The 57,671-nt window shown below is 69.0% G+C and carries 51 protein-coding genes (2 of these 51 cut by a window edge); 29 read left to right on the plus strand and 22 right to left on the minus strand.

Annotated features, from left to right (window positions below; translation table 11 throughout):
* Positions 1-319 carry the 3' portion of a glycosyltransferase family 2 protein gene (locus LQ566_RS15225; protein WP_231092624.1) on the plus strand. Its footprint begins 590 nt before the window's first position, so 319 of the gene's 909 nt are visible here — the last part of the coding sequence; the start codon falls outside the window, past its left edge; the stop codon is at positions 317-319.
* A 7-nt stretch (positions 320-326) separates the two neighbouring features.
* Positions 327-2,297 (plus strand): DUF6541 family protein, encoded by a 1,971-nt coding sequence (locus tag LQ566_RS15230; RefSeq protein ID WP_231092625.1) that lies wholly within the window; start codon positions 327-329, stop codon positions 2,295-2,297.
* A gap of 110 nt (positions 2,298-2,407) precedes the next feature.
* Here the strand turns inward: LQ566_RS15230 and LQ566_RS15235 are convergent, their stop codons facing one another.
* Positions 2,408-5,056, minus strand: a complete 2,649-nt coding sequence (locus LQ566_RS15235) for a hypothetical protein (protein WP_231092626.1) — start codon at positions 5,054-5,056, stop codon at positions 2,408-2,410.
* A 153-nt stretch (positions 5,057-5,209) separates the two neighbouring features.
* On the opposite strand from LQ566_RS15235, the gene rfbA reads away from it, so the two are divergent.
* The 5 genes from rfbA to LQ566_RS15260 are packed head-to-tail and all read left to right on the plus strand — an operon-like array spanning position 5,210 to position 9,608.
* Entirely contained in the window at positions 5,210-6,082 is an 873-nt protein-coding gene (gene rfbA / locus LQ566_RS15240) for a glucose-1-phosphate thymidylyltransferase RfbA (RefSeq protein WP_231092627.1), read from the plus strand.
* Positions 6,079-7,077: a dTDP-glucose 4,6-dehydratase gene (gene rfbB, locus LQ566_RS15245; RefSeq protein ID WP_231092628.1), complete on the plus strand. Its 999-nt coding sequence runs from the start codon at positions 6,079-6,081 to the stop codon at positions 7,075-7,077. Before rfbA ends, rfbB begins: the two co-directional genes overlap by 4 nt.
* A gap of 1 nt (position 7,078) precedes the next feature.
* Positions 7,079-8,500, plus strand: a complete 1,422-nt coding sequence (locus LQ566_RS15250; RefSeq protein ID WP_231092629.1) for a sugar nucleotide-binding protein — start codon at positions 7,079-7,081, stop codon at positions 8,498-8,500.
* A complete protein-coding gene (locus LQ566_RS15255) occupies positions 8,497-9,228 on the plus strand; it encodes a glycosyltransferase family 2 protein (RefSeq protein ID WP_231092630.1) in 732 nt (243 codons plus the stop codon). Before LQ566_RS15250 ends, LQ566_RS15255 begins: the two co-directional genes overlap by 4 nt.
* Positions 9,225-9,608 carry a DUF2304 domain-containing protein gene (locus LQ566_RS15260; RefSeq protein WP_231092631.1) on the plus strand — a complete coding sequence of 128 codons (384 nt, stop codon included), beginning with the start codon at positions 9,225-9,227 and terminating at the stop codon, positions 9,606-9,608. Before LQ566_RS15255 ends, LQ566_RS15260 begins: the two co-directional genes overlap by 4 nt.
* Before the next feature lie 59 nt (positions 9,609-9,667).
* On the opposite strand, the gene LQ566_RS15265 is transcribed toward LQ566_RS15260, so the two are convergent.
* Positions 9,668-10,549 carry a glycosyltransferase family 2 protein gene (locus tag LQ566_RS15265; RefSeq protein ID WP_231092632.1) on the minus strand — a complete coding sequence of 294 codons (882 nt, stop codon included), beginning with the start codon at positions 10,547-10,549 and terminating at the stop codon, positions 9,668-9,670.
* Positions 10,546-11,397 (minus strand): glycosyltransferase family 2 protein, encoded by an 852-nt coding sequence (locus LQ566_RS15270; protein ID WP_231092633.1) that lies wholly within the window; start codon positions 11,395-11,397, stop codon positions 10,546-10,548. The genes LQ566_RS15265 and LQ566_RS15270 overlap by 4 nt, the downstream gene beginning before the upstream one ends.
* 38 nt (positions 11,398-11,435) lie before the next feature.
* Here LQ566_RS15270 and LQ566_RS15275 point away from each other — a divergent pair, with 38 nt between their 5' ends.
* The 8 genes from LQ566_RS15275 (at position 11,436) to LQ566_RS15310 (ending at position 21,882) form a co-directional block, all read left to right on the plus strand.
* A complete protein-coding gene (locus LQ566_RS15275) occupies positions 11,436-12,680 on the plus strand; it encodes a glycosyltransferase (RefSeq protein WP_231092634.1) in 1,245 nt (414 codons plus the stop codon).
* 37 nt (positions 12,681-12,717) lie between these two features.
* Positions 12,718-13,611, plus strand: a complete 894-nt coding sequence (locus tag LQ566_RS15280; RefSeq protein WP_269143268.1) for a glycosyltransferase — start codon at positions 12,718-12,720, stop codon at positions 13,609-13,611.
* Positions 13,611-14,849 (plus strand): lipopolysaccharide biosynthesis protein, encoded by a 1,239-nt coding sequence (locus tag LQ566_RS15285; RefSeq protein ID WP_231092636.1) that lies wholly within the window; start codon positions 13,611-13,613, stop codon positions 14,847-14,849. The genes LQ566_RS15280 and LQ566_RS15285 overlap by 1 nt, the downstream gene beginning before the upstream one ends.
* Before the next feature lie 33 nt (positions 14,850-14,882).
* The gene (locus LQ566_RS15290) at positions 14,883-16,991 is read left to right on the plus strand and encodes an acyltransferase family protein (protein WP_231092637.1); all 2,109 of its coding nucleotides are present in this window, start codon (positions 14,883-14,885) and stop codon (positions 16,989-16,991) included.
* An 85-nt stretch (positions 16,992-17,076) separates the two neighbouring features.
* The gene (gene glf, locus LQ566_RS15295; protein WP_231092638.1) at positions 17,077-18,213 is read left to right on the plus strand and encodes a UDP-galactopyranose mutase; all 1,137 of its coding nucleotides are present in this window, start codon (positions 17,077-17,079) and stop codon (positions 18,211-18,213) included.
* Between the two features lie 51 nt (positions 18,214-18,264).
* Positions 18,265-20,283: an acyltransferase family protein gene (locus LQ566_RS15300; protein WP_231092639.1), complete on the plus strand. Its 2,019-nt coding sequence runs from the start codon at positions 18,265-18,267 to the stop codon at positions 20,281-20,283.
* Positions 20,284-20,342: 59 nt separating this feature from the next.
* Positions 20,343-21,143: an ABC transporter permease gene (locus LQ566_RS15305; RefSeq protein ID WP_231092640.1), complete on the plus strand. Its 801-nt coding sequence runs from the start codon at positions 20,343-20,345 to the stop codon at positions 21,141-21,143.
* A gap of 1 nt (position 21,144) precedes the next feature.
* A complete protein-coding gene (locus LQ566_RS15310) occupies positions 21,145-21,882 on the plus strand; it encodes an ABC transporter ATP-binding protein (RefSeq protein ID WP_231092641.1) in 738 nt (245 codons plus the stop codon).
* Between the two features lie 2 nt (positions 21,883-21,884).
* Here LQ566_RS15310 and LQ566_RS15315 read toward each other — a convergent pair whose 3' ends face one another.
* The 5 genes from LQ566_RS15315 to LQ566_RS15335 form a co-directional block, all read right to left on the minus strand.
* Positions 21,885-22,577, minus strand: coding sequence for a hypothetical protein (locus LQ566_RS15315; RefSeq protein WP_231092642.1), 693 nt, complete (start codon positions 22,575-22,577; stop codon positions 21,885-21,887).
* On the minus strand, positions 22,574-23,542 hold the full coding sequence (locus tag LQ566_RS15320) for a glycosyltransferase (RefSeq protein WP_231092643.1): 969 nt from the start codon (positions 23,540-23,542) through the stop codon (positions 22,574-22,576). Before LQ566_RS15320 ends, LQ566_RS15315 begins: the two co-directional genes overlap by 4 nt.
* A 63-nt stretch (positions 23,543-23,605) precedes the next feature.
* A complete protein-coding gene (locus LQ566_RS15325; RefSeq protein ID WP_231092644.1) occupies positions 23,606-24,907 on the minus strand; it encodes an O-antigen ligase family protein in 1,302 nt (433 codons plus the stop codon).
* Positions 24,904-26,325, minus strand: a complete 1,422-nt coding sequence (locus tag LQ566_RS15330; protein ID WP_231092645.1) for an O-antigen ligase family protein — start codon at positions 26,323-26,325, stop codon at positions 24,904-24,906. Before LQ566_RS15330 ends, LQ566_RS15325 begins: the two co-directional genes overlap by 4 nt.
* Positions 26,326-26,379: 54 nt before the next feature.
* On the minus strand, positions 26,380-27,801 hold the full coding sequence (locus LQ566_RS15335; protein ID WP_231092646.1) for an O-antigen ligase family protein: 1,422 nt from the start codon (positions 27,799-27,801) through the stop codon (positions 26,380-26,382).
* 61 nt (positions 27,802-27,862) lie between these two features.
* On the opposite strand from LQ566_RS15335, the gene manA reads away from it, so the two are divergent.
* The 4 genes from manA (at position 27,863) to LQ566_RS15355 (ending at position 33,865) form a co-directional block, all read left to right on the plus strand.
* Complete coding sequence (manA, locus tag LQ566_RS15340; RefSeq protein WP_231092647.1) at positions 27,863-29,041, plus strand: mannose-6-phosphate isomerase, class I; 1,179 nt, start codon at positions 27,863-27,865, stop codon at positions 29,039-29,041.
* A gap of 144 nt (positions 29,042-29,185) precedes the next feature.
* Positions 29,186-29,512 carry a WhiB family transcriptional regulator gene (locus LQ566_RS15345; RefSeq protein WP_308071089.1) on the plus strand — a complete coding sequence of 109 codons (327 nt, stop codon included), beginning with the start codon at positions 29,186-29,188 and terminating at the stop codon, positions 29,510-29,512.
* 145 nt (positions 29,513-29,657) lie between these two features.
* Entirely contained in the window at positions 29,658-32,504 is a 2,847-nt protein-coding gene (locus LQ566_RS15350) for a glycosyltransferase (protein WP_231092648.1), read from the plus strand.
* A complete protein-coding gene (locus tag LQ566_RS15355; RefSeq protein ID WP_231092649.1) occupies positions 32,501-33,865 on the plus strand; it encodes a DUF5719 family protein in 1,365 nt (454 codons plus the stop codon). The genes LQ566_RS15350 and LQ566_RS15355 overlap by 4 nt, the downstream gene beginning before the upstream one ends.
* 6 nt (positions 33,866-33,871) lie before the next feature.
* On the opposite strand, the gene LQ566_RS15360 is transcribed toward LQ566_RS15355, so the two are convergent.
* Positions 33,872-34,306, minus strand: a complete 435-nt coding sequence (locus LQ566_RS15360; RefSeq protein WP_231092650.1) for a hypothetical protein — start codon at positions 34,304-34,306, stop codon at positions 33,872-33,874.
* 84 nt (positions 34,307-34,390) lie between these two features.
* On the opposite strand from LQ566_RS15360, the gene LQ566_RS15365 reads away from it, so the two are divergent.
* Complete coding sequence (locus LQ566_RS15365) at positions 34,391-34,597, plus strand: DUF3499 family protein (RefSeq protein WP_231092651.1); 207 nt, start codon at positions 34,391-34,393, stop codon at positions 34,595-34,597.
* A gap of 6 nt (positions 34,598-34,603) precedes the next feature.
* Here LQ566_RS15365 and LQ566_RS15370 read toward each other — a convergent pair whose 3' ends face one another.
* Positions 34,604-35,401, minus strand: coding sequence for an RDD family protein (locus LQ566_RS15370; RefSeq protein ID WP_231092652.1), 798 nt, complete (start codon positions 35,399-35,401; stop codon positions 34,604-34,606).
* Between the two features lie 17 nt (positions 35,402-35,418).
* Between LQ566_RS15370 and LQ566_RS15375 the strand changes: the two genes are divergently transcribed.
* Positions 35,419-36,408 carry a stage II sporulation protein M gene (locus LQ566_RS15375; protein ID WP_231092653.1) on the plus strand — a complete coding sequence of 330 codons (990 nt, stop codon included), beginning with the start codon at positions 35,419-35,421 and terminating at the stop codon, positions 36,406-36,408.
* Between the two features lie 57 nt (positions 36,409-36,465).
* Here the strand turns inward: LQ566_RS15375 and LQ566_RS15380 are convergent, their stop codons facing one another.
* The 8 genes from LQ566_RS15380 to LQ566_RS15415 all read right to left on the minus strand — a co-directional run bounded on the left by LQ566_RS15380 (position 36,466) and on the right by LQ566_RS15415 (position 45,131).
* A complete protein-coding gene (locus LQ566_RS15380) occupies positions 36,466-37,260 on the minus strand; it encodes an aquaporin (RefSeq protein ID WP_231092654.1) in 795 nt (264 codons plus the stop codon).
* A gap of 176 nt (positions 37,261-37,436) precedes the next feature.
* On the minus strand, positions 37,437-38,888 hold the full coding sequence (locus tag LQ566_RS15385; protein ID WP_231092655.1) for a catalase: 1,452 nt from the start codon (positions 38,886-38,888) through the stop codon (positions 37,437-37,439).
* On the minus strand, positions 38,881-39,330 hold the full coding sequence (locus tag LQ566_RS15390) for a Fur family transcriptional regulator (RefSeq protein ID WP_231092656.1): 450 nt from the start codon (positions 39,328-39,330) through the stop codon (positions 38,881-38,883). Before LQ566_RS15390 ends, LQ566_RS15385 begins: the two co-directional genes overlap by 8 nt.
* A gap of 140 nt (positions 39,331-39,470) precedes the next feature.
* Positions 39,471-40,778 carry a DUF58 domain-containing protein gene (locus tag LQ566_RS15395; protein WP_231092657.1) on the minus strand — a complete coding sequence of 436 codons (1,308 nt, stop codon included), beginning with the start codon at positions 40,776-40,778 and terminating at the stop codon, positions 39,471-39,473.
* A 1-nt stretch (position 40,779) separates the two neighbouring features.
* Positions 40,780-41,754 (minus strand): AAA family ATPase, encoded by a 975-nt coding sequence (locus tag LQ566_RS15400; protein ID WP_231092658.1) that lies wholly within the window; start codon positions 41,752-41,754, stop codon positions 40,780-40,782.
* The gene (locus tag LQ566_RS15405; protein WP_231092659.1) at positions 41,751-42,929 is read right to left on the minus strand and encodes a DUF4350 domain-containing protein; all 1,179 of its coding nucleotides are present in this window, start codon (positions 42,927-42,929) and stop codon (positions 41,751-41,753) included. The genes LQ566_RS15400 and LQ566_RS15405 overlap by 4 nt, the downstream gene beginning before the upstream one ends.
* Positions 42,926-43,606 carry a DUF4129 domain-containing protein gene (locus LQ566_RS15410; protein ID WP_231092660.1) on the minus strand — a complete coding sequence of 227 codons (681 nt, stop codon included), beginning with the start codon at positions 43,604-43,606 and terminating at the stop codon, positions 42,926-42,928. The genes LQ566_RS15405 and LQ566_RS15410 overlap by 4 nt, the downstream gene beginning before the upstream one ends.
* Entirely contained in the window at positions 43,590-45,131 is a 1,542-nt protein-coding gene (locus LQ566_RS15415) for a DUF7847 domain-containing protein (RefSeq protein ID WP_231092661.1), read from the minus strand. Before LQ566_RS15415 ends, LQ566_RS15410 begins: the two co-directional genes overlap by 17 nt.
* A 183-nt stretch (positions 45,132-45,314) precedes the next feature.
* Here LQ566_RS15415 and mtrA point away from each other — a divergent pair, with 183 nt between their 5' ends.
* The 5 genes from mtrA (at position 45,315) to hpf (ending at position 50,904) form a co-directional block, all read left to right on the plus strand.
* Positions 45,315-45,995 (plus strand): MtrAB system response regulator MtrA, encoded by a 681-nt coding sequence (mtrA, locus tag LQ566_RS15420; RefSeq protein ID WP_231092662.1) that lies wholly within the window; start codon positions 45,315-45,317, stop codon positions 45,993-45,995.
* Positions 45,996-45,999: 4 nt separating this feature from the next.
* On the plus strand, positions 46,000-47,691 hold the full coding sequence (gene mtrB / locus LQ566_RS15425) for an MtrAB system histidine kinase MtrB (protein WP_231092663.1): 1,692 nt from the start codon (positions 46,000-46,002) through the stop codon (positions 47,689-47,691).
* Positions 47,688-49,388: an LpqB family beta-propeller domain-containing protein gene (locus LQ566_RS15430; protein WP_231092664.1), complete on the plus strand. Its 1,701-nt coding sequence runs from the start codon at positions 47,688-47,690 to the stop codon at positions 49,386-49,388. Before mtrB ends, LQ566_RS15430 begins: the two co-directional genes overlap by 4 nt.
* 97 nt (positions 49,389-49,485) lie before the next feature.
* On the plus strand, positions 49,486-50,154 hold the full coding sequence (locus LQ566_RS15435) for a ComF family protein (RefSeq protein WP_231092665.1): 669 nt from the start codon (positions 49,486-49,488) through the stop codon (positions 50,152-50,154).
* Between the two features lie 87 nt (positions 50,155-50,241).
* A complete protein-coding gene (gene hpf, locus LQ566_RS15440) occupies positions 50,242-50,904 on the plus strand; it encodes a ribosome hibernation-promoting factor, HPF/YfiA family (RefSeq protein ID WP_231092666.1) in 663 nt (220 codons plus the stop codon).
* 63 nt (positions 50,905-50,967) lie between these two features.
* On the opposite strand, the gene LQ566_RS15445 is transcribed toward hpf, so the two are convergent.
* From LQ566_RS15445 to LQ566_RS15450, 3 genes are all read right to left on the minus strand, one after another.
* Complete coding sequence (locus LQ566_RS15445) at positions 50,968-52,281, minus strand: hypothetical protein (RefSeq protein ID WP_231092667.1); 1,314 nt, start codon at positions 52,279-52,281, stop codon at positions 50,968-50,970.
* A gap of 68 nt (positions 52,282-52,349) precedes the next feature.
* On the minus strand, positions 52,350-52,472 hold the full coding sequence (locus tag LQ566_RS17560; protein WP_269143251.1) for a hypothetical protein: 123 nt from the start codon (positions 52,470-52,472) through the stop codon (positions 52,350-52,352).
* Between the two features lie 127 nt (positions 52,473-52,599).
* Positions 52,600-53,193, minus strand: coding sequence for a PadR family transcriptional regulator (locus LQ566_RS15450; RefSeq protein WP_231092668.1), 594 nt, complete (start codon positions 53,191-53,193; stop codon positions 52,600-52,602).
* A 96-nt stretch (positions 53,194-53,289) separates the two neighbouring features.
* Here LQ566_RS15450 and LQ566_RS15455 point away from each other — a divergent pair, with 96 nt between their 5' ends.
* On the plus strand, positions 53,290-53,883 hold the full coding sequence (locus LQ566_RS15455; protein WP_231092669.1) for a hypothetical protein: 594 nt from the start codon (positions 53,290-53,292) through the stop codon (positions 53,881-53,883).
* Between the two features lie 74 nt (positions 53,884-53,957).
* Complete coding sequence (gene secA, locus LQ566_RS15460; protein ID WP_231092747.1) at positions 53,958-56,765, plus strand: preprotein translocase subunit SecA; 2,808 nt, start codon at positions 53,958-53,960, stop codon at positions 56,763-56,765.
* 58 nt (positions 56,766-56,823) lie between these two features.
* Here secA and LQ566_RS15465 read toward each other — a convergent pair whose 3' ends face one another.
* Positions 56,824-57,243 (minus strand): VOC family protein, encoded by a 420-nt coding sequence (locus LQ566_RS15465; RefSeq protein WP_231092670.1) that lies wholly within the window; start codon positions 57,241-57,243, stop codon positions 56,824-56,826.
* Positions 57,244-57,338: 95 nt separating this feature from the next.
* Here LQ566_RS15465 and LQ566_RS15470 point away from each other — a divergent pair, with 95 nt between their 5' ends.
* Positions 57,339-57,671: the 5' portion of a pyridoxal phosphate-dependent aminotransferase gene (locus LQ566_RS15470; RefSeq protein ID WP_231092671.1), read on the plus strand. Its footprint extends 894 nt past the window's final position; 333 of the gene's 1,227 nt are visible here — the first part of the coding sequence; it begins with the start codon at positions 57,339-57,341; its stop codon lies beyond the right edge, outside the window.

Raw genomic sequence — 57,671 nt, forward strand, 5'->3', positions numbered from 1 at the left:
GACGCGCCTGTGCCCCGGTGTCCAGGTGATGGACAGCGTCGTGGTGCACGACATGGGCGACAACAAGGGCGTCAACTTCGCCATGGTCGATGCCAAGAGCGTCTGGAAATTCTCCTACGGCGTGCGCAACGAGGCGTCGTGGCGCCTGCACCACCAGGGATTCCTGTACTACCTGGAGTTCGGTGCCCGCCTGTTCGTCAGTCTGCACCGCGGGCGGGTCTCGCTGCCCCTGCGCGCCAAGCTGATGCGCAAGTGGCTGCAGGGCATCACCTTCAACCCGCGCATCGACTACGTCGACTCCCCGCGCGTGACCGCCTGAGCCGGCGATGAGCGGTTCCCTCGACACCTGGATCGGATTCCTCCCGGCGGTGCTGGCCGCCATCGGGGTCCTGGCGGTACCGGGCTTCGTCCTGGGCTTCTTCCTGCGTCTGCGCGGCTGGTGGCTGCTGGGGGCCGCAGCGCCCCTGTCGGTCTCTCTCATCACCGTTGCATCGGTCATCGCCGGGTGGACGCCGCTGCGCTGGAACATCCTGCCCGTGCTGGCCCTGACAGCGGTGGCGTCGGTGGCCGCGTGGGCGTGGATGCGCTGGGTGGGCAAGCCCGTCGCCCCGGCTGCTCGTCGGCGACCCGCCGGGCTGCGTGTCTGGGCGGGCGCGCTCGCGATGCTCGCCCCTGCGGCGCTCATCACCTGGGTGCTGGCCCATGCGATCGGGGACCCCACGCTGATCAATCAGCGCTACGACAACTTCTTCCACGTGAACGCGATCCAGTACGTGCTGGACACCGGGAATGCATCGCCGTTCTGGGTGGGAACGATGACCTCGCCCGGGAATCTGCTCTTCTACCCGTCCGGCTGGCACGCGGTCGCGTCGCTGATCGTTCAGCTGTCGGGCGCTTCTGTCGCGCTGGCGAGCAACGCCCTGGTGTTCGTGGCCGCCGCGCTGGTGTGGCCGGCCTCGATCGTCCTGCTCACCGGACGCCTGCTCGGCTCGAGCCCGCTGGCTCGCGTCGCGGGCGGGGTTCTCGCCGCGGCCTCGCCCGCGTTCCCGTACCTGCCCCTGCACTACGGCCCCGTCTATCCGCTCTTTCTGGGGCTCGCGATCGCCCCGGTCGCGATCGCCGCGATGATCACCGTTCTGCGCCCGCATCGCGCGCCCCGCAGACAGGACGCGATACTCCTCGTCGTGCTGCTCCTGCCGGGTGTCGCCCTGGCGCACCCGAGCGCCTTCCTGGCGGTGCTCGCGCTGTCGGTCCCGTCGGTGCTCGCCCTCGCCCTCCACCTGTGGCGGACCCGCGCGCGGACGCGTGATCGGGCGCTGGTGCTGTCCGGGATGATCGCGCTGGGCGTCGTCGGCATCGTCGTGCTGAAGTTCGTCCGTCCACCGGCTCAGGAGATCTACTGGCCCGTCACCGGTACGCTCCCCACCGCGGTGGGGGAGGTGGTGACAGCGGCGGTGTTCGACTACCCCGTGGCCTATCTCCTCGCACTCCTCGCCCTCGTGGGAGCCGTCACGGCCCTGCGTCGCCCGACCTATCTGCGGGCGGTGGCGCTGGGGATGCTGGTGATCGGCGGGGCGCTCTACGTGATCGTCGCCGGGTCGCCCTTCGAGACACTGCGGACCTGGCTCACCGGGCCGTGGTACAACAACCCCCCGCGTCTGGCGAGCATCTGGGTCATCACGGTGGTTCCGATCGCGGCGCTCGGCGCCCAGCATCTGGTGCGGCTGGTCGTGCGCCTTCTCACGGTGTCACGCCTGCGGCGCCTGCGCGGCGTCATACCGCTCGCGCTGGGGGTCTTCGCCGTGCTGCTTCTGCTGGGTGTGAACTCCGGTGCGCTGCGTCAGGCGCAGACCGACCTGCACGTTGCCTACGGCAATGGTGAGGGCACGGACGGCCCGATCCTGTCCGCCGGGGAGTACAAGCTGCTCTCGGAGCTGGACGAGTACGTGCCCGAGGGCGACGTGATCGCGGGCAACCCCTGGACGGGGACCTCCTTCGCCTATGGCATCAGCGGCCGTGAGGTCCTCATGCCACACCTCCTGATGGTCGAGACGCCGGATGCGGCCGTGATCAACAGCTCCTTCGACACCGAGGGCGACAGCCCGCGGATGTGTCAGGCGCTGGAGGCCACCGGGGTGCGTTACATCCTCGTGTTCGACGGCGGGGAGTTCATGGAGTCGGATCATCCGGACTTCAGCGGCCTGGACGATCTCGATGACTCGCCGTACGCGCGCCTGGTCGCGAGTGAGCCGGGGGCCGAGCTTTACCAGGTCACCTCCTGCGGCCTCGCGAACTGATCCGCGATCCGCGCCGCCGCAGGTGACGCGGGGAGGCGGGCAGGCGCTGAGTCCGAAACGGAAGGCCGTGCTGTCCTGGGACAGCACGGCCTTTCTCCGCAGAGGGGCGATCAGCTGATCGGGGATCCGATGGGGTAGTCGGACGCCTTGCCGGGGACGACCGCCACGCCGCTGGCGGTGGCATTGCCTCCCAGGCGGAGGTAGGCCTCCCATGTCGTCACGTGACGCAGCGAGGTGCCGTCCATGTAGTAGATCTTGGGGTCGGTCCCGAACCGCGCGAAGCTGCCGTTCTTGAGCAGCGGCGTTCCATTGGCGAACTTGCTCCGCTGCGAGGTGGGCAGGCTGTCGACGTTCGGGATCTGACCGCCGTAGTAGCTCACGAAGGTGTCCCAGGTGGCGACGTAGCGAAGCTTCCCGCTCTCGGCGATGTAGATCTCGTCAGCGTTGCCGAAGCGGACCGCGTTGCGATCGGCGAGATACGGCTTGCCCAGCGTGAACGAGGCCTTCACCGATGCCGCACGCGGGTCCACGCTCGGGGTGGAGCCGCCGCTGAGCGAGACCAGGGAGGTCCAGGTGAGGACGTGGCGGATGGTGTTCTTCTGCACGACGTAGACGGCGGGGTCTCCGGCGAACGAGAGCAGCGCGCCCTCCCGCGCCACCAGCGGGTTGCCGACGCCGTACACCGTGATCGCGGCCTGAGCCCAGGAGACGGTGAGGATGGCCCGGTTGGGGGCGCCGTTCAGGGCGACGAGATCCGCGTAGCTCACCACGTGGCGAAGCGAGCCGGACGGGTCGAAGTAGTAGACCGCGGAACCACTCGCGGGACGAGCGAAGATCGGTCCGGTCAGGGTGGCGCCCGAGATCGCGGGCAGTCCTTCGCAGTCGGCGGCCGTGAGCTTGGTGGTGCGTACGTTGGTGGCGTTCGTCACCCGGCGCCAGGCGGATCCGTCGAGCACCCGGACCTCCTGCCCGCAGGCGACGGCCGGCAGCAGCGTGGTGCGGGTCACGGCGGAGGAGCTGACGGAGGAGTCGGCCACGGCGGTGACGCCGGAGGCACCGAACAGCGCCGCAAGATCCAGCGAGGGAACAGGAACCAGCGTTCCGGTGGGCGTCGTCAGATAGACCATGGCGGACGACGCGGCCCGCACGAGACGCCGATCGCCGAAGTAGGTGGCGCCGGCCGTGATGCGCGCCGCCGCCGCGGGGTCCATGGTGGCCACGTAGGTGCTCTCCGCCCCAAGCCGATCGCTCAGCGCAGTGGCGTCGTAGACGTACTGAGAGCGGGAGTACCGGGCGGTGAAGACCTGCGATCCCGTACCCACCCGGTACACGGAGCCGACCTCGGCGCCCGTGGCGAAGGCGTCCATGACCGACGCCGGCAGATCGCGCGCGTTCTCGGCGCGGTAGCCGAACTGCGTCACGGACTCCACCGTGCGGAAGCGGTGCTTCGTGCGGTCGGATTCCAGAAGGTAGATCGCGCCGTTGCGGGGATCACGCACGGAACGGGTGACCACTCCGCCGTTGCCGAGGCGAGACACCTCGGCGGAGGAGACGATGACGATCGAGCCGAAGGTCGCGGTGTAGGCGTCGAGATCGGCGGCCGTGGAGATCTGGTAGCGGGTGCCACCGGCGGCCAGATACACGGCCGGGGCGTCGGACGCGCGGATGATGCGCACGTTGTCCGCCGGCGTCGTCGGCGTGCCGCCGCCCTGGGTGGAGCCGAACCACTGGTTGAAGTACAGGTAGAAGTTCCGGTTGCCGTAGCTCGAGCAGCCATCGCCCTCGCCATACCCCGCGTTCAGTGCGGCGCGGTTGGGCTGGTAGGGCGTGTAGTAGTAGAGCGCCGACGTGGCCTTGTTGGAGATGTAGACCGGAGCCGCGCCGCAGCTGGCGTTGGGGTGCCAGTAGATGTTGGAGGTGCGGCCCGCGGGGTAGTACGTGAAGTAGCGCCCCTCCATGTAGATGTTCATCTGGCGGGCCGCGCCGTAGATCTGGTAGAAGAATCCGGCGAACGCCGGGTCACACGGCGCCGTGTCGGGGCATCCCTGTCCGAGTGCCATGTCATAGCGCCACTGGCTCGGCCACGTGTGGGTGACGAGTCCCTGCTCCTTCTGGAGCATCACGATCAGCACCTGCGGGTTGATGTTGCAGGACTGGGAGACCTTGTAGATGATCGTGGCCGCGGACTCGTTGGCAGCGCCCGAGTAGCCGCTGCAGTAGGAGTCGGCGGAGCGGTTGGGCGTGTTCTGGCGGTAGTCCTTCAGGCAGGTGTAGCCGGACTGGCAGGTCCCCACCATCTTGCGGAAGAACGTGTCGATCGAGGACGCCGACATCGTGTTCTTGTTCGTGAACGTCGCGTCGTTGATGATGTTCCCGGCCTGGAAGCCGGCCACCGCGGCCGAGGCTTCCGCGAGCGTCGCCGAGAAGGCTGCCGCGGCGGCGATCGCGGGTCCTCCGGTGACGGAGGGTGAGGGCGTTGGCGCCGGCTCATCGCTGAGCACGGGCTCGGGTGTCTCGACGACCTCTGGTGACGTGGCCTCCGGCGACGGGGATGCCGTGCCTGTTTCGCCCGGCTGCGGGGTCGGATCCGGCGTCTCGGTGATCGGGGAGTCGCTCGGCGACGGGGAAGCCGTGCTGACGGCGGGATCCGGCGTCGACTGGGCGAGGGCCGGCTGCGCGGCCAGCAGGGAGAGGCACAGCGCGGCCGACGCGAGAGCCGCGACGAGGGCACGGCGACGGGTGGGGAGCGTCGGAGTCACTGCCCCATTCTGACGGAAAGTGACTGATGATGCCACTGTTACTGTTGTGACTGGCGTTGCTGACGAGTCTGCCACCGGCTCGTGTCCGAGTCGCGCAACGTCGGCGCGTGTCGGCGGGGCGTTCTCGCAGGGCCCGTATGACACCATGGAACCGTGAAGGGCATCATTCTCGCCGGGGGATCCGGCACGCGTCTGCATCCGATCACGCTGGGCGTGTCGAAGCAGCTGGTTCCGGTCTACGACAAGCCGATGGTGTACTACCCGCTGTCGACCCTGATGCTCGCGGGAATCCGCGAGATCCTGGTGATCACCACCCCCCACGATGCGGCTCATTTCGAGCGCCTGCTGGGGGACGGGTCGCAGTTCGGCATCTCCATCACCTTCGCCGTCCAGCCCTCGCCCGACGGGCTCGCACAGGCTTTCACCATCGGCGCGGACTTCATCGGCGACGACTCCGTCGCCCTCGTCCTCGGTGACAACCTGCTGTATGGACCGGGCCTGGGCACGAGGCTGCAGCGCTTCGCGAACATCGACGGCGGCGCCGTCTTCGCGTACTGGGTCGCGGAGCCTGAGGCGTACGGCGTCGTCGAGTTCGACGCCGAGGGCAATGCCATCTCCCTGGAGGAGAAGCCGGCAGAGCCCAAGAGCAACTACGCCGTTCCCGGACTGTACTTCTACGACAACGACGTGGTCGAGATCGCTCGCAACCTGCAGCCGTCGGCGCGCGGGGAGTACGAGATCACCGATGTCAACCGTGAGTACCTGAGCCGCGGAAAGCTGCAGGTCGAGGTGCTTCCGCGGGGCACCGCATGGCTGGACACCGGAACATTCGATCAGATGACCGATGCCGCGGATTACGTCCGCACGATGGAGCGACGCACATCGATGAAGATCGGCGCGCCCGAAGAGGTCGCCTGGCGGCAGGGCTTCCTCACCGACGACGAGCTGCGGGAGCGAGCGGAGAAGCTCGTGAAGAGCGGCTACGGCACCTATCTGCTGGACCTTCTGAAGAGAGCACACGCATGACCCGTCTCCTTGTCACCGGCGGTGCCGGCTTCATCGGATCCAACTTCGTCCACTACATGGTGGAGAATTCCGACGCGCACGTGAGCGTGCTGGACGCGCTGACCTACGCCGGGAACCGGGCGTCCCTCGACGGCCTGCCGAAGGACCGTGTGCGCTTCATCCACGGCGACATCACCGATGCGGAGCTCGTCGACGAGCTGTTCGCCGATGTCGATGCCGTGGTGCACTACGCCGCCGAGAGCCACAACGACAACTCGCTGCACAGCCCCCGTCCCTTCCTGGACACCAACATCGTCGGCACCTACACCCTGCTCGAAGCCGCTCGCAAGCACGATCGCCGCTTCCATCACATCTCCACCGATGAGGTCTACGGCGATCTGGAGCTGGATGACCCGCAGCGCTTCACCGAGCAGACGCCGTACAACCCGTCCTCGCCCTACTCGTCCACGAAGGCCGGCTCCGACCTCCTCGTGCGCGCATGGGTGCGCTCGTTCGGCGTGCGGGCCACCATCTCCAACTGCTCGAACAACTACGGCCCCTACCAGCACGTGGAGAAGTTCATCCCGCGTCAGATCACCAACGTCATCCGTGGCATCCGGCCGAAGCTGTACGGCGCGGGGGAGAACGTCCGGGACTGGATCCACGCCAACGACCACTCCTCTGCGGTGGCGACGATCCTCGACAAGGGGGTCATCGGCGAGACGTATCTCATCGGTGCCGACGGCGAGCGCAACAACAAGGACGTCGTCGAGCTGATCCTGGAGATCATGGGTCAGCCCCGCGACGCCTACGATCACGTCACCGACCGCGCCGGACACGACCTGCGTTACGCGATCGACTCCACCAAGCTGCGCACCGAACTGGGCTGGACGCCCAGCTTCTCCGACTTCGAGAGCGGGCTGGCTGCGACGATCGACTGGTACCGCGAGAACGAGAGCTGGTGGGCGCCCGCCAAGGACGCCACCGAGGCGTTCTACGCCAGCAAGGGGCAGTGAGATGACGGAGTACGGAAAGGCTCTCTCGCTCGTCGAGACGCCGATTCCGGGGCTCGTGGTGCTCGAACTTCCCGTGCACGGTGACGCTCGCGGCTGGTTCAAGGAGAACTGGCAGCGCGAGAAGATGACGGCCCTGGGTCTTCCCGATTTCGGGCCGGTGCAGAACAACGTGTCCTTCAACGACGCCGTGGGCACCACACGCGGGATCCACGCGGAGCCGTGGGACAAGTGGGTCTCGGTGGCCACGGGCCGGATCTTCGGTGCCTGGGTGGATCTGCGCGAGGGGCCGAGCTTCGGGGCGGTGTACACCACCGAGCTGGACCCGTCGCGCGCCATCTTCGTTCCCCGTGGCGTGGGCAACTCGTACCAGACGCTCGAGGCCGACACCGCATACACCTACCTCGTCAACGATCACTGGTCACCGAACGCGTCCTACTCGTTCCTCAACCTGGCCGACGAGACCGCAGCGATCGAGTGGCCGATCCCGCTCGCAGAGGTGGAGATCAGCGAGAAGGACAAGAACCACCCGCGGCTGGCCGATGTCACCCCGATCCCGCCGAAGCGCATCCTGGTACTGGGTGCGGACGGGCAGCTGGGCCTCGCACTGCGCGAGGCGTATGCGGGGGCGGCGCACGTCGAGTTCGCCGGGCGGTCCGACCTGGACGTCACGGCTCCGGGGCTGCGCGACGCGCGGCGCTGGCGGGACTACGGCGCGATCATCAATGCCGCCGCATACACCGCGGTGGACGCGGCCGAGGTCTCCCCAGGACGCGCCGATGCCTGGTCCGCGAACGCTGTCGCCGTCGCCAGCCTCGCCGCCATCGCCACGGAGTTCGCCATCACTCTCGTGCAGGTGTCGAGCGACTACGTCTTCGACGGCGCCAAGTCGGGTGCGTACACCGAGGAGGACCCCTTCGCGCCGCTCGGCGTCTACGGCCAGACGAAGGCCGCCGGCGACATCGCCGCGGCGACGGCTCCGCGTCACTACATCGTCCGCACCTCGTGGGTGATCGGCGAGGGGAAGAACTTCGTGCGCACGATGGCGTCGCTCGCCGAGCGGGGTGTCGACCCGAAGGTGGTGGACGACCAGATCGGCCGGCTCACGTTCACCGCGGACATCGCCGCCGCGATCCGGCACCTGCTCGACTCGTCCGCGCCGTTCGGCACATACAACGTCACGGGAGAGGGCGAGGCCGCTTCGTGGGCTGACATCGCCCGGGCCGTCTTCGCGGCCGTCGGCGCCGATCCGGAGCGCGTCAGCGGTGTGAGCACCGCGGAGTACTTCGCCTCGGCCACGGCTCCGGTATCGCCGCGGCCACGCAACAGTGTTCTGGAGCTGGCCAAGATCACCGCTACCGGATTCACGCCGTCTGCGTGGACCGCGTCGCTGGACGCGTACCTCCAGGTGAGTGATCGCTCGTGACCCCACCCGACGGCCGGGTGCTCATCCTCGTCCCGGCGTGGAATGAGGAACGCAACGTGGGCAACACGGTGCGCGAGATCATCGGCGCCGATCCTGCCTACGACGTCCTCGTGATCGACGACGGCTCGACCGACGCCACGGCGGAGGTCGCCCGTGCGGCGGGCGCACGGGTGCTCTCCCTGCCGTACAACCTCGGCGTCGGAGGCGCGATGCGCGCCGGCTTCACCTATGCCAAGCGCCGGGGGTACAGCCAGGCGATCCAGGTGGACGCCGATGGCCAGCACAATCCGGCGGACATCGCCGAGGTGCTCGCCGGCCTCGCCCACGCGGACATCTCTATCGGGGCACGATTCGCCGACGTCGGCGACTACTCGGTGCGCGGTCCTCGTCGCTGGGCGATGATCGTGCTCGCGAAGGTGGTCTCCGCCGTCGCGCACGTCCGCCTCACCGACGTGACCAGCGGCTTCCGGGCTGCAGGGCCGCGGGCCATCGACCAGTACGTGCGGTATTACCCCGCCGAGTATCTCGGTGACACCCTCGACTCGCTGGTGGCGGCCCTGCACGCCGGCCTCACCGTCACGCAGGTGCCGGTGGCGATGCGCCCGCGTCAGCACGGCACCCCGAGCCAGGGACCCCTCGGCTCGGCCGTGTATCTGCTGCGTTCGGTGTTCGCCCTCACCCTGGCCCTGATGCGCCCGAACCCCCGTCGAAAGCGAGACGCCGCATGATGATCAGCATTCTCGGCATCATCGTCTCCCTGGGCGTGATCATCCCCGTGATGTGGATGCTGCTGACCCGCCGGTTGCGCGAGAAGTACGCGATCCTGTGGCTGCTGCTGGGCGTCGTGCTGCTCGTGCTGGGGCTCTTCCCCGGACTGCTGGAGCGCGCGACTCGCCTGCTCGGTGTCCAGCTGCCGGTCAACCTGTTCTTCGCCGCAGCGATCGTCGTCCTGATCGGGGTGGCGCTGCACCTGTCGTGGGAGCTGTCACAGAGCGAGAACGAGACTCGTCGCCTGGCGGAGGAAGTGGCGATCCTCGGGGCGCGACTGGACGCACTGGAGGATCGCGACCGGGACGCGAGCACGGATCCGACCGCGCCCGGGAGCTGACCCCCGGCAGCGGCGCAGTCCCGGAAAGGGCAGCGCCGTACCCGCCGACGGGTCGGGACTCAGCGGACCGCGTGCCGGAGGAGGCGGGATGCTCCGGCGCCTCCCGAGAGGAGCGCGCCCGGCAGCTCGCTCAGCGCGTTCAGCCTGGAGATGACGTGGCGGCGCGCGACTCCCGCGGCGCGCTTCCAGCCGTGGGCCTGGAAGGTGCGGGCGTAGTCGGCGAAGAACCGCTTCTCCTGAGCGAACCGTTCCCCCGAGCGAGCCGCTGACATCGATGCGGATGCCCGGTGCCTGCGGTACTCGAAGGTGACGGGATCCAGCACCACCAGACTGCCGCCGCGCATCGCGAGGTCGAGGATCAGCCCGAGGTCGAGCGCGATCTCGTACTGCCGGTTGAAGCCCACCTGCTGGGCGGGAGCGGTCAGCCAGAGCAGCGAGGGGAAGTACGCCCAGTCGGCGCGGGTGAGACTCGTCGCCATCTCCTCGCCACGCAGCACGACATCGTGGCGGTCGGTGCGGGGGCGCAGCATCGCCTTGATGCGATCGGCCAGCGGAAGCGCGGGCCTGCCGTCGCCGTCGATCACCCGCACGCCCGGCTGGAGGAGCTGCGCGTCCGGGTACCGGCGACGGGCGGCATCGAGCACAGCCAGGTGATCGGGCAGCATGATGTCGTCACTGCCCATCATCGTGAAGTGTGTGGCCTGCACCAGCTCGAGGCACCGGGAGAAATTTCCGGCCACGCCCAGGTTCGCCTCGTTGCGCATCGAGACGATGCGCTCGTCGTGCAACGACATGAGCCAGTCGTGGATGCCACCGTCCGGGCTGCCGTCGTCGACGCAGACCAGCCGCCAGTCGGTGAAGGTCTGCGCCAGAACGCTCTGCACGGCGAGACGGAGAAGCTCGGAATCCCCGTAGTAGGGGAGCATCACATCGATGGTCATGATCGGTCCTCCGGCTTGCCGGTGACCCCGCGACGTCCATCACGCCACCCACGCCACGCCTGAATCGGATGCGGGGCGCGCCCGCGCAGAAGGCCGCCGACGGACTCCTCCGCGACGCGGCGCAGCACAGCCCCAGCCTGCCGCAGCGGCGGGATTCCCGCGGTGCGGGCGAACAGCGTCATGTTCCGGATACCGAGGTACATGGGATGCGCGCCCGGCTGCTGACGCGCGAGCGCGGACGGCACGACGAGCGTCTCGTGTCCTGCCCGGCGCATCCGCCAGGCGGTGTCGACGTCTTCGAAGTAGAGGAAGTAGTCCTCGCTGATCCAGCCGATCCCATCCAGCGCGCTGGTGCGGTACATCACGATGGCCCCGTCGACCCAGTCCACCGGGTAGGGCTGGGCCGCGCGGGGGGCTGTGAGATGTCCGCCGCGTCCCCCGGCGGTGAGGTAGCCGCCCGCGGAGAACACCCGCTCCGGATCGGAGGACCACCGCAGCACGGGGGCGGCCGCGCCGGCGGTCGGGTGTGCGGCCAGGGCGTCGCAGAGCTCGGCCGCCAGAGCATCGTCGAAGTCGGCGTCGTGGGTCAGGACGAGCACCGCCTCGGAGGCGGTGCCGCGCGCCTGATTCGCCGCCACGGCGTAACCGGGGTTGTCGGGACGCTCGATGAGACGTACCCGGTCGGACAGTGGCATGGCTGCCATGTCCGCGGCGCTGAGCGTGCCGCCGTTGTCGACGACGAGCACCTCGCGGGGCAGAAGGGTCTGGGACGCCAGGCGGTTCATCACCGCCGCGAGGAGCGCGGGTTGGCGGTAGGCGATGATGACAGCGGTGTAGTCGATGATCAATCCTCAGATGCGACGCGGACGCTGACTAGGCTGGAGCAATGGCTCCTGCTGACACCTCAGCGACGTCGGCTCGGTCGGACGGGATTCCGATGTTGGCCAGCGTCACAAAGTATATCCCGTACCCCGCGATCGCCCATGCGGGAGGGCAGTATGTCCTCGCTCAGGACCACGCGCTGGCCGAGGACTTCGCGATCCACCATTTCGCCCCCGACACCCCGGTCAACCGGGAGGCCCGCGGACGGTCGGCACAACCGCCCAGCACGTTGCTGCAGGGTGTCGGCCCGGGTGGGCGCGGCGGTGCGAAGCTGCTGTGGGACCTGGAGTCGGCGTGGCAGGGAAGCGCGGTGCCATGGCCATGGCGCCGGTTGTTCGCCACCGAGCGTGCGCCGTGGCCAGAGCTCGCCGCCGCCGAGATCATCGAGTTCCACTGGTCGGAGATGATCGCCCTCGCCCCGCGCGTGCGCGCGCGGCTGCCGAAGGCGCGTCTGGTCGGTGTGGCGCATGACGTGATCACACAGCGCTGGGAGCGTGCGGCCTCCCAGGCCGCCAACCCGCTGCTGCGCGCGGGCTACCGGCTGGCGGCGCGTCGAAGCGCCCGCCGGGAGGCCGCCTCCTTCGCGGCCCTGGACGTACTCATCGTCTTCAGCGAGAAGGACGCGGCGCTCGTGGAGCGGCTGCGGCCGGGCACCCCGGTCGAGGTGGTGCATCCGGGTCTCGGTCCCGAGACGACACCGGAGCGGTCCCCGGACCCGAGCGCCCCCGTCGTGCTTTTCACCGGTGCCCTGAACCGCCCCGACAACCATCGCGGCGCCCAGTGGTTCCTCGACGAGGTGTGGCCACAGGTGGCGGCGGCCGTCCCGGAGTCGCGGTTCGTCATCGCCGGTGCGAATCCGCCGGAGTCGCTTGAGCGCTCCGCGCGGGCAGCGGGCGTGGAGGTCACCGGTTTCGTCGACTCTCTGGAGCCCTGGTACGCCGGTGCGAGCGTCTTCGTCGCTCCCCTGCACACCGGTGCCGGGGTGAAGTTCAAGACTCTGGATGCGATGCTGCGCGGCGTGCCCGTCGTCGCCACGCCCGTCGGCGCCGAGGGCATTGACGCGCAGGATCTGTTCGCCGCGGTCACCGAGGATCCCGCCGAGTTCGCCCGTGCCGTGATCGCCGAGCTGCGGGCACCGGACGTGCAGCGCACCGAACGCGCGCGGGTCTGGGCGGATGGCGTCTACGGACAGGACGCGTTTCGTCGTCGCGTGCGCGGCGTCTACGAAGCGGTCCGCCAGGCACGATGAACTACCATCGGAATCTGGCTGTCGACCGAAGGACCACATGAGTACAGAGCACCGGATCATCGCCGTCGTCTCGGTGTTTCACGCCCCGGATGACCTGCGCGATCGTATGCTCGACGTGCTCGATCAGGTCGATGCGATCGTGCTCGTCGATGACGGTTCCCACACGCTGGAGACGATCGAGTTCGGTGATGACCGCATTCATACGGTCTCCTCGCCCACGAACCGAGGGATCGCCGCGGCGCTGAACACCGCCGTGAACCGTGCCCGCGAACTGGGGGCGACGCACGTCGTGACGCTCGATCAGGACTCAGCTCTCGCCCCCGATCACGTCGCTCGCCTCCTGGCGACTCTCGAGCGTTCGCAACAGGACGGAGCGATCGTCGCTGCGGCTGTTCCTGGCGTCGTCGGAGGGGCACCGATCCTCTATCTCCCGGACGGCCAGCCCTTCGACCCGATCCAGTCAGGGCAGGTCGTGCCGATGGCCACCTTCGATCGGGTCGGTCTGTTCAATGAGGATCTCTTCATCGATGCGGTCGACAGTGATTTCACAGTCCGTGCCGTGACGATGGGGATGGAATTCCGTGCTGACCGTGGTCTGCACATGGCACATGAACTTGGCGAGCTCGTGCCTCTAAAGGTATTCGGCCGCCACCTCGTGCTGGGTGGCAAGCCGCGGCACGTGCTTTACCACTCGCCAGCGCGCACGTACTACATGGTGCGCAACAGCCTGTGGCTTGCCCAGACCTACCGTGATCAAGCCCGCGACTGGACGCGGTTACGCAATCGCAAGCTCTGGGAAATGGTGATCGGAGGCTCGCTGCTGGCACCGGACCGCGCCGTGCAGCTTCGTGCTATTCGTTGGGGACGCCGTGACGCCCGACGAGGTGTGCTCGGCCGCATTCCCGCTGAGGTGCAGGCGCGGCTGCGGTGATGCCGCTCCCACTTCGTCGGCTGTTCTCCCACGCACTGTTCCGGCGCAGTGCGCTCTTCTCGATCTCGGTCATCGCCTCGACCGTGGTGGGCCTTGTATCCATCAAGCTGATCACGGATGTGCTCGGCACCGCGGGCTGGGGAAATCTCTACCTGCTGCAGGCCATCAACCAGTTCGCGTCAATCCTCGTGGCATTCGGGTGGGGAGCGACAGGTCCTGCTTCCGTGGCCGCGCTGGCACCGGAAGACCGTCGCCAGTTCCTCGTCGACTCGCTCTTCGCACGGGTTCCGTTGCTGCTTGTTGTCGGCCCGCTCGCGATCATCCTGGGTATTGCGCTCGGCTCGGATCCCGCGATGGCGATTCTGGCGACCCTGACGTACACCGTCCCGGGTGTCGGTGCTGCCTGGTATTTCGTGGGAACCAACCGTCCGCTGGCGCTTCTCACGTACGACGCATTGCCGGCCATCCTCGGCCAGATCGCCGGGCTGATCGCCGTCGTGATCGTTCCGGCGTTGTGGGCATATCTGGCAGCGACAGCGGCATTCACCATGGGAGGCGTGTTGGTGGGGCTCATCGTCGCGCTGCGCGGTCAAGACGGCGCGCGCCTTCACCGCCCCGCGCCATCGGCGCTCGCCGCCGAGATGCGCACGCAGGGGCACGGCCTGGTGACGCTGTTGTTCGGTAACCTCGCGACGACCCTTCCTGCGGTGCTCCTCCAGATCTTCAGTCCTACTGCGGTTCCCGTGTTCGGCATGGTGGACCGCATATTCCGCTACGGCGTCATCGTGCTCGGCCCGATCCTCCAGGCGGCGCAGAGTTGGGTGGGCGAGCAAGCCGACCTTCTGCGCACGCGCGCACGCACGGTCATGTGGTTCTCGATCGGGATCGGGCTCGCTGGAGGAGTGTGCTTCGCCACGTTGGCGCCAGTCTTCAGCCAGCTGTTGGGCAGCATCGAGATATCGCCGCTGCTGGCCGTGATCGGAGCGATCGCGTTCGCCAGCGAGTGCATCGGACAGCTTGTGGGCCTGGCAGGATTGGTCGCCCTGGGGCAAGGCCGCGTGCTCTCGCGTAGCGCGGTCGCCGGTGCGGTGGTCACGGTCGGTCTCCTCATTCCCGCCACGGGCTTCGGCGGTGTCACTGGTGCTCTCGCCGTCGTCGCGCTTCCGCTCGTCGGCGTTGCGGTCTGGCGCGCCACCGCCCTCTGGCGCACCACTCGGCCAACGCCGACGCTCGAATAGAGACGTGGTGGTCCGGTGACATCCGCTATCGCCATGGCGGCGCCTCGTACGCGCCGCGAAGCGCGAGCACACGCGCGACGCCGATTCCGGCTCGACATCCAGGCGCTGCGAGCGATCGCCATCCTCGCCGTGGTGCTGAACCATCTGTGGCCGCGTGCGGTGACCGGTGGGTTCATCGGTGTCGACGTGTTCTTCGTCATCTCGGGCTTCCTCATCACGGATCACCTGTTCCGGGAGCTGAGCAGCAGGGGGCGCATCGGCCTGCGCGAGTTCTACGCCCGGCGGATCCGGCGGCTGCTGCCCGCGGCGCTCCTGGTTCTCGCCGTCACCCTGGTCGGTGTGGTGGTGCTGCTGCCGGTGACCCGGTGGTCCGTGAATGCGCTCCAGATCGGCGCCAGCGCCCTGTACACGCAGAACTGGGCGCTGGCGATCAGTTCTGTCGACTACTTCGCCCACGACGCTGCCCCATCGGCCGTTCAGCACTACTGGTCGCTGTCGGTGGAGGAGCAGTTCTACCTGATCTGGCCGGTGCTGCTGCTGGCCGCCGTGATGATCCGGCGTCGTCGCCGTGCGCTCCGCAACCGCGTGGTGCTCGCGCTCAGTGTGCTCGGTATCGTGAGCTTCGGGCTGTCCGTGTGGCTCACCGCGCTGACGCCGGCGGCGGCGTACTTCTCGACCTTCACCCGCGCGTGGGAGTTCGCGGCCGGGGGTCTCGTGGCCCTCCTCTGCCAGAACCGGCGGATTCCGAGGCTGCTGGTCTTCGCCCTCGTCGTCGGCGGGCTGGCCACCGTCATCGCGTGCGTGTTCACGTTGCGCGGTTCCTCGGCCTTCCCCGGTGCGATCGCGGCGGTCCCCGTGCTCGCGACCGCCGCCGTGATCATCGGCGGGTCCGGCACGGCACGGCTGCCGTTCTGGGATCAGCTGGCGGGGCTGCGCCCCGTGCAATGGCTCGGCGAGGTGTCGTACTCCTGGTACCTGTGGCACTGGCCCGTCATCGTGCTGCTCCCGTTCCTCATCCGCGCGCCGCTGGAAGACGGGCATCGTGTCCTGATCATCGCCGCAACGCTCGTCCTGGCGTGGGGCACCCGACGATTCGTGGAGGTCCCCGCCATGCGCGCCCCCGCTCTCGCCCTGTCCGCCGGTCGCGCGTTCGTCGCATCGGCGATTGCCGTGGCCGTCATCACGGCGGCGTGCTTCGCGATCGGGATCGCCGCGAGGATCACCGCGGACAACGCGGCGGCCGCTCCACCCGCGCACGTCACGGGAGCGGGGGAGTGCACCGGCCCGGATGCGCTCGCCGATCCGGCGACCTGCGACGTGAACGCACCGGTGATCGATGCCGAGTCCACCGCCCAGGACGAGTACTTCGCAACCCCGCCGGAGTGCGGGGAGGCCGTCGATTCGCTGACCTACGACGACAAACTGACCACTCACCGGTGCATCTTCGGGGACGCCGAGCCCACGGCACGCGTCTGGCTGGTGGGGGATTCCCACGCCCAGCAGTGGCAGGGCGCGCTGTTCTCCCTCGCGCGTGAGCGGAACTGGGAGCTGACGATCAGCTTCCTCGGCGGGTGTCCGGTCGCCGAGGTCGCCTTCACCGGGTTCCGGGACATCTGGGGCGACGTGGATCGCGACCGCTGCCGGACGTACAGTGCGGATGTGATCGCCCAGATCGAGCAGGAGAGTCCCGACCTGGTGTTCACCTCCATGGCGGCTCGTCAGCAGCTCGTCGACGATGGGTCCGGCCGCGACCCGGCGGAGCAGTTCACCGCGGGCCTGGCCGCCGCCTGGCAGCGGTGGGCCGCCGCCGGATCCCTGGTCATCGCGATCGCGGACACGCCCCTGAACGGCCAGGTGCGCCCGCCCGATTGCGTCGTGCTGCGCGCGAGCGACCCGACGGCGTGCGGCGTGCCGCGCGAGACGGCACTTCCCGGCGATCCGATCGTGGCAGCGGCAACGGTCGCAGGGCCCGGTGTGCACCTGATGGACCTGTCCGATCGGATGTGCGATGAGACCACCTGCTTCGCCGCGGTGGGCGGCATGGCGGTCTTCTACGACGCCGACCACCTGAGCCTGCAGTACGTGCTGCGCCTGCTGCCCACGTTCTCGGACCGCCTGGATGCGGCCATCGCCGCGGGCTGAACCGGAAATCCCAGCCCGCTCCGTTACAGTAGGGTCCGGTGCGCCTTCTGCCCTGGGGTGTGCTGCATCAACACGAAGGAAACCCATGGATCTTCTCGTCGTCGGCTCCGGCCTGTTCGGCCTCACCATCGCAGAGCGGGCAGCGGCCGCCGGGCGCAAGGTCACCATCATCGACCGGCGCCACCACCTCGGAGGCAACGCCTACAGCGAGGCCGAGCCCATTACCGGGATCGAGGTGCACCGCTACGGGGCCCACCTGTTCCACACCTCCAACGAGACCGTGTGGGAGTACGTCAACCGCTTCACGAAGTTCACCAACTACGTGCACCGCGTGTACTCCACCCACAAGGGCGTCGTATACCCGCTGCCCATCAACCTCGGCACCATCAACCAGTTCTTCAACGCGGCCTACACGCCGGACGAGGCGCGTGCACTCATCGCGGAGCAGGCCGGGGAGTTCGAGGCTCACACCGCGAAGAACCTCGAGGAGCGCGGCATCGGCCTGATCGGTCGCCCGCTGTTCGAGGCGTTCATCAAGGACTACACCGCCAAGCAGTGGCAGACGGACGCCCGCGAGCTGCCGGCGTCGATCATCAGCCGTCTCCCGGTGCGCTACACCTACGACAACCGCTACTTCAACGACACCCACGAGGGTCTGCCCGTCGACGGGTACACGGCGTGGATGGAGCGGATGGCCGATCACGAGAACATCGACGTCAAGCTGAACGTCGACTTCTTCGACGAGTCTCAGCCGCTGAACAAGAAGGCCACGGTCGGACAGGTTCCCATCGTCTACACCGGTCCCGTCGACCGCTACTTCGACTACGCCGAGGGCGCGCTCAGCTGGCGCACCATCGACCTCGAGGAAGAGGTCCTGGACATCGGCGACTTCCAGGGGACGTCGGTGATGAACTATCCGGACGCCGACGTGCCGTACACGCGCATCCACGAGTTCAAGCACTTCCACCCGGAGCGCGCCGAGCTGTATCCGAAGGACAAGACGGTCATCCACCGCGAGTACTCCCGCTTCGCGACCCGCGACGACGAGCCCTATTACCCGGTGAACACCGCCGCGGACCGCGACGGTCTGCTCGCGTACCGGGAACTGGGCAAGGGCGAGAAGGACGTGCACTTCGGCGGCCGTCTCGGCACCTACCAGTACCTAGACATGCACATGGCGATCGGCTCCGCCCTGTCGATGTGGAACAACAACCTCGCATGATGTCGTCGTGCGGCCGGGAACACCGGCCGCACGATCTCGCATGATCCCGGAATGACCTCCCCCCGCATCTCCGACGGCCCTCGAACCGCCGCCTCACGCACGCCCGCCTACCGTCACGACATCGACGGCCTCCGCGCCTTCGCGATCGTTCTGGTCGTGATCTACCACGTCTGGGTAGGACGCGTCTCCGGCGGCGTCGACGTGTTCCTGCTGCTGTCGGCATATTTCATGACGTCGTCGTTGGTGCGTCGCGCGGACGCCGGGCGTGGGGTCGGTCTGGGGGCGTTCTACGCGAAGCGCTTCTGGCGCCTGGTGCCGGCGGCAGCGGCCACGATCGCCGCCACCCTCATCACGGTGTTCTTCGTGTTCCCGCCCTCGATGTGGAACGCCGCGTGGGAGCAGGCGCGCGCGTCGCTGTTCTACTTCCAGAACTGGGAGCTTGCGCTCAACAGCGTCGACTACTACGCGCGAGATGCGAACTCGGTCACACCGTTCCTGCACTTCTGGTCCCTGTCGATCCAGATGCAGGTCTTCCTGCTGTGGCCGTTGGTGATCCTCCTGTGCTGGGGGATCGCCCGCCTGCTGAGGATCCGCGTGGCGTCGGTGGCGCTGGTGGTCTTCCTGACCATCTTCGCAGCCTCGCTGGCCTACTCGATCGTCACCACGCAGCAGAACCAGGCATTCGCGTACTTCGACACCGGTGCACGTCTCTGGGAGTTCGCCATCGGCTCCCTCGTCGCGCTGCTGCCCGTCGGGCTCCGGTTGCCGCGGTGGATCGCGGAGATCCTCGGCTGGCTGGGGTTGCTGGCCATCCTGACATGCGGCATCGTGCTGGACGTGTCCGGCGGCTTCCCCGGCTATCTGGCGCTGTGGCCGACTCTCGCCGCCGCGACGATCGTCGTGGCGGGACGCACGCGCGCCAGCTTCACGATCGTGCTCGGCTCAGCACCGCTTCGCTGGCTCGGCCGCATCGCCTATGCGCTGTACCTGGTGCACTGGCCGCTGCTGACGACCTGGATCGTCGTGACGGGGACGAGCCCGGACCTCGCGGAGGGGGCTGCGATCATCGGCGCCTCGTTCGTCGTGGCCGTTGTGCTCCACTATCTGATCGAACGCCCGCTCGGAAACTGGAAGTGGCCCTCGGCCCTCCCGTGGCGGTCCTACTTCGCCACCGCCGTGATCATGGGACTGGTGGCGGTTCCGAATTACGCATGGCAGCTGGACACCGAGTACCGTGCGGCGGCCGCTGAGGCGATGCTGGAGGCGGACCTCACTTTCGAGCCCACCCAGCCCATCCGGACGTTGATCCCGCCGGGCACGAAGCTCGATGACGAGTGGGTGCGTCTGGACAACGGGTTCTGCTCCGGCGCGCTGGAACCGGCCGGCGAGGTGGCGCGTGAGCACTGCAGTGAGAAGGACGGCCACGACGGCGCCCCGCGGGTGACCTTCGTCGGCGACTCCCACGCGGAGCAGTGGATGGGGGCGATGCTCCCGGCGTTGCAGCGGCAGGACATGAAGGTCACCGCGAACCTCCTCGGTGGATGTCCCTTCGCCCCGGACAGCGACATCGCCTTCACGCCCGAATGCCGGCAGTGGAACGACGAGGTGTACGAAGATCTGCTCTCCTCGCCTCCCGCCGTGGTGGTCCTGATGAGCACGCGGGCCGCGGCGGACTCTCCCGACGAGGTCGAGATGCCCGCGATCGAGACCACGGTGATGACGCTGCTCGATGCCGGCAGCCAGGTCATCCTCATCCGCGACAATCCGCGATTCGACGAGAACATGTACTTCTGCGCCGAGCAGAACCTCGACGATCCCACCGCGTGCAGCAGACTGCGCTCCGACGTGCTGGCCGATGAAGACCCCGCCGCCGGGCTGGCGGAGCTGGACGGCGCGTACGTTGTGGATATGAGCGACTACCTCTGCCCGGACGGCATCTGCCCGGCGACCTTCGGCGACCTCGCGGTCTACCTCGATGACAACCACCTGACGTGGAAGTTCGCCGATCGCCTGGCACCGGCTTTCGAGCGCGAGCTCGAGCTCACCGGATTCGCGTGGCCGTCGGCCTAGACTCGGAACATGGTGAACCCGCGTCCCCGGCACAGCGGCGCTCCCGCAGGATCAGCGCGGTGACGCGCGTGCGCGCCGTCCGACGCGAATCGGATTCTCCGCGGCGGTACCTGCACTCACTGTGGCTGCTGTCCGCGCGCGATCTGCGCGTGCGCTATGCCACCAGTGCGCTCGGCTACCTGTGGTCGATCCTGGATCCGCTGGTGATGTCGTTGATCTACTGGTTCGTCTTCACGCAGGTGTTCCACCGCAAAGAAGTCGGAGGCGACCCGTACATCGTCTTCCTCATCCTCGGGCTGCTGCCGTGGGTGTGGTTCAACGCCGCGGTGACCGACTTCACCCGGGCGTTCCGTAAGGACGCCAAACTGGTGCGTTCCACGGCCATCCCCCGCTCGATCTGGGTCAACCGGATCATCGTGAGCAAGGGCGTCGAGTTCCTCTTCTCCATCCCCGTGCTCGTGGTGTTCGCGGTCGTGAACGGCGCTCCGGTCACGATCAACCTGCTCTGGTTCCCGGTGGCGGTGATCATGCAGCTGCTGCTGCTGATCGGGCTGGGGCTGCTGATCAGCCCGATCTGCGTGCTCTTCTCCGATCTGGAGCGCACGACGCGCCTGGTCCTGCGAGCCCTGTTCTACGCCTCCCCGGTGATCTACGGCATCGGTGACCTCCCCGCACCCTTCGACGTGATCGGGGCCTTCAACCCGCTCGCGGGGATCTTCTCGCTGTACCGCATCGGCTTCTTCCCCTCCCAGGAGGACTGGACCGTGGTGCTGATCGCCGCGGTCGAGGTGGTGGCTCTGCTGATCCTCGGGGCCGCGGTCTTCCGCCGCCTCGAACCGACCGTACTGAAGGGGCTGTGACGTGGCCGCGATCGAGGTGACGGGTCTGGGGATCCGCTTTCGCCGGGCCCGGCGCGGGCGCCCGAACCTGAAGGATCTCTTCTCGTCTCGCGCCCGCCGCCATCCGGGAAGCGCCGAGTTCTGGGCACTGAAGGACGTCTCGTTCCGGGTGGAGGCCGGCGAGGCGATCGGTGTGGTCGGCCGAAACGGGCAGGGCAAGTCCACCCTCCTGAAGCTCGTGGCCGGCGTGCTGCTGCCGGACGCGGGCACCGTAGCCGTTCACGACGACGTCGCGCCGCTGATCGAGCTCACCGGCGGTTTCGTCGGCGACCTCACCGTCGCGGAGAACGTCCGCCTCATCGCGGGTCTGCACGGCATGAGCCGGGCCGAGGTGGCCGACCGGTTCGAGGAGATCATCGATTTCGCCGAGTTGCACGGCCGACTCGAGACGCCGTACAAGCATCTGTCCAACGGCATGAAGGTGCGACTCGCCTTCGCCGTGGTCTCGCAACTCGGCGCGCCGATCCTGCTGGTCGACGAGGTCCTCGCCGTCGGTGACAAGGCGTTTCGTGAGAAGTGCTACGGACGCATCGAGGAACTGCTGGCGGAGGGGCGCACGCTGTTCTTCGTCAGCCACAACGAACGTGACCTCCGCCGTTTCTGCACGCGCGGCCTGTACCTGCGCGCGGGCGAGCTGGCCCTGGACGGTCCGATCGGTGAGGTGCTGGACCGGTACAACGCCGACAGCACCACGCCGTAGGCTCAGAGCCCGGCGAGATCCTTGACCGCCTGCAGCGCGGTTCGGACCTCTGCCAGGGGAGCGACGGTGTCCGTGCCGTCACCGATCGCAGTACGAAGGGTGCCCAGCGCGCCCAGATAGGTCTGCACGGTCGGACGCCACGAGGAGGCGATCGAGTCCGGCGGATTCTCGTCAGCGAGGATCATCGCGTCCTGTTCGAGCGTTCGAACGATGTCGAACGCGGCGTCTGGAGTCTGCGAGGCGAGCATGCCGAGGCCGGTGTCGGCGTCGGCGACCCGAGGCGAGATGGCGGTGGCGAAGGCACCGGTATCGGGCACGACCACCGGGGGCGCGGTCACCGCATCGGTGGGCACGGGCAGCGGCTCCTCGGGGTCCACGGGGGGAAGCTCATCCGTCGGCGTCGGATCCGGGGCTGCCGTCGCGGTGGGCGTGGCTGTCGGCGGTGGCGTGACGCTGCTGCTCGGCGTGCGCGTTGCAGACGCGCTGGCCGTCGGCGGGGGAGTCGGTGTCGCCGTCGTCGCCCCGCCGCCCGGAGAGTCAGCCCGGGGCATCAGCAGGATCACCGAGGCCAACGCGATCGCGACAACCAGGGCGATCAGCGCCACGATCAGGACGACACGTCCGGTGCGGCGCTTCGGCTTCGGGGCGAACACCCATTGCGGGCGCGCCTCGGAGGATGGTGAGCCGGAGCTCACGCCGCGCTCTCCACCGGCTGCAGCGGCTGCATCGGACGCCAGTCGGCATCCCGGGCGATCACGCGCCCGTCGCGCAGGCCCCGGAAGAGATTGCTGGTGCCGCGCACCTTGCGCTCCACCAGGAGCAGACGGATCAGCTCCTTCGCGAATGTCAGGGCCGTGCCGATCCGGAAGCGGACGGGCCGGTACGCACCGTGCTGCTTGAAGTAGTGGGCCATGTGCGCGCGGTTGCGCATGATGTAGTACCGGTACGCATCGCTGGACGCGTTGAGGTGACGAATCCCCATGTCCCACTGCTTGATCTCACGCGTGCGTCGCAGCACGAACTCGTTCACGATGGCGGAGCGGGTCTGCAGCGACGCGAGCCAGCCGTACACCGAATCATCCCAGTAGATGAAGAAGCGGGGATCGGGCAGGCCGATGCGCTGCACGATGTCGCGATGGATGAACATGCCCTCGAAGCACCCGGAGTTCATCTCGCGGTAACCGCTGTCGTCGAAGCCCGCGGGGGCGAAGGGGATCGGGATGCCGAGGGGGATGGACAGGCGGTACTGCCAGTAGAACTCGCTGCCATCGAAGTCGTACCGGCGCCCCTGCACACTCTGGAATCGCTGTCCCCAGTGACCCATGCGGGCCAGTCCGTCCGCGATCACCTCGACATCGTCGTCCATGATCCACAGCCAGGTGGAGCCCAGCTCGTAGGCCAGACGCACACCCTCGCTGAAACCGCCCGATCCGCCGGTGTTCTCGGCGAGGCGCTGGTAGACGATCTCGGTGCCGATGCGCTCCCGGAACGACTCGACCACCTGGGTGGTGTCGTCCACGGAGGCGTTGTCGACGATGACCAGGTGCCCGGGCTTCGGATCCATCGCCTCGATGGAGGTGAGCAGGCGCGTGAGGAGAGCGGACCGGTTGTAGGTCACCACCACGATCGTCGCGGATGCGGGATCGAACACTTCGGGCATGCGAGCGTGCTCCTGACAGCTGGTTCTTGCAGAAACGGAGGCGGCGGCTGGGCCGTTTCGAGCCTACCGTGCGGTCCCGGGAGTTTCCGGAGCGCGCGCGGCGGCCGCCTCACGCCAGGAGCGCGACTGCCCGGCGCGCATCGCGCACAGCGCGAGCATGAGCCAGCCGACGCCGAACAGCGTGAAGCTTTCGAACACGGAGTCGACCAGCAGGGTCACCAGCACCAGCGGCGTCCAGGCGTACAGCACGGAGCGGCGCTCGCTGGCCACCAGCCAGGAGCGCACCAGCGCCGTCCCGGCCAGGAGCGCGAACAGGACGAGTCCCAGCCAGCCGAGCTGAAGCAGCACGTCGAAGTATGCGCTCAGTGCGGAGGCATGGTGACGGCCGAAGAGGTTGATGGCGGTGTAGGGGAAGGCGAGCGGATCATCCGGATTCCAGGGGCCCACCCAGCCCCAGGCCTGGTAGGCGTGTGAGCGCACCTGCACGAGGATGGAGTTCCACAGCTCGGCGCGGGTGGAGAAATCGGTGCCGGCGTCCAGCAGTGCGATCACCTGGTGGCGAAGCACGTAGGCGGTCCCGATGCCGACCACCACCAGGGCGCCGAGGATCCACTGGATGCGGGTGCGGCGTTCCGTGGGCGTATGGCGCACGATCGCCAAGGCGGCGGAGGCGACGGCGACCGCCAGCGAGAGGACGATCACGGTGGGGGAGGAGCTGAGGGCGGCCAGCGCACCGGCGAGCACCAGGGAGTAGATCCCGAGCCCCCGCGAGATGGAGTGCGTGCGCAGCTCGATGACGAAGGTGATGAGAGCGATCACCGCGACGAACCCCAGCATGTTGCGGGTGCCGAACAGACCCTGGATCGGTCCTCCGGCAGCGATCGCGCCCTGCACGCCGAGGAACGGGAACGGCATGTCCAGGAGGACGCCCGAGAGGATCTCGACCAGGAGCGATCCCGTGAGGAGGGTGCGCAGGACGTCGCCGAGGGCACGAACGGTCTGCAGCGTGTCCCGGATGTGCGCGATGACGACGGCGATCACCGCGACGCCGACGAGTGCCAGCCAGTGCGAGAAGGAACGTGTCGGGCCCGACATAGGAAGCACGAGGGTGATCCCCGCCCAGGTGATGAACAGCAGCACCGACAGCGGGACGAGCCGGAGCGGGCTGATCTCGGCGCGGCGGACCACCAGGATCGCGATGCCCACCGCCACGAGCCCCGCCGCAATGGTGATCAGCGTGACCGAGCCCGCCATGGCCTCGATCGCGTGGCCGGCGAAGAACGTCCCGAAGGCGGCGAGGGCGTACGCGCGCGCCATGGCGGCGGAATCGAGCGCAGAGCGCACCGGTTCCCAGCGCCCGCTCATCGTGGCGTCGGTGTTGAGGCCCCGGGGCGGGGGCGCCGGCGGCGGGGAGCAGCGATCGGCTCACCGGCAAGGACGGGGTCGGCCGCGGTCTTGGTGGCCAGCAGCACGATCAGCAGCCATCCCCACTCCATCAGCGGACGCGACTCCGTGATGCCCTGCACCAGAAGAGCGGCCACCACGAGGATGGGCAGCAGGCTCAGCGGGGAGAACGCGCGTCGCGACTCGATGTCCCACCGCGGACGATCCACCGCCAGGAACCACGCCCGCCAGACCAGGGCGAACAGTGCTGCGGCGATGACCACCACGCCCACGAACCCCAGCTGCAGGTACACGTCCACCCACATGTCGTGCGCGTGGAAGACGCTCAGGCCATGGTCGATGATCCAGCCGTCGAAGTGTGGGTCCCAGGGCAGCCAGGGAGTCGCGAAACCCCAGCCGAACGCCGGGCGCTGATTCGCCCGCTCGATCACCTGGCTCCAGATCTCGCCGCGGCCGGTGAGATCGCCGCCGCGGCCCAGCAGCTCGAATAGCCGGTCTCGCACGATCAGCGCCGCGGCGAGCCCGGCCACCGCGACCGCGCCGAACAGGACGTACCAGTTGCGTCGCGCCCGCAGCGTGTGGCTGCGTCGCACGGCGATCGCCGCGGCGGCGACCAGCAGCACCGCGAAAGCGATGACTGCGGCGGTGGCCGAGCCGACGCGCACCAGGAGGAACAGAGTGACGATGAGCCAGGCGATGGCGACCCCGCGGCGCGACAGGCCGGCCAGGGCGGCGATGACGAACACGATCAGGGCCAGCACGCAGATCATGCCGAGCAGATTCGAATTGCCGACGATCCCCTGGATCCGCCCGGAGGTGAAGAGGTTGTCGCGGGACCAGTAGAGCTGCGTGCTCGGGTCGGTGACCTCGCCCAGGAAGGGTGGGAGAACGGGGTGGCGCAGCATCACCGAGACGAAGAGCTCGAAACCGAGGCTGAGCCCGAGCACCCAGCGGCAGGCCGAGACCAGCGCGCGAACCACCTCGCGCCACGTCAGCGCCACCGCGAGGAACACGCCGTGTGCCGTGGTCACCATCAGGGCGAACCACGTGGCCGCAGACACCGCGGGCCACGCGGACCAGAGGATCGACAGCCCCGCGAGGGCCGCATAGCCCAGGAAGGCCCACGGGGCGCGCGGCCAGGACTGTGCCGTCGCGCGCCGGATGACCGGGGACAGGGTCCAGATCAGGACGGTGACGACCGTGCACACGCTCAGGACGAGCGCGACGCCCTCCGGGCCGACGAGGTTGTTCAGGGCACCCATGCACATCGCCAGCACCAGCACCAGCACGCAGTACGCGCGCAACCAGAGTCGCGCCGTGCGCTCCCGCGCGGGCGGTGCGGGCGCAGCTGCGATCGGGTGGGAGGAGTGCTGAGCCATCGTTCCCCCAGGGTATCGCGGGAAAGGCTGGTGAAACCGGTTGTTCCGTGCGCGTCAGCGCGGGTCGCCCTGCTCTCCCACGAGCGGCGCGGACTTGATCTTGAACGCGAAGGTGATCACGCACAGCCAGCCCCACAGCATGATGGGGTTGGACTCCGTGAGGCCCTGCACCAGCAGCACCGCGACGATGAGTGCGGGCAGCACACTCAGCGCCCGGTAGGGGCGGTCGGCGCGCGCATCCCATCGTGGGCGATCAATCGCGAAGAACCACGCCCGCCAGGTGAAGGCGGCGTAGGTGATGCCGATGAAGAACACGCCGATGAGGCCGAGCTGGAAGAACACGTCCACCCACATGTTGTGCGCCTGCATCACCGGGATGGTGCGCTCCAGGATCCAGGAGCGAAACCCCGGGTCCCACGGCACCCACGGGCTCGCGAACCCCCAGCCGTCGAGGGGGTGCTGCGATGCGCGCGCGAGGACCTCGCGCCAGATGTCCCGGCGGCCGGTGAGATCGGACGAGCGTCCGAGCGCCTGGAACAGCTCGTCGCGAAACAACAGGCACACCACCACGAGCGCGCCGCCGATCGACAGGAACAGCGCATACAGGCTCCCGCGCCCCGCGGGCACGTGCACCCGTCGCATGGCGAGGACGGCCACGAGAACCAGCACGGCGCCGAACGCGCACACCCAGGCGGTGGCCGAATCGCACCGGATGAAGAGGTAGGCGGCGATGACGAACCATCCCGCCATTCGCACGCGCACGCGTGCGTCATCCGCGAAACGCACGGCGAAGACGAGCATCGCCATCAGGCAGATCATCGCCAGGAGGTTCGCGTTGCCCACGATTCCCTGGATGCGCCCGCCCTCGAGGAGCAGGTTCTGCGACCAGTACAGCTTGGGGTCCTCGGGGTCGACCAGCACCGGGCCCCAGGATGCGGAGGGCAGCGGTGCGCGAACGACCAGGGAGACGAAGAGCTCGAAGACCAGGGAGAGCCCGACCGCCGCCTCCAGGCCGCGGCTGAACGCCTGGACCAGCTCACGCCAGGAGAGACTCGATGCGAGGAACAGCCCGTGCATCGTGATGACGATCATGCCGCCGAAGGTGAGCAGCGTGGAGGGCAGCCAGCTGGTCCAGAGCGTCGATGCCGCGCCCCAGGCCAGGTAGGCCAGCGCGATCCAGGGCAGCCGTCGCCAGGGGAAGGCCGGCGCGAGCCCGGGGCGCAGCAGACGCGGGATCCACAGCAGTGCCGTCACCATCGCGAGCGCGATGAACACCAGCGCAGCGCCCGTGGTGCCGGCGGCGCGATCGAAGGCCGGGGCGCAGAAGATGGCGAAGACCACCACCGCGGCGTGTGCGCGGATCAGCACGGTGGACTGCTCCGAGCGCAGCGCCTCACGGCTGAGGGGCACCGCAGACGCGTCGGCCCGTGTGCGCGCGCGAATGCGCGGGAGCGGGACGGGAGCTGTGACGGTCATAGCGGACTGAGAGTAGCGGACCCGGCTCGGGGGCACCTGTGGGTGCGGATAGGCTGGCGCCGTGCTGGAGCTCATGACGAACACGCCGCGTGACTACGCCTGGGGATCGACCACTCTCCTCGCCGAGCTGGAGGGACGTGAGCCCACGGGCGCTCCCGAAGCGGAGGTGTGGTTCGGCGATCACCCTGCTTCTCCCGCTGTGCTGGCCGACGGCACCTCGCTGCCCGAGCGACTCGCGGAGAATTCCGCCGGCCCGCTGCCGTATCTGCTGAAGCTGCTCGCTGCCGGATCGCCGCTGTCCATCCAGGTGCACCCCTCGCGCGCTCAGGCGCAGGCGGGATGGGCCAGGGAGGCGGGGCTCGCCCTGGACGCGCCCGAGCGCAACTATCGCGACGACAACCACAAGCCGGAGCTCATCGTGTCGCTCAGCGAGAGATTCGAAGCGCTGTGCGGCCTGCGCCCCCTTGATGCTTCCCGTCGCTACCTCGCAAGCCTCGGAGACGCCGAGGGCGTGCGGGAGCTGCGTTCCCTGCTCGACCCCGTCGCCGATGTCACGGACGCCGACATCCTGCGCCGCGCGATCGAGCACCTCCTCGCCGGGGACGCCGCCCGCATCGTCTCCGATGTCACCGACGCCCTGGCCACAGCCGCCTCTGCGGAGTTCGCCGACGAGCTCGCAGCCGCCCGCCGGATCGCGGCCGTGTACCCGGGAGACCCCGGCATCGTGGTCGCCATGCTCATGAATCTCGCCGTGCTGGGGCGCGGGGAGGCGGTGTATCTGCGGGCGGGCCTGCTGCATGCCTACCTCAGCGGCATCGGCGTCGAGATCATGGCGGCCAGCGACAACGTGCTCCGGGGCGGGCTCACCCCCAAGCGCGTCGACGTTCCCGAGTTGCTCACGCTGCTGGACACCACACCGGGGGTCGTTCCCGTGATCCACCCGCGGCCCCTCGCCGGTGCGACCGGTGTGGACACCTACGGTCCCGGCGTGGCGGATTTCGCCCTGGCCGTGGCCCGGCCCGACGCCGGCAGCGGCGTCATCGCCGACATGCGGGTGGACGGTCCCGCGATCGTGGTGGCGACGGCGGGTGAGTGCGCGGTGGAACTGGATGGGGAGCATGTCCTCCTGGCACCCGGTCAGGCGGCCATCGCGCTGGGGGCGTCAGGTCCGCTCCGCATCGGCGGCACCGGCGAGGCGTTCGTGGCGACGCCCGGGGAGAGCATCGATTCCGCTTCGTGACACTCCCGGGGTGTGTCATGAAGCTTGAAGGTCGGGTTGAGGAAATATGCTCTGCGACTTGACCCGAGCGAATCACACCGCTGTAATTATGTGAGCGCACCGCGACTGACGCGGTCCGTGAGGGGGAAGACAGTGGGAGAGCAGATGACGGGATCACAGTACCGTTCCAGCGTCCCCGACAACTGGTTCGTCGATCCGGTGAACCTGGGAGTGCCCGGGGTCCGGCGGCCGGTTGCCGATGACGAGGACAACGCACTGGCATGGCAGGGCGAGGCGCTCTGTGCGCAGACCGACCCGGAGGCGTTCTTCCCGGAGAAGGGCGGCTCCACGCGAGACGCCAAGCGCATCTGCTCATCATGCGATGTGCGCGGCGAGTGCCTCGAGTACGCGCTGTCCAACGACGAGCGCTTCGGTATCTGGGGCGGCCTGTCCGAGCGCGAGCGCCGCAAGCTCAAGCGCCGCGCGGGCTGACACGGAATTCGGCGTATCGTCCATCTCCTGGAGATGGGCGATACGCCGTTCTGCGTCCCGAGCCCGGTGAATCCCCGGACCGTCTGACCCCTTCCCGGCGCGGCACTCCCGAATTGCGCCGGAAGCCTGCCTACGCTGAAGCGCCATGCCTGCTCCTGTACACGCCGTCATCGTCGCGCACCCGGATGCGCGCGCCGCAGGGCTTCCCCACCTGAAGGAGACGCTCGCCGCGGTCGCAGCCCAGCGTCATCCCGTGGATGCGCTCACGATCGTGCTGTGCGGCAAGGACCGCCGCTTCGCGGAGGTGGCCGACGCGTCCGGTGCCGAGGGCATCATTCAGGCAGACGCCGCCACCGGGTTCGCGGAGGCGATCGAGCTGGCGTCGCGCCGGGTGGATCCCGATCACGCGCTGTGGCTGCTGGCGCAGGACACGTCTCCCGCTCCTGACGCGCTGGAGCGACTGGCCGCGGTCCTCGAGCTGCAGCCCTCCGTGGCAGTGGTCGCTCCGAAACTCGTCCGTCGCAGCGATAGCGAGATCATCGCGTCCCTCGGGGTGAGCATGTCGCGCGGCGGCGAGAGCGTGGAGCTTGCCGCGGGGCAGTTCGACCAGGGGCAGCACGACGGCCGCGAGGACGTCCTGGGCGCGGACATCCGCGGTGTGCTGCTGCGCGCCGAGCGCCGCGGGGACCTGCTTCCCGATCGTGCCCTCGGGGGTGCAGACGAGGGACTCGACATCGGCGTTCGCGCGCGTCTGGGCGGCGACCGTGTGGCGCTCGCACCCGCGGCCCGCGTGGCCGTCCGTGCGGACGGGGTGGCGGGCCTGCCGGATCCGGTCCGCGCCGCCGACCGTCGCCGTATCGTCTACGTCACGCGGCTGGCACAGTTGCACCGGCGCCTCGTCTACGCGCCGGCCGCGGTCGTCCCGCTGCACATCCTGTCCTTCCTGCCGATCGCCCTCTGGCGCGCCGTCAGTCATCTGCTGGCGAAGGCGCCTGGCGCGGTGCTCCCGGAGTGGGCGGCGGCGTTCGTTGCCGCCTTCCGCTGGCCGTCGATCGCGCGCTCGCGTGCCCGCCTGCGCGGACGACGCGGTGACTGGTGGCGCGTGGATCCCCTGCGCATCGGACGCGTTGAGCGACGCGAGATCCTGCTCGGCGACGGGCAGTCGGCCCGCACCACGAGACCGGAACTGCGCTTCTTCTCGGGCGGCGGTGCGTGGACGGTGCTGGCGTCGCTGGCGGTGTCGATCGTCGCATTCTTCCCGCTGCTGTCCTGGCCGGTCCTCGGCGGCGGCGGGGCACTGCCGTTGCGCACGCAGCTGGCCAGCCTGTGGACCGATGCGGTGTTCGGCCAGCGCGGATACGGCCTGGATGGCGCATTGCCGGCCGACCCCTTCGCGGCGGTGCTGGCCGTGCTCGGTTCGCTGATGCCCGCCGCCCCCTCCTCGGCGCTGGTGGTGCTGTGGGTCGCCGCGTTGCCGCTGGCCACGCTCGGCGGGTGGTTCGCCGCCACGCGCGTGACCGAGCGCTCCGGCCTGCGGATCGCCGGTGCGGTGCTGTGGACGATCGCCCCGACATTTCTCGGCGCGCTCGTCGACCCCCGCCCGGCGGCCGTCATCCTTCACGTGGCACTGCCGTGGCTGGTGTACACCGGGCTGGCGGCCCACCGATCCTGGGGTTCGGCCGGAGCGGCGTCCCTGCTGATGCTGGTGGTGGCCGCTTGTGCGCCGAGCGCCGGGGGAGTCCTCGCGGTGATCGCCATCGTCGCGTGCGTGGCGGCCATCTGCGTCGCCCGGTTCTCGGGTGCGATCCGCCTGCTGTGGACGCTGGTTCCCACCGCGGTGTTCTTCCTGCCCCTCGTCTGGTTCCATGTCACACACAAGCAGCCGCTGAGCCTGCTGGCGGATCCGGGACTGCCCTACCAGGGTGCGCGCGCGTCGGACGATCTGTGGGGGCGTCTGTCGCTCCTCGCCGGCTTCCCTGCGGGCGATGGGGCAGGGTGGCCCGGCCTGCTCTCGTCGGCCGGTGCCGGCGACGCCCTCGTGCGGTGGGCGTGGTTCGCTCCCGCGCTCGTGGTCCCGGTCGCCGTTCTGGCCGCGGTCGGCGCCTTCACCGTGCGCTGGCGGGTCGGTGTGCCGCTGCTCCTGGTCGCCGGGGGTGCCGCGGTTGCCGGGCTCGTGGCCTCCGGGATCTCCGTGAGCGTGGTGGACGGGGCCGCGGTGGCACTCTGGCCCGGCTCCCTGGGCAGTGTGTCCTGGTCGGCTCTCGTCCTGGGCGCTCTCCTCGCGCTGCACTCGCTGCGAATGCCGCGGAGCCTGCGCGGTGCGCTCGGCACCATCGGCGTGCTCCTCGTGCTGGTCACCGCCGTTCCCCACCTCACGGCGGTTCTGCGCGGCGACGCCGCTGCACAGAACGGACCGCGCAGCACCCTGCCGGCGTACGTCGCAGCGGAGCTCGACGAAGGCGCACGTGGCGCGACCCTCGTGCTCGACATCCGCGAGGACGGCACAGTCGTGCAACGGGTCGTGTGGGGATCCTCGGACTCGCTGGGTGCCCAGTCGAGCATCCTCAGCACCCGGACCGCGTTCACCGCCTCGGAGGAGGAGCTGGCGAACCGCATCGCCGATGCGATGACCCCTCAGGCCCAGGACGTCTCGTTCGCCGATCTCGGCATCCGCTTCGTGCTCGTCGAGCCGGTGACCGCCACCTCGGGGCCCGCAGCGGCGCTGCGCGCCCAGGCCGTGGCCGCGTTCGACCGTAACCCCGCATTCACCGCCGTCGGCGAGACCGGCAAGGGCGCCCTGTGGGGAGTGACCGGTGAGGTGGCGCCCCGCCCGGCGCTCACCTCAGACGACCGTTCGGTCAGCGCGATCCTGATCATCGCGGCTCTGGTGTCGCTGGTGATCGCGGTGCTGCTGGCCATTCCCACCCGCGCCTCCGTGCGTGCGGCTCGCGTGCGGCCGCGCATGATCGGCGCGTCGAAGGAGCAGGAATGACGAAGGAACCATCCCGGGGCCGCCTCGCTCGCGCGGGAGCGGGCATCCTTGCCGTGGCCGTCACGGCTGTCGGTGTCGCTGCGGCCGTCGTATCGCCGCTTCCCGCGGTCTCCGCTGCCGTGCCAGCCACGGTCCGAGAGCCCGCTCCGGGCGACGTCACGCTGGTGTGCACGGGCTCGGCGCTGGTGCTCGGGCGGGTCACGGACTCCGCCCAGACGGTGTCGGAGGCAGCCCGCCTGACCCCGATCCTGTCGGACTCCGGTGCCGCGTCGGATGAGCTTCCCGTGCTGGGGGTCGACGGAGCCGTGTTCGGCGTCGTCAGCGCCCCGCCCGTGGACGGCAAGCGCGCCGCGGTGGCGGGCGCCGCCTCGTTCTCCTCCGAGGCCGATGACCTCTCGGGATATGCGGCCTCATCGTGCCGCCCGCCGCTCACCGAGTCCTGGCTGGTCGGCATCGACGGGCGCACCGGTTCCTCCGGTGTCATCACCATCGCGAACCCGTTCGGCGTCACGGCCACCGTGTCCTTCACCGTCTACGGACTCGCCGGCCCCACCACCCCCGCGGGCGGCTCGCTCTCGGTGGCGCCCGGGACGGTGGCGACCGTTCCTGTCGCGTCACTGTCCAGCGGTGACAGCTCACCGGTGATCAACGTTCACGCGGAGGGCGCTCCGGTGCAGGCGTCGCTGCAGTCCGCGCTGGTGCGCGGGCTGGTTCCTGCGGGAATCGACTTCCAGGATGCGGTGCGTCAGGCTTCGGCGCGTCAGATCATCCCCGGTGTGACGGTCACGACCGCTGGGCCAGCCCTCACCTCAGTCCGCGTCCTCATGCCGGATGCCTCCGGACCGGTCACGGTGAGCGCGCAGCCCGTCGACGGCGCTGCAGCGCCGGTCCAGCTCAGCGTGGACGCCGTGGCCGGCATCCCGGTGGACATTCCGCTAGACGCACTGCCCGCCGGGGCGTACGACGTCACGGTGGAGGGGGCATCGCCCCTGGTCGCGGCCGTCTGGCAGGCGACCGGCGCGGGTGAGGGTGATGACGACGCCTGGTATCCGGCAGCTCCGGAGATCTCCGCGCCCACGGCGTTCGCGGTCGCGGGAGGTGCGGCAGCCGTGCTGGCGCTGTGGAACGACGGTGATGACGACGTGTCTGCGACGGTCACCGTCGGAGGGCGGGAGAGCACCGTGAACGTCCCGGCGCACGGCGGCGCACAGGTCCCCGTCGCCAGCACCGCCGACGCGGTGCTGGATCCGGGCGAGGGCGCGCTGCACGCGACCGTCTCCTATGCCGATGGCCAGCGACTCGCCGCAGCCGCGGTGTGGCCCGCCGACGCGGACAGCGCTCCGATCACGATCACACGCTGACGCAGGTCAGTTGCGCCAGCGCTGGGTGCCCAGGTCCCAGGGATCGCGATCGAGGTACTCGGCCGCGGCGCGGAAGACCGCACCCTCCATCGACATCTTGGCGCCGAGATCGTCCATGCGGTTGGCGCGGTCGAGTCGTTCGATCGGCAACCGGAAGATCACGATGCGCCGGGCCTCCCGATCCACGAACCACCGCGGCATTCCCTCGGCGTCCGCGCGCGTGGGCATGATCCCCACCTCGAAGGACACCTCGCGCAGATCCTCCCACGCGTCGCGCAGGAACTGCGCGGTGTCGTGCACCACCAGCTCGAAGCGGTCCTGCCGCGATTCGAGCGGCGGCAGCGGCGGCGGAACGACGGGGCTGCGCCCGGTGCGGCCGTGGCGGCCGTGGCGGGCGGGGCGCGGACGAGCCGGCGGAGCGGGACGTCGCGGCCAGATCATTCCTCCATCCTAGGTCGCCGAGCGCTGTGGCGGCCGTGCCTGTCGCCGTGCGATGTCCGCGATCGGGCATAGGGTGGGAGGGCTATGTTCACCAGGCTCTGCTCGAAGGTCGGCTGCTCCCGCGAGGCGGTCTCCACGCTCACGTACGACTACGCGGATCAGATGGCTGCCATCGGGCCGCTGGGCGCCGCCGGCGATCCGCATGCCCACGACCTCTGCGCCATGCACACAGAGCGGCTGTCGGTGCCGAAGGGCTGGGTCGTCATCCGCCACGAGACGCTCCAGTCCTGAACCGGATCAGCGCACCGATCCCAGCAGCGTGTTCACGCGCTCGCTCTGAATGTCCAGGGCGCGTGCCTCCCGTTCGCGACGCACCACCGCCACCGCGCGCAGGAAGGTCTCCGCGTCCACCGGTGGAACCGGCGACACCCACTGCGCCGCCTCGGCCGCCAGCTCCTGCGCGATGCGGGCGCGTGCCCCCGGCATGAGATTCGCCGACTGAGCGAGGAACTGGGTGATCCGGCGTGAGAGGCGAACCGGAAGCCGTCCGGCGTCGGCGAGCTGGGCCCAGCCGGTGAGTGCGGGCGGCAGCACGAGCACATGCTCGGGCACCTGCGGGGTGCGTGTGCGTTCGCAGTAGGCACCGGAGACGAGATCCCCGAGCCGCTGCGAACGCGGGGTGAACGCGCCCACCAGGAAGGCCAGGCCCCCGAAGGTCATGTAGATCTCGAGAACGCCGATGAGTGCACGGATGAAGGCATGCCGGAAACCCGTCGTCCCGCCGTCGGAGCGGACGATCCGCCCGCCCACCACCAGCTTCCCGACGCTCCGTCCGCGGGTGATGGTCTCCACGGCGGTCGGGACGACAACGAACGCCAGCACGATCACGCTGATCTGGATGATGGCGAACACCGACGCGTCGACACCGGAGGCGAACAGCGCGGCGAAGGCTCCGATGATGATCGCGTAGCCGATGAGCATGTCGATCACGGCGCCGAGCGCCCGCATCATGAGCCCCAGCGGCTGCACGTCGAGGGCCACCGCCTCACCGGTGAGGATCTCATCCTGATGGATCGAGCCGACGACAGCAGACATGGGTACAGTAAACACCAATGGATCTGGACGCATTGCGAAGCAGACGCCGGGGGGAGTGGGATCGCCTCGACGAGCTGTCGCGATCGCGCACACTCTCCGGCGCGGACGTGGATGAGCTGGTGGTGCGCTATCGGGCGGCATCAGCCGACCTCTCCGACATCAAGACCTCGGCGGGACGAACGCAGCTCGGTGACGCGCTCTCGGTCACGATCGCCCGCGCCCGCCACCGGCTGACCGGTGCTGGGGAGAACATTGCCCGGCAGGTCCCGCGCTTCTTCGCGCTCCAGCTGCCCGCGGCGCTGTACCGACTGCGCTGGACGACTCTGGCCATCGCCGTGGCGACCCTCGGCATCGCCGCACTCGCGGCGTTGTGGATCTCCGCGGACCCGGCCCTGATCGCCACCCTCGGCTCGCAGGCGCAGTTGCAGCAGTATGCGGAGAACGACTTCACCGACTACTACGAGCCCGGAGCGGCGTTCGCCGGCCAGGTGTGGACGAACAACGCCTGGATCGCCGCCCAGTGCGTGATGTTCGGCGTCACGGGGATCTTCCCCGTGTACGTGATCATGAGCAACGCCGTCAACCTCGGTGTCGCGGGTGCCGTGATGCTGGCGTTCGATCGCGGTGACGTGCTGATCCTCAGCCTGCTGCCGCACGGCCTCCTGGAACTGACCAGCATCTTCGTCGCTGCGGCGGCGGGTCTTCACGTGTTCTGGGCCTGGATCGCGCCCGGGCGTCGCACGCGCGGCGAGTCACTGGCAGCCGCCGGGCGAGCACTGGCGACCACGGTGATCGGGCTCATCCTGTCGCTGGCCCTGTCCGGGCTGGTGGAGGGCTTCGTCACCGGCCAGCCCTGGCCGTCCGCGGTGAAGATCACCATCGGCGCGCTGGCTCTCGGAATCTTCCTCTTCTACATGCTGGTCATCGGACGCTGGGCCACCCGTCGTGGCGAGACCGGCGACCTCACGGAGTACGAAGCCGGCACCCCGACGCTGTACGCGGGCTGACCGGCAGGAACGGCGATGGGGCGGGACCGGATCGGTCCCGCCCCATCGCTCGCGTGCTCAGCGCTTCTGGACGTTGTCGAACAGGGCGCGGTAGGAGAAGCCGGCCAGCAGACCGCCGACGATGGGGAACACGATGAAGACCCACAGCATCGACAGCGCATCGGCGCCGCCGTAGATCGCAGTAGCCAGCGAGCGGGCCGGGTTCACGGACGCGTTGTCCACCGGTACCGCGACGAGGAGGATCAGCGTCAGCGAGAGACCGATCACCAGGCCGCCGAACTGCGTGCCGCGCTTGGCATGCGTGACGCCGAGGATGACGAAGAGGAACACGGCGGTCAGGATCACCTCGATGATGATCGCCGCCGGCATGTCGAACCCGCCGGGGGAGAGCCTGCCCCAGCCGTTGCTGGCGAATCCGCTGTCCTGTGCGGACGTGAGCCATCCGGCGGGACCGAACAGGCCGATCAGCACCAGCGCGCTGCTGGCGACCACGCCACCGACGACCTGCGCGATGATGTAGGGCAGCGTGTCCTTCCACGCGAATCGTCCCGCGGCGGCGAGACCGAGGGTGACGGCGGGGTTGAAGTGTCCGCCCGAGATCGGGCCGAACGCGTACGCGCCCATGATGACGCTGAGACCCACCGCGACCGCGGCGACGACGGGGACGATACCCGGAGCCGGCGCGTTCTGGACGTCGGCGAGATGAGAGCTGAAGAGGGCCGCGCCGATCAGGCCGAACACCAGCAGGAAGGTGCCGAGAGCCTCGGCCGCCAGCTTCGAGCCCATGGTGGGCTCGGCGCTGGCCGATGCAGCAGACGCGGGGCTTTTGCCCGTGCGCGGATCACGACTCATTTGATACTCCGTTCGAACGACTGTTGTGGGGGCACCGCTGGTTCGTCGCTGATCGTATCGGCCCCGCGCTTTCCCGGGGAGAGCGACGCACACCTAGCCGCAAAGCTGTGTCATCGGCTCCGCACGCAAAAAGGGGGCCGGACCATGTGGTCCGGCCCCCTTTTGAGGGTGAGCGATCAGGCGCCGACGCGCTGGCGGATGGTGGCGCCGAGGGTGGCGTCCACATTCGTCCAGTACTGGATGAAGCGCTCCTTGATGCGGTCCTGCGTGAGGGCGGCGTACTGACCGAGCAGCACCTCCAGGAAGCGGGCCTTCTGGGCATCGTCGTACACGTCGCGGTACAGGGTTCCGGCCTGGCCGAAGTCGTCGTCCTCGGCGTGCAGCGTGTACGCGGAGCGCACGAGCTCGCCGTCGTTCTCCCAGCTGCCCTCGACACCGCGTGCCGGGTCGGCCGCGGGGCCACCGTAGGAGTTCGGGGTGTAGACGCGGGCGTCCGCCGGGTTGAACAGGAACTGCATGTTGCCCTCGTGCATGTAGTTGTTCACGGGGGCGGCGTGCGGCTGGTTCACCGGCAGCTGGTTGTAGTTGGTGCCGATGCGGTGGCGCTGTGCGTCCGGGTAGGCGAACACGCGTGCCATGAGCATCTTGTCCGGCGAGATGCCGGTTCCGGGGACCTGGTTGCCGGGCGAGAAGGCGGCCTGCTCGATCTCCGCGAAGAAGTTCTGCGGGTTGCGGTTCAGCGTGAAGTGGCCCACCGGGATGAGCGGGTAGTCCGCGTGCGACCACGTCTTGGTGAGGTCGAACGGGTTGAAGCGATAGGTCTTCGCCTCCTCGTACGGCATGATCTGGACCGAGACGTCCCAGGTGGGGAAGTCGCCGTTCTCGATGGCCGTGAACAGATCGCGACGGTAGTAGTCCGCGTCCGCACCGGCGATGCGCTCGGCCTCTTCCGGGGACATCGCCACGACACCCTGACGGGTGTGGAAGTGGTACTTGACCCAGAACCGCTCGCCGGCGGCGTTGATCCACTGGTAGGTGTGCGAGCCGTAGCCGTTGAGGTGCCGCCACGACTTCGACAGACCGCGGTCGCCCATGAGGTAGGTCACCTGGTGCGCGCTCTCAGGCGAGAGCGTCCAGAAGTCCCACTGCATGTCCGCATCGCGCAGACCCGACTGACCGAGGCGCTTCTGGGAGTGGATGAAGTCGGGGAACTTGATCCCGTCGCGGATGAAGAACGTGGGGGTGTTGTTTCCCACGATGTCGAGGTTGCCCTCCGTGGTGTAGAAGCGCAGCGAGAAGCCGCGCACGTCGCGCCAGGTGTCGGGGGAGCCCTGCTCACCGGCGACGGAGCTGAAGCGGATGAGCGTCTCGCTGGTGGTGCCCTTCTGGAACACCGCCGCGCGGGTGTACTGCGACACGTCCTCGGTGATGACGAGCTCGCCGAATGCCCCGCCGCCCTTGGCGTGCGGGTTGCGCTCCGGCACGCGCTCGCGGTTGAAGGAGGCGAGTTTCTCCACCAGGTAGCGGTCGTGAAGGGCGGTGACACCGTCAGCGCCGACCGTCAGCGAGAACTGGTCGCTGGCGACGGGCGTGCCGGTCTGGGTGGTGGTGAAGTTGGCTTCAGCCATGTCCATTCCTTTCGCAGTCTGAACAGATGGCACGGAAGGTGACGGTTGCTTCCAACACGCGCATTCCGTGGTCTTGAGAGGGAATCAAGCAGGGGGCGTGCCCGACGGTGCACTCCACGTCCTCCACCCGCCCGCAGACGATGCACTGCAGATGGTGGTGGTTGTCGACGTACTCGAGTTCGTAGAGGGCGCGATCGGCATCGGGCAGGCTCACGCGGCGGACGATGCCCGCGTCGGTGAGATCTCCCACCACGCCGTGCACGGTCGGCAGGGCAATGCCCGGGACCGCGTCGCGGATCGCGCCGTGGATGGCATCGACCGAGGCATGGGGGTGGGTGGCGAGAGCGGTGTACACCGCCACGCGCTGCGCGGTGACCCGGAGACCGGCACCGCGCAGCACGTTCGCCACGTGCTCCGCCGTCGGTTTCTCCCGGTGTGCCATGCCGTCGAGTCTACGCGCTTTTCTGACTCATTCGTAAATACGACTCGCCCGTGATTCGATGCCATCGTCGTATGGCGCACTCCGTGGGCGGAGGTCGCCGCGTTGCGCGGATTCTCGCCCACAGAGAGAGGTCTCGCGGGCTAGAGCCGGCCCTGGGCCTTGAGCTCGAGGTAGCGATCGGCGATGCGTGGCGGCAGGTCCTCGGGTGTGTCGGCGATGGCGTCGCCGCCCGAGCGCTCCACGGCGTAGGCGACGAGTGCCGCCTCGTGCGCGGTCTGCTCTCCGGCCGCCGCCCGGTAGACGGCGTCGGCATCTCCGCGCTCGGCAGCGATCTCATCCAGCGCGGTGTCCGTCGCCGACCCCACCACCAGCCGCGCGCCCCGCGGGACCAGCCCGAGCGAGGTCAGGAAGGCTCGCGAGCTCAGCGGCTCGTCCTGCGCGGTGAGGATGACCAGCAGCGACGGGCGCACGCCCAGCGCGCGGGTCTGGGCAAGCGCCGCATCCCAGTCGGTGTCGATCAGCTGCGCATCGACACCCGCCATTGCGTCGGTGAGCGCGGGCAGCAGCCCGGGGCCGTCCACGCCGGTCACCCGTGCCCGAACGACGCGATCGAACATCAGAAGGTGCACGTGATCACCGGCTCGCTGTGCCAGCGCCGCGAGCAGCAGCGTGGCCTCCATGGCGGCGTCCAGGCGCGTGGCATCGCCCACACGGGTGGCAGCCGTGCGCCCGGTGTCGATGATCACCACGACGTGCCGGTCACGCTCGGGCCGCCAGGTGCGGAGCATCGTCGTGCCGGCACGGGCGGTGGCACGCCAGTCGATCGAGCGGACGTCGTCACCGCGGACGTACTCGCGCAGCGAGTCGAACTCCGTGCCCTGCCCGCGCACCTGGATGGACGTGTTGCCGTCGAGCTCCTTGAGCCGCGCCACGCGGGAGGCCAGGTGCCTTCGCGAGGAGAACGCCGGGAGCACCCGGATGCGGCCTTCACTGTGCAGGCTCGCCTGTCGGCCGGCCAGGCCCAGGGGGCCGGCCGAACGCACGGTGACGAAGGCGCTGCGCAGTTCACCCCGGCGCCGGGGGAGAAGCGCAATGACGATCGAGCGTCGCTCCCCCGCAGGGATGACGACGTGCTCGCGGCGTTGCGGCGCGCCGGCCGTCGGCTGCCAGGCATCTCGCACCACCAGGACAGCGCGCCGAGCACCGTGGTTGGTGAGGATCAGCTCGGTGCGGACCGGCTCCCCGAGACGTGAGCGCCCGGGGACGTCCCGGTCCACCGCGAGCCGTCGGGGATCTGCGGCGAGGGCGGTGTCCGCGACCACGAGGGCGAGCACCAGCACCACCCACAACAGCAGCATCGTCCAGGCACTGATGCCCATGCTCGGAGAGAGCACGACGGGCACCACGCCGAGGGCGAGGACAACGGGGGCACGGCCGGTCAGATACACGTCAGATCGGTACCCGGGTCTGCGCGAGGACGCTGGTGAGCACCGAGTCCGCCGACACGCCTTCGATCTCGGCCTCGGGACGCAACTGCAGCCGGTGCCGCCACACGGGCACGACCATGGCCTGCACGTGATCGGGCGTGATCGCCGGAAATCCGCCCAGCCACGCCCACGCCTTCGCGGCCGCCAGCAGAGCTGTGGAGGCGCGCGGGCTCACTCCCACCTGCACCGACGGGCTGCTGCGCGTGGCCCGGGCGAGATCGACGATGTAGGCGAGCACGTCGTCCGTCACCGCGACGCGGGCGACGGCCGCCTGCGCCGCGGCGATCTCGGCGGGGGTCACCACCGTCTGCAGGCCGGCCGATTCCAGCGATCGCGGGGTGAAGCCGGCGGCGTGACGGCGGAGCACGTCCACCTCGGCGTCGCGACCGGGCACCTCCACGATGAGCTTGAGCAGGAACCGGTCCAGCTGGGCCTCAGGCAGCGTGTAGGTGCCCTCCTGCTCGATCGGGTTCTGCGTGGCGGCCACCAGGAAGGGCTCGGGAAGACGGCGGCTGACGCCGTCGCTGGAGACCTGTCGCTCCTCCATCGCCTCAAGCAGCGCGGACTGTGTCTTCGGCGGCGTACGGTTGATCTCGTCAGCCAGAAGCACGTTCGTGAAGACGGGCCCCTCGCGGAACTCGAACTCGCCCGAGCGGGCGTCGTAGATCAGCGAGCCAGAGACGTCGCCGGGCATCAGGTCGGGGGTGAACTGGATGCGCTTGGTGTCCAGCCCGATCGCACGTGCGAACGAGCGCACCAGCAGGGTCTTCGCCACCCCGGGCACGCCTTCCAGCAGGACGTGCCCGCGTGCGAGGAGCGCGATGAGCAGGCCGGTGACCGTTCCGTCCTGGCCGACGACCGCCTTGCCCACCTCCCAGCGGACGCGGTTGATCGCGTCGCGGGTGGGGTCCGGGGTGGAGTATCCGGGTGTGCTCACGAGCGCTTCCCTTCGGTTCGTACGGCGGCGCGGATCGCCGCTTCCCATTGTGCGAGTCGGTCGCTGAGCTCGACGAGCTCGGCGTCGGTGCCCGGCTCCGGGCCGGTGAGGAGGGCTCGCAGGGCGTCACGGGGGCCGGCGACAGCGGCCGCGGCCGCCTCGATCACAGCATCCGTGGTCGCACCGCGTCCCATTCCGAGGAGGCGGCCCAGCTCGGCGGTGCTGCGCCGGCGGAGGATACGCGCCGCGTGCCCGGTGTCCCGAGCCCGTGCATAGAGGCGGGCGCGCCCCTCCAGGGTCTCCGATGCCCGGACCGTGACCGGCAGCCGCTCCGCGACCAGAGGACCGAATCGCCGGCCGCGCCAGATCGCCGCGACCGCAGCGGTCAGTGCCAGAAGCACGAGTGCGGGGGTGACCCACCCGGGGGTGAGATCGGCCAGAGTGGCATCCGAGGTGCCCTGCGCATCGCTGTCGTTCCAGCTGGGGACGTACCAGACGAGCGAGTCGTGCTGGCCGAGGAGGGCCAGCGCCAGCGCCGCGTTGCCGTTCTCGGTGATGTGCGCGTTCGTGAACAGCAGTGATGCATCCAGCGCGGTCACCGTTCGCCCCTCGCCCGACTGCGAGATCAGCGCCGCGCCACCGCCCGCGGGGAAACAGGCGATCTCGCCGCCCGTCATCAGGGCGCCGGGACGGATCGTTCCGGCGCTACTCGCGGCGGGGAGGTCGCAGTGCGCGTCGACCGCTGTCGTTCCGTAGCCGACGATCTCCGCGCCCGGGATGGCCAGATCCAGCACGGCGGAGCTCGGGCTCAGCAGCACCGTGGCGGGCGCCGCGTCGATCATCGCCCGAACCGAGTCATCCGACAGTGCGAACGGATCGGGAAGCACGAGCGTGCCTGCACCGCCGTCGAGCAGCTGGGTGACGTCCGAACGGGCGCGCACCACCTCCACCGTGACGCCGTGATCGCGCAGCACTTCGACCAGAGCCCGGTAGCCGTCGGGGCCGTGGCTTTCGGGATCGGTGCGATCCTTCTCCGACACCGTGAACGCGCTCGCGGACCACAGCAGCAGCCCGGAGGCGACGGCGACGATGACGACCACGACGAGCCACCCTCGCCATCCCCGCCGGCGGCGGGAGACCAGCGGCGTGCCCGCCTCCTGCGCTGTGCGGGTCATACGGTCACCGCCGTGAGCTCCGGGAGGGCGGCGGGACGGGTGCGCTCCAGGCGCTCGTCGGTGCCGGTGATGCGCTCGAACGCGTCGGCGGTGCCGGGCTGTCGGAGGTAACGGACGGCGTCGAACAGGTCTGCCGCGATGTTCAGCTCTGCGACCTCGCCGGGGAACGCGGCGGCAGCCTGCGCCGCGAAGGCGTGCACGGTGGCTCCGGGCCCGAGGCGCACCGCTCCGCGTTCGGACAGGCCGCGCGCCAGTGCCCGGAAGCGGAGGATCACGGCTTCATCCCAGTCGCTCGCCGCGGCTGCCTGGCGGGCCGCGCGTCGGAGCTCTGCGGCGGTGCGGGTCTCCTCCTCGCCGAAGAGCAGGTCGTCGGCGGTGAGCCGCGACGTCGCGCGTGCCCGCGGCACACCCCACACGATGACGGCCGCGACGATGATCGCCACGATCAGCACACCGATGATGGCGGCGACGACCATGCCGCCGCCCGGTCCGATCTGCGGATTGAGGATGCTCGAGATGAAATCGCTGATGGCCTTCGCCATCTGGTCGAACCAGGTGGGCTGGGCCTCGGCGTAGGCCGGCTTGGCCAGCTCGTCCTCGAGCCAGGAGCGGGCCTCGTCCGGGTCCGGAACCAGGGGGATCTCGGAGAATCCGATCACGTCAGCGGGACTGCTCATCATGCGAGGGATCGACGGGAGCGGCGTACGGATCGCCGGGGGCGCCCTCATTGTGCTGCGGGGTCGGCGGCGCGACGAAGGGCTGCTGTGCGCTCGCGGCCGGGTACGCGGGTTCCTGTCCGTACGTCGGTGCAGCAGGGCCCTGTCCGTATGTGGGTGCCTGTCCGTTTGCGGGTGTCTGCCCGTATGCGGGTGTCTGCCCGTATGTGGGTGCCTGTCCGTATGTGGGTGCCTGCCCGTATGTGGGTGTCTGCCCGTATGTGGGTGCCTGTCCGTATGCGGGTGCCTGTCCGTACGCGGGGTTCTGCGGGTAGCCGGACGTCTGCGGATACGTGGCGTACCCCGGTGTCGCGGGGGTCGCTGTGTATCCGGATCCGTAGCCGGGCGACATCGGGTAGGGCCCACCGGAACCGTATCCGGGTGCGCCCCCCGCGGGGGACGGCGTGTGCACCCGAGCGGGGTCGTATGCGAAGGGATCCGAGGTGGGCTCGCCGAGATCACGCCGCTCCACGTACGCCAGCAGATCGGCGTCGAGGCCCTCGCGTCGCATGCGGGCGTCGGTGTAGCAGAGCGTGAGCGCCGTCGCGTTGACCACGAGACCCACAGACTGGATCACGACCTGCACGACCAGCGACGGCAGCGTGGCGATGAACAGCGTGTTCATCATCGCCGAGAAGTCGCTGGGGGTGCCCGTCGGGGAGAAAACGGCGGCTCCGAGGCCCGTGATCATCTGCACGACCGAACCGACGATGCCGGCGATCGTTCCGAAGGCCAGGTTGATGAGGATGCTCACGCCGAACACCACCCAGAAGCGACTACGAGTCAGCGTCCAGGAGCGGCCGATCGCGGAGCGGATGCCGGCGCGCTCCAGCACGATGGCGGATGTCACCAGAGAGAGCTTCGTGTTGAGCCAGAGGAAGAGGACGAACACGCCCAGGATCAGGAGGATGACGAGGATGACCGTGATCGCGATGCCGCCGCGGCCCAGACTCATCGATGCCCCGACGGCCACCGCGATGATCACGACGGCCGGCACGGCGATGACGACCGCCATCGCCAGGCCGATGAGGAAGGTGTAGCCGATCAGCCTGCCGAGAACCGGGGTGACCCGCCGCCACAGCTGTCCCAGGGTCTGCCGCTCGGCCACGACGCCGCCCGCGACGTCCGCCGCGACGACGGCCTGCACCACGATGGTGACGCATTGCATCACCAGACCGATCACCAATGTGCCCAGGAAGATCAGCAGGGAGTTGCCCGCCACGATCGTGCTGTAGTCGTCGGACGCGAGCGACGCCGTCTCCAGGCGTGGCATCGTGAGCAGCAGCAGACCGGTGATTCCCAGCGTCCCGAGGACGCTGACGCCCACCTGGAAACAGACCGCAAACCCGAAGAGCACCTTGGGGTTGTGGCGCAGCGCGCTGAAGGAGCGACCGAGGATCTGGCCGAAACTGAGCGGGTGCAGCGGGATGATCCCCGGTTGTGGCGCAGGAGTCCACGCGGGATATGTGCCCGGATTCAGTGTCACGGTGAGCCCCCTCGATGCGTGTGATCCCCATCGTGTCACATGCGCATCGACCCTCGAAATCTCTCCACCGGATGCTCTCCGGCCGATCCTGCGCCGCTTCCCACCGTTCTGCAGGCGTGTCGATTACGCTGGAGCAGAGCCGACACCCGTCCGGCATGCTCGAACGAAGGACCATCCGTCGCTATGACGTCTCGCATCCTCGTCGTCGATGACGACACCGCGCTCGCGGAGATGATCGGTATCGTGCTGCGCACCGAAGGCTTCGAAACGGTGTTCTGCGCGGATGGGTCCGAAGCGGTGCAGGCGTTCCGCGATGAGAAGCCGGACCTGATCCTGCTCGATCTCATGCTTCCGGGTATGGACGGCATCGAGGTCTGCCGCCGCATCCGCACGGAGTCGGGCATCCCCGTCATCATGCTGACGGCGCGTGCTGACACGGCGGACGTGGTCACGGGCCTGGAAGCCGGCGCCGACGACTACATGGTCAAGCCCTTCAACCCGAAGGAGCTGGTCGCGCGCATTCGCACGCGGCTGCGTCCGACCACCGCGGGAGATTCCGAGGTGCTGCGCGTCGGCGATCTCACCATCGACGTGGCCGCACACGAGGTGCGCCGCGCCGACGAGGTGATCGCCCTCACGCCGCTGGAGTTCGAGCTGCTCGTCGCGCTGGCCTCCAAGCCGCAGCAGGTGTTCTCCCGCGAGATGCTCCTGGAACAGGTGTGGGGCTATCACTACAAGGCGGACACGCGGCTGGTGAACGTGCACGTGCAGCGCCTGCGCGCGAAGGTCGAGCTCGACCCGGACAACCCGCGGATCGTGACCACGGTGCGCGGTGTCGGCTACCGCGCTGGCGCGGTGGAATGAGCTCATGAGCCTCGAGGCACGCCTCGCGGCGGAAGGCGGCATCCGCGGCTGGGCCGCGCGCATCGGCCGTTCCTGGAACTCCTCGTTGCGGTTTCGCACCACCGCGACCGCGGTGTCGCTGACGGCCATTGCCGTGCTGGTGTCGTTCGTGGTGATGAGCTTCGTCATTCAGAACTATCTGTTCACCTCGCGCTACGAGCAGGTCGCCTCCGACGCTCGTCGGGCCTCCGAGGCGGCACAGGAGCTCCTCAACCGGGCCGACCTCGCCGGCGGCCGCTCGACCCTGATCCCCACGCTGCAGACGATGAACCAGGACCTCATCGAACGCTCCGCGAGCGATCAGGGAGCGATGCTGCGCATCGACACCGACGTGCCGGTGGACAACGTCTGGCAGGACCGGCTCTGGGGAGATCTGGATCCCGCGATCATCACCGCTGAGCTGCGCGCCCAGGTCCAGGACAAGCCCGATGGCATGTGGTGGCAGTCGACCCAGATCACCCAGGACGGCCAGCCGGTGGCCGCGATCATCATCGGCCGTCAGCTGGATCTGCCCGAATACGGGGCCTACGCGCTGTACCTCGTGTACGACCTCAGCTCCGCGTCGCAGACGCTCGGGTTCTTGCAGCTCATGTTGTGGATCGCCGGTCTGCTGCTGCTGGTGGTGGTCGGACTGATTTCCTGGTTCGTTGTTCGGCAGGTCGCCGCTCCCGTGGCGCAGACCGCGCTGACCAGCGCCCGCTTCGCCGGCGGCGATCTCGGGGTGCGCGTCCAGGTGCGTGGCGATGACGAGATCGCGGCGCTCGGTCGCTCCTTCAACGCGATGGCCGACAGCCTGGAATCCCAGATCAAGGAGCTGGCGGATCTGTCGCTGGTGCAGCAGCGCTTCGTCTCAGACGTCTCGCACGAGCTGCGCACGCCGCTGACCACCATCAAGCTCGCCGCCGACATGCTGAACATGCAGCGCGACGACTTCGATCCGGTCACCGCGCGCTCGGCGGAGCTGCTCCAGACGCAGGTGGAGCGGTTCGAGGTGCTCCTCACCGACCTGCTGGAGATCAGCCGATACGATGCGGGTTCCGTGCAGCTGGAGCTGGAACCCACCAGCGTCGCGCAGCTCGCCGAGGACTGCATCGAGGGCATGCAGCAGCTCGCCGAGCAGCGCGGGTCGGACATCCGCCTGGTCGCGCCCGGCGGCTACTCGCCGATCGACATCGATCCGCGCCGCATCCGGCGGATCGTGCGCAACCTGCTCGGCAACGCCATCGAGCACGGTGAAGGGCGCCCCATCGTGGTCACCGTCGACAGTGATCAGCACGTCGTGGCTCTGGGCGTGCGCGATTACGGCATCGGGATGACGCCCCAGGACGCCGAGCGGGTGTTTGACCGGTTCTGGCGCGCGGACCCGTCGCGCAAGCGCACGATCGGGGGGACGGGCCTCGGCCTGTCCATCGCGCTCGGCGACGCGAAGCTGCACCACGGCACGCTGGAGGTGTGGTCGCGTCCCGGTGAGGGCACCAACTTCGTCCTCGTGCTGCCGCGGGACGGGGAGACGCTCTCCACGTTGTCGCCGGTGCCTCTGGAGCCGAGCGATGCCGGTGCCGCGCTCGAGCAGCTCGGCATCACCCAGCCGATCCTCGTGGCGGGTCTGACCAGTGCCGTCGCCAAGAAGAGCACAGCGGAGGAGGAGCCTTCATGATGACCGGGAACATCCGTCGCGGCAGCGGCGTCGCCGCTGCGCTCGTGCTCGCGCTCGCACTCTCCGGCTGTGGGGCGATGCCCACGTCGTCCTCGGTGCAGGCCGTCGTGCTCGACCAGCCGCTCGGCGGCGAGGAGCAGATCGAGGTGCAGGCATCCGATCCGGTCAAGGGTTCCGACCCCGACCGGATCGTCCGCGACTTCATTCAGGCCGCGAACAGTCCGCGCGGGGACTTCGCCACCGCGCGGAAGTTCCTGGCGCCGTCCGTCGCCTGGCAGCCCAACCAGAGCGTGACGATCGACTCCTTCAACGAGCGCGAGCTATCCGAGGTGGCCGAAGACGGCACGGTCACCATGACGGTGAAGCCCGTTGCCGTGGTGGATGAGGAGGGGGTGTACCGGCAGGCCGCACCACAGCCGATCGTCCTCCCGTTCCAGCTCGAGAAGCAGCCGGCCGGCAGCCCGGACGCGGGGGAGTGGCGCATCACCTCCGCACCGGACGGCATCGTGATGGAGTCGAACCTGTTCTACGCCTCCTATCAGTCCACCTCCCTCATGTTCTTCGATCCCACCTTCCACTACCTCGTGCCGGATCAGCGCTACTTCCCCAAGCTGGGCGCGGCCGAACGCACCGTGGCCGCACTGCTGCGTGGGCCGAGCGCCGACATCGCCCCGGCCGTGCGCACGGCCATCCCCGACGGCACGACGCTGCAGGACGGCTCCGTCGTGCAGGCCGACAGCGGCACGACGGTCTCGTTCGCGGAGCTTCCCACCGACGACTCCCGCACTCTCGGGCTCATGAAGCTGCAGCTCGAACGCAGCCTCGGCGCCTCGTCGGTGACGATGAGCGTCGGGGCGACGGCGCTGTCGCCCGCCCCGCAGACCGTGGATGCGGGGACCGTGGACAGCACGCTCTTCGCGCTCACCGCCAACGGCGCCGTCACGGTCAGCGGCAACAGTCTGACTCCCAGTGAGCTGCTCGCCGTCGACATCCACGAGACCTCGCCGAATGCGCTCGTCCTGATCAGCGGAACGGGGACCTCGGCGGCACCGGCCGTCGCCGTCGGGCGGGGGCAGGACGGCACCGTCTACCGGTACACCGACGACGCGGATCGTGTGGTGCTGGACAATCGCCCCGGTTTGATCGAGCCCACCGTGGATCCGGAAGGGTTCGTCTGGACCAGCAGCGCCGACCCGTCGTCGCTCAAGGTGAGCTCGCCACAGGATCAGGAGATCCCCCTCACGAGTGGGATCACCGAGCTGACGTCGGTGCAGGCGATGCAGATCTCGCGCGATGGCACACGGCTGGCGGTACTGGGAACGGAGGGCTCCTCCGCGATCCTCGGCTGGTTCCCGGTGCTGCGCGGGGCCGACGGCAAGCCCACGGGGCTCGGTGAGTTCAAGCGGCTGCGCGATCTGAGCGGTACCGGCCTGGACGTCGCGTGGCTCGACCCGCTCACCGTCGGCGTGCTGAGCCGCGAGGGCACGGACACCTGGTTCGGATCGGATTCGATCGGCGGCGTTCGCGATGGGTTCCGTGCTCCGGACGGCGCCGCACACCTGGCGGGCGTCAACCGCACCGCGAACGTGCGGCTGCTGAGCTCCGACGGCACGCTCTACTCGCGACGCAACTCGGTGTTCCAGAAGGTCGCCGACGGCATCACGGTGCTGGCGAACGTGCAGACCGTGATTCGCTGAGCGATCCGCTCCTGCCCAGGTCCTGTCCGCGCGGGAAACGGTGGAGGGCGAGCCGTGCGGGCCGCCGCAGGAACGTTGAGGGCGTCACGCTGGGTGTATGCGACGCCTGATCAGTGAACTCCTCGACCTCCTGGTTCCCTCTGCGTGTGTGCGATGCGGCATCGACGGCCCCGCGGTGTGCGAGCCCTGCATCCACGCACTGGACCGGGGCGGTCCTGCGCGACGCGGCACGGCGGGCGGGACGGCCGTGTTCAGCTCCTGGCGCTGGGAGGAGGCAGCGCCGGTGATGCGGGCGTACAAGGCCGGTCAGACGCCCTGCGCCCGGCCACTGGGCGCAGCGCTGCGCCGCGCCGTCGACGCCCTCGTCGCCGAGGTCCGCGCGGAGCGGGACTTCGGCGCTCAGCCGATCGCGCTGGTCCCGATCCCCTCGTCGGCGCGCTCCTATCGCCGACGGGGGTTTCACCCCGTCGAACTGATGGCGAGCCGCGGCGGGCTGCACTCCGTCCGTGTGCTTCGTCACACGCGCCGGGTGGCCGATCAGCGCGCGCTCGGGAGGCGGGATCGGGCGGCGAACATGGCCGGTGCGTTCGCCCTGCGCGGGGTGCTGAGACCCGGGTGTCCGGTCGTCCTGATCGACGACGTGGTCACCACCGGCGCCACACTGGACGCCGCTGCCGCGACTCTTCGCGCCGGTGGCGCACGCGTTCTCGGCGCCGCCACGGCGCTCAGCGCGGACCGAGATGACACACCGGCAAATGACAGGTGACATGTCGGCGTCCGGGGGCTACGGTGGACGACAACTAAGCGGCTGGGTCCGCCCGCCCCGTGGGCGGACCGGACAAGGAGGTCAGAGATGGAAATCAACTTCGCTGGTGTCGGCGTGGGGATCTCGGACCGGTTTCGCGAGGTGGCCGAGGAGAAGGCCGCCCGCGTCGGGACGCTCGCGCCGCGAGCGCAGCGCCTCGATGTGAAGGTCACCCATCACGCCTACAAGCAGGGCCGGATGGACGACGAGACCGTTGAGCTCACCCTGGTGGGCAAGGGCCCGATCGTACGGGCCGAGGCGACGGACGCAGACAAGTTCGTCGCGCTCGATCTCGCGCTGGACAAGCTCGCCGAGCAGATCCGTCGCGTGAAGGGCAAGCGCATCGAGGCGCGGGATCATCCGCGTGGTGCGCACTTCCAGAAGGGCGAGGGCCTCACCGGCATCGACTTGCAGCCTGCCTCGGCCGAGGTGCTCCGATCTGTGGCCACGGGTGAGATTCCGATCATCACCGGCAACGAGGACGAGCCCGACTACACCCCCGTCGTGATCCGCACGAAGCGGTTCGATGCGGAGTGGATGAGCGTCGAGGATGCGGTCGACCGCATGGAACTCGTCGGCCACGACTTCTTCCTCTTCGTGGACGCTCGCACCGACCACCCGTCCGTGGTCTACCGCCGCAAAGGCTGGGACTACGGCGTCATCTCGCTCACGACGCTCGCCCAGCCCACCGCGGCAGCGCAGGCGTCCTGACCCGATCACCCGAAGGGGCTGTGCAGCATCCGCTGCACAGCCCCTTCGTCGTGTGTCCTGGGCTCAGTCGAAGATGTCCCCGATGATGCCGCCGAGGATGGCCCCGCCGATCAGGCCGCCGAGCATGTCGCCGCCCGACATTCCGCGCCCGCCGCCGCGCGGGCCGTCCCAGCGGTCGTCGGGACGGGACGAGTCGATGTCTCGCTGTGCCAGCTGCAGCGCCTGTGCGGCGAGGCTGCCGGTGCGCCGTGCCAGCATCAGAGCCTGCTCCCGGGTGTCCTCCGGCTCGATGAGCTGGTCGATGTCCTGGCGCAGCCGCTCCGCCTCCGCCAGACGCGTGCGTGCGTCCGCGCCGATCCAGCCGCGATGCCCGGAGATGACGTTCTGGGCGACGGCCAGCTGCCGATCGGCGTCGTCCACGGCGTGACGGACGGTGGCGATGGGCGGCAGCGGTCGGGCGGCGCGCTCCACAGCCTTCGCAATGGCGTCATCGAGCGCGCTGTTGGCCTCGCGAAGCACCGACAGCTCGGTGAAGGGATCGGTGCGTGTGCCGGGCGCGGGCAGGGCCCGAAGCGCGGCGTCGAGTTGAGTGGCCGCTGCGGTGACCGCCGGCGAGCGGGGCGCGGTGCGAGCCCGGATGAGGTCTCCGCGGGAGTCGGCGATGACGTCCGCGAGCGTCGACTCGGCGCGCATCGCCTCGAGCTCGAAGTCGTCGATGCCGTCCAGGATGGTCGTGGCGCGTCTCACGGCCTCGGTCGCGGTCTCGAGCGCGAGGTTCGCCTCTTCGTTGCGACCGGCCTCGCGACGTCGCGCCGACACATTGGCGCTGTGCGAGGCGAAGGCGAGCAGGTTCTCGATCTCGTCGGCACCATTGCGGATCTGGCGCATGGCGTCGTCGTTGTAGCGCAGCTCGAGACGGGCGATGACTTCCTTCGCTCCCGGGACGCGCTCGCTCAGTGCGGCGGTGTCACGGCGGACGCCTTCGAGGATCTGCGGCGCTCGGCGCACCAGTTCGATACGGTCCTGGAGGGCTGCGGTCCGCTCGTCGAGCACGGATTCCGCCCATTCGCAGAGCTGGATGATGCGTGCGTTGCGGGTACGGGTCTCCTCGACGGTGTCGGGGATCTCGTCATGGTTGAGCTGATTGAGCTGATAGGCCTCACGCAGATGCGTGCGCACGGCGGTCAGCGCTTCGGCCAGGGGACCGACTGCTTTCTCGCCGAGCTCGGCGCGAGCGAACTCCAGCTCGTCGGTCGTCACGCGAATGCGCTCGTCCGCGGACACCAGGGCCGCTCCCGCGCGTCGGGCGAGATCCGCATCCGCCGCGTCCTGAGCTTCCTGTTCCTCGCGCCTGCGCCTGCCCCAGAAACCTGCCATGTGTTGATCCTAGGCGGCAGGTGCGGCGCGGGGCTGCGGGTTCGCTCAGCGCGCACTCACCCGCGCGCTCAGCGTTCGAGTTCGGCGCGGATGAGCTCGGTGATGTCGATCGGCTCCGTCGGAGGCAGCGTGAGCGCGGCGGGGTCGATGGCGGCGGAGAGGGTGAGAGTGGGGGGAACCTTGCTGGGCATCGTGTCCGTGCTCCTTCGATACATCATCGTCCGGTGTCGGATGAGGACTGCTTCATAGGGGTATGTCCGCAGCCGCACGAAAGGTCTCAGATGTCGGGAACTTTTTTCCGATCAGCTCCGCGACGGATCAGCTGCGCGACTTTGCGGGGCGGCCGCGCCGGGGGCGCTCGGTGGACAGCTCCAGTTCCAGTGCATGCTGCGGATGAACACGCAGGCGCTGCTCGGTGTGATCCAGCCACCGCGCCTCCGCCTCGGCCTGGAAGATCATCGAGTCGACCACCAGGGACCACGCCAGCTCCTCGGGGGAGTCCGGTGCCGGTCCGGCGTAGGAGGTGCGGTGGAGCTCCTGCAACTGGGCGAGCGTCGCCTGCCTCTGCGTCTGGATCACCGCGGTGACGTCCACGCCCGGAAGCGTGGCCGCGACGGCCAACTTGATGGCCAGCTCGTCTCGTGTGCCACCGGTGCGCGCCACAGCGGACGACAGCCAGGCGGTGACCTCCGAGCGTCCGGCGTCGGTGATCTCCCAGAACACATGGCCGGCGTCGTCCGGGTCACCGCGGCGTACCAGGCCGTCCCGTTCCAGGCGTTCGAGGGTGTTGTAGATCTGACCGACGTTCAGCGGCCACGTCGAACCGGTGCGGCGGTCGAACTCGGAGCGAAGCTGGTACCCGTAGCACGGCCCCTGATCGAGGATGGCGAGAAGGCTCTGGCGGACCGACATGTGACTCCCCAACGTTCCGGTATCACGTTTCCGGGTATATGTATATCGAGAAATCACATACTGCGCAATCATTTTCCGGAGCAATACCCTGGAGGCATGCGTCTCACCCGCACCACCGCCTGGACTGCGGCGGGCGTCCTGCTCCTCGGGATCGGACTGGTCTCCGCGCTCTCCGCCCTCCTCGTGCCCGCCGGCACCGACACCCTGTCGGCCCTCGTGATCTGCGCCGCCGTGACGCTGGCGGTCCTCGCCGTCACTACTGGACCCGGAACTCTCATTCACGGCACGGCCGGCGTGATCGGGGCGTTCGCCGTCGCTCTGGCACCGCTGGCCGGCGCCGCCCTGCAGGTCGCGGGCGTACGGCTGCCGCTGCTCGCGCTGGCCGTGCAGCTCGTCATCGTCGTCGGCGGAGTGCTCCTGGTCGTCGACCTCAGCCGCGAAAGACCTGCGCGGGCGTTCACTGTCGGCGTCGGCGCCGTGTGGGCGGCGGCTCTTGCTCTGGTGATGGGGGCGCCCCTGTGGACCGGCGCCCCGGCAGCGCCGGCCGTCACGGGTACCGTGCTCGCCGGTACCGGGGTGCTCGCCGTGACTTCCGTGCTGCTCGCCGTGGTGCTCCTGGGGGCCGTCCGGCTGATCGCCGTGAGCGAGCAGAGTGCATATCCAGCCGCCTCTGAGGTCACGGACCGATAACATGGGCGAGTGTGCCGTCGAAAGGCGGCAGCGGCGCGAGCATGCGCACGACCCGATGGATGGAGACGACTCCCGTGGTGAACCCGATCGAGAAGCTGCTTCGTGCGGGTGAAGGACGCATCCTTCGCCAGCTGAAGCGAGTGGTCAACGCCGTCAACGCACTCGAGGATGAGTACAGCAAGCTCACCGACGAGGATCTGCGTGGCGAGACCGCACAGCTGCGCGCTCGCTACCAGAAGGGCGAGACGCTCGACAGCCTGATGCCGGAGGCCTTCGCCGCGGTTCGCGAGGCGTCCAAGCGCACGCTCGGCCAGCGTCACTACGACGTGCAGATCATGGGCGGTGCGGCCCTTCACCTCGGCAACATCGCCGAGATGAAGACGGGTGAGGGAAAGACCCTCGTCGCCACGCTTCCCGCGTACCTCAATGCGATCGCGGGCGAGGGCGTGCACGTGATCACGGTCAACGACTTCCTCGCCACCTACCAGTCCGAGCTGATGGGACGCGTGTTCCGCGCGCTCGGCATGACCACGGGCGTGATCGTCTCCGGGCAGACCCCGGCGGTGCGCCGCGAGCAGTACAACGCCGACATCACCTACGGCACGAACAACGAGTTCGGCTTCGACTACCTGCGCGACAACATGGCGTGGCAGAAGGAGGACCTCGTCCAGCGCGGTCACTTCTACGCGATCGTGGACGAGGTGGACTCCATCCTCATCGACGAGGCCCGCACGCCGCTCATCATCTCGGGCCCGTCCTCGGGTGAGGCGAACCGGTGGTTCACCGAGTTCGCGCGCATCGCCCGCACCCTGGAGCCTGAGATCGACTACGAGGTCGACGAGAAGAAGCGCACGGTGGGCGTCCTGGAGCCGGGAATCGAGAAGGTCGAGGACTACCTCGGCATCGACAACCTCTACGAGTCCGCCAACACGCCGCTCATCTCCTTCCTCAACAACTCGATCAAGGCCCTCGCGCTGTTCAAGCGCGACACCGACTACGTCGTGATGAACGACGAGGTCATGATCGTCGACGAGCACACCGGCCGTATCCTCGTGGGCCGTCGCTACAACGAGGGCATCCACCAGGCCATCGAGGCCAAGGAGGGTGTGCCGGTCAAGGCCGAGAACCAGACTCTCGCCACCGTGACCCTGCAGAACTACTTCCGTCTGTACGACAAGCTCGCCGGCATGACCGGTACCGCCGACACTGAGGCGGCGGAGTTCATGTCCACCTATCAGCTGGGCGTGGTGCCGATCCCGACCAACCGGCCGATGATCCGCAAGGACCAGCCGGACGTGGTGTACAAGAACGAGCAGGCGAAGTTCGCCCAGATCGTCGAGGACATCGCCGCGCGCCACGAGAAGAAGCAGCCGGTGCTGGTCGGCACGGTGTCCGTGGACAAGAGCGAGTACCTGTCGCGCCTGCTGGCGAAGAAGGGCATCAAGCACGAGGTCCTCAACGCGAAGAACCACGCGCGCGAGGCCGAGATCGTGGCGCGTGCCGGACGCCTGGGTGCGGTCACCGTCGCCACCAACATGGCCGGTCGTGGAACCGACATCATGCTCGGCGGCAACGCCGAGTTCCTCGCGGTTCAGGAGCTCAAGTCGCGTGGCCTGGATCCGGTGGAGACGCCGGAGGAGTATGAGGCCGCGTGGGATGACGCGTACGCGGCGATGAAGAAGCAGGTCGAGGAGGACGCCGCAGCCGTGCGGGAGGCCGGTGGTCTCTACGTCCTCGGCACCGAGCGCCACGAATCGCGCCGCATCGACAACCAGCTGCGCGGTCGTGCCGGACGTCAGGGCGATCCCGGTGAGTCCCGGTTCTACCTCAGCCTCACCGATGACCTCATGCGCCTGTTCCAGAGCGGCTTCGCCGAGTCGATGCTGCAGCGCTCCAACCTTCCGGACGACACGGCGATCGAGATGGGCGTGGTCACCCGCGCCATCAAGTCGGCGCAGTCCCAGATCGAGGCGCGCAACGCCGAGATCCGCAAGAACGTGCTGAAGTACGACGATGTCCTCAACCGTCAGCGTGAGGCGATCTACGCCGACCGCCGTCACATGCTCGAAGGCGATGACATCAAGGACCGCGTTGCGCACTTCATCGAGGACGCCATCGGCGGAATCGTCGACGAGCACACCCAGTCCGGTCACACCGAGAGCTGGGACTTCGATGCGCTGTGGACTGAGCTGAAGACGCTCTACCCCGTGAACGTGACGATCGACGAGGTCGTGGCGGAAGCCGGCGGCTCCAAGGGACGCATCAGCCAGGACGGGCTGAAGCGCGAGCTCCTGAGCGACGCGCAGATCGCCTACCAGCAGCGCGAGGAGAAGCTCGGCGAGGCCGCGATGCGTGAGCTGGAGCGTCGTGTCGTGCTGCAGGTGCTGGATCGCCGCTGGCGCGATCACCTCTACGAGATGGACTACCTCAAGGACGGCATTGGCCTGCGCGCCATGGCGCAGCGTGACCCGCTGATCGAGTACCAGCGCGAGGGCTACGCGATGTTCCAGTCGATGATGGACTCGATCAAGGAGGAGGCCGTCGGCTTCCTGTTCAACCTCGAGGTCGAGGTCCGTCCCGCCGAGGACGGCGAGGTCACCCAGGTGCAGGCGAAGGGTCTGCAGAACCCCGATGACAACAGCGCGAAGCTGGAGTACTCGGCACCGGGCGAGGCCGGGGACGTCGAGGTCCGCAACGACAAGGGCCAGGTTCAGCAGGCGGCCACCGATCGCGTGCGCCGTGCCGCTGCTGCCGCCGCCGCGACCGATGCGCCGGAGGCGGAGAAGCCGGCCGAGCGCGGGGCGTTCGGTCAGAAGGTGGAGCCCGGTCAGGGCAGTGCTTCCAACCGCGCCGAGCGTCGGGCACAGGGCAAGAAGCGCTGAGCCACCCGACTCCTAAGAACAGCGTGGGCCCCGGATATCTCCGGGGCCCACGCTGTTCTCACGTGGCAGGGACGTTGGCGAACGCCATCTCGGGGTCGGGGTTCCAGGCCACTTCCCACCGGAAATCGTCGGGGTCGGCGAAGTAACCGGAGTACCCGCCCCAGGCGCGGTGCTCGCCCGGTACAACGCGGGCGCCGGCGCGCTGGGCATCGGCAAGCACTGCGTCGACCGCCGCCGGCGAGGAGACGTTGTGGGCCAGAGTGAGCGGAGCGGCGCCCGGACCGCGCCGTAGCGGACCGACCTCGCTCTCGAATCCGGTCTCCGTCCACAGCGAGAGCATGAGCGCGGGCCCGACGCGGAACATCAGGACGTCCTCGCCACGAAAAGCAGGGGTCCATCCGAGTCCATCGACGTAGAAGGCGGCCGCGCGATCGAGATCCGCCGTGGCCAGGGTGATGAAGCTGACGTGCTGATGCATGGCGTCATCCTGCCACGGCCCTCGGACATTGGACAGGCCACCGAGGCGGGAGTGGACGGTCAGGACCACCCCGCGCGGGGGACTACCCTTGGGACATGAACCCACTCCGTCCGCTGGATCAGTCCGCCAAGCTCAAGAACGTCCTCTACGAAATCCGGGGGAACGCACTGACCGAGGCGGCGCGGCTGGAGGCAGCAGGACATCCCGTTCTGAAACTGAACACCGGCAACCCCGCCGTGTTCGGATTCGAGGCCCCGTACCAGATCGTCCGTGACATGATCGCGGCCATCCCGACCGCTCATGGCTACACCGAGAGCCGTGGCATCCTGTCCGCCCGTCGGGCGATCGTCAGCCGCTACGAGCAGGTCCCGGGCTTCCCCCACGTCGATCCGGACGACGTGTTCCTGGGAAACGGCGTCTCCGAGCTC

Origin of the sequence: Microbacterium nymphoidis, assembly GCF_021044885.1 — a bacterium.
Classification (GTDB): Bacteria; Actinomycetota; Actinomycetes; order Actinomycetales; family Microbacteriaceae; genus Microbacterium; species Microbacterium nymphoidis.

Coding starts and splice junctions, on each gene's coding strand:
- LQ566_RS15455 (WP_231092669.1), top strand. CDS start 53,290: ATGCGTCTCACCCGCACCACCGCCTGGACTGCGGCGGGCGTCCTGCTC.
- LQ566_RS15380 (WP_231092654.1), bottom strand. CDS start 37,260: ATGAGTCGTGATCCGCGCACGGGCAAAAGCCCCGCGTCTGCTGCATCG.
- LQ566_RS15325 (WP_231092644.1), bottom strand. CDS start 24,907: ATGAGCGGGCGCTGGGAACCGGTGCGCTCTGCGCTCGATTCCGCCGCC.
- LQ566_RS15365 (WP_231092651.1), top strand. CDS start 34,391: ATGTTCACCAGGCTCTGCTCGAAGGTCGGCTGCTCCCGCGAGGCGGTC.
- LQ566_RS17560 (WP_269143251.1), bottom strand. CDS start 52,472: ATGCCCAGCAAGGTTCCCCCCACTCTCACCCTCTCCGCCGCCATCGAC.
- LQ566_RS15285 (WP_231092636.1), top strand. CDS start 13,611: ATGCCGCTCCCACTTCGTCGGCTGTTCTCCCACGCACTGTTCCGGCGC.
- mtrB (WP_231092663.1), top strand. CDS start 46,000: ATGAGCCTCGAGGCACGCCTCGCGGCGGAAGGCGGCATCCGCGGCTGG.
- LQ566_RS15385 (WP_231092655.1), bottom strand. CDS start 38,888: ATGGCTGAAGCCAACTTCACCACCACCCAGACCGGCACGCCCGTCGCC.
- rfbB (WP_231092628.1), top strand. CDS start 6,079: ATGACCCGTCTCCTTGTCACCGGCGGTGCCGGCTTCATCGGATCCAAC.
- LQ566_RS15230 (WP_231092625.1), top strand. CDS start 327: ATGAGCGGTTCCCTCGACACCTGGATCGGATTCCTCCCGGCGGTGCTG.
- LQ566_RS15260 (WP_231092631.1), top strand. CDS start 9,225: ATGATGATCAGCATTCTCGGCATCATCGTCTCCCTGGGCGTGATCATC.
- LQ566_RS15300 (WP_231092639.1), top strand. CDS start 18,265: ATGACCTCCCCCCGCATCTCCGACGGCCCTCGAACCGCCGCCTCACGC.
- LQ566_RS15265 (WP_231092632.1), bottom strand. CDS start 10,549: ATGACCATCGATGTGATGCTCCCCTACTACGGGGATTCCGAGCTTCTC.
- LQ566_RS15345 (WP_308071089.1), top strand. CDS start 29,186: ATGACGGGATCACAGTACCGTTCCAGCGTCCCCGACAACTGGTTCGTC.
- hpf (WP_231092666.1), top strand. CDS start 50,242: ATGGAAATCAACTTCGCTGGTGTCGGCGTGGGGATCTCGGACCGGTTT.
- LQ566_RS15320 (WP_231092643.1), bottom strand. CDS start 23,542: ATGCCCGAAGTGTTCGATCCCGCATCCGCGACGATCGTGGTGGTGACC.
- LQ566_RS15390 (WP_231092656.1), bottom strand. CDS start 39,330: ATGGCACACCGGGAGAAACCGACGGCGGAGCACGTGGCGAACGTGCTG.
- LQ566_RS15405 (WP_231092659.1), bottom strand. CDS start 42,929: ATGACCCGCACAGCGCAGGAGGCGGGCACGCCGCTGGTCTCCCGCCGC.
- LQ566_RS15280 (WP_269143268.1), top strand. CDS start 12,718: ATGAGTACAGAGCACCGGATCATCGCCGTCGTCTCGGTGTTTCACGCC.
- LQ566_RS15355 (WP_231092649.1), top strand. CDS start 32,501: ATGACGAAGGAACCATCCCGGGGCCGCCTCGCTCGCGCGGGAGCGGGC.
- LQ566_RS15465 (WP_231092670.1), bottom strand. CDS start 57,243: ATGCATCAGCACGTCAGCTTCATCACCCTGGCCACGGCGGATCTCGAT.
- LQ566_RS15330 (WP_231092645.1), bottom strand. CDS start 26,325: ATGGCTCAGCACTCCTCCCACCCGATCGCAGCTGCGCCCGCACCGCCC.
- LQ566_RS15435 (WP_231092665.1), top strand. CDS start 49,486: ATGCGACGCCTGATCAGTGAACTCCTCGACCTCCTGGTTCCCTCTGCG.
- LQ566_RS15275 (WP_231092634.1), top strand. CDS start 11,436: ATGGCTCCTGCTGACACCTCAGCGACGTCGGCTCGGTCGGACGGGATT.
- LQ566_RS15445 (WP_231092667.1), bottom strand. CDS start 52,281: ATGGCAGGTTTCTGGGGCAGGCGCAGGCGCGAGGAACAGGAAGCTCAG.
- mtrA (WP_231092662.1), top strand. CDS start 45,315: ATGACGTCTCGCATCCTCGTCGTCGATGACGACACCGCGCTCGCGGAG.
- LQ566_RS15360 (WP_231092650.1), bottom strand. CDS start 34,306: ATGATCTGGCCGCGACGTCCCGCTCCGCCGGCTCGTCCGCGCCCCGCC.
- LQ566_RS15410 (WP_231092660.1), bottom strand. CDS start 43,606: ATGAGCAGTCCCGCTGACGTGATCGGATTCTCCGAGATCCCCCTGGTT.
- LQ566_RS15250 (WP_231092629.1), top strand. CDS start 7,079: ATGACGGAGTACGGAAAGGCTCTCTCGCTCGTCGAGACGCCGATTCCG.
- LQ566_RS15290 (WP_231092637.1), top strand. CDS start 14,883: ATGGCGGCGCCTCGTACGCGCCGCGAAGCGCGAGCACACGCGCGACGC.
- LQ566_RS15430 (WP_231092664.1), top strand. CDS start 47,688: ATGATGACCGGGAACATCCGTCGCGGCAGCGGCGTCGCCGCTGCGCTC.
- LQ566_RS15335 (WP_231092646.1), bottom strand. CDS start 27,801: ATGACCGTCACAGCTCCCGTCCCGCTCCCGCGCATTCGCGCGCGCACA.
- LQ566_RS15350 (WP_231092648.1), top strand. CDS start 29,658: ATGCCTGCTCCTGTACACGCCGTCATCGTCGCGCACCCGGATGCGCGC.
- glf (WP_231092638.1), top strand. CDS start 17,077: ATGGATCTTCTCGTCGTCGGCTCCGGCCTGTTCGGCCTCACCATCGCA.
- LQ566_RS15370 (WP_231092652.1), bottom strand. CDS start 35,401: ATGTCTGCTGTCGTCGGCTCGATCCATCAGGATGAGATCCTCACCGGT.
- LQ566_RS15450 (WP_231092668.1), bottom strand. CDS start 53,193: ATGTCGGTCCGCCAGAGCCTTCTCGCCATCCTCGATCAGGGGCCGTGC.
- LQ566_RS15375 (WP_231092653.1), top strand. CDS start 35,419: ATGGATCTGGACGCATTGCGAAGCAGACGCCGGGGGGAGTGGGATCGC.